A 57,671-nucleotide genomic window follows, 5' to 3' on the forward strand; every position below is an offset into this window, starting at 1 on the left:
CATATAAAACAGCTGGATACTTGCTTTTTGTGCCGACGGCAGTTTCTCTTTACAGCGTTCCAGCAACTGCATATCGCCTTCGCGTTCTTCATAAGGATGCGCATCGTCGGCAAATTCCATAAAATCGGGCATTGATTCTGTTTGCAACTTTTTACCCGACCGTAATTGCATCAGGCAAAAATTACGGCTTAAGGTATACAACCAGGGCTTAAATTGTTTAATATCATGGCGGGCAGCCTTTATTATAAGCTCCTCAAATATCTGCATTACAGCATCCTTGCTTTGCTCTTCGTCGCCCAGGTACTTTAAACATACCCCATAAATAAGGTGCATATATTTTTCGTATAAGGTCGCAAGCGTTTTTAAATCGCCTGTTTGCTTATACTCCTGCAACAGCCTCTCGTCGGTAATGTCAATAACAGAAGGTTGGCTTTTTAGGAAGTTCATGCAGAGCAACAAAATAATTTTTTTTTATGATTTATGGAAATCAACAATAAGATGCATCCTATCTGTAAAATCCATAAATCTTAAAAAATATAATTATGAGAAAGTATTTTATCCTGCTGGCGGCTTTAGTAAGCTTTACCGGCGTTGCGGCACCGGTTGTGAAAACCAGTATAGTAATTTCAAGCCATCACAATAAATTAATAACGGTAACCGGTAAAATAGTTGACGGAACAAATGGCCGGGCTGTAGTTGGGGCGACGATAGGAACAGATGGCAAAGGTTTGACCCAAAGCGATGTTGACGGCAAATATACTGTGGTGGTTAATAACGGCGCAACGCTTGTATTTATCTCGCTGGGTTATACCTCGCAATCAATAAAGCTTAAACCTAATCAAACTGTGCTTAATGTAAGTTTAGTGGCCGACAGCAAATCGTTAAACGAAGTGGTAATACGCGGCTATGTAAAGCGCAACCGCGATGAAACCACCGGTAGTTCATATATAGTTACAGGCAAAGAGGTGCAGGACAACCCTGTTGGTAATGTAGAGCAGTTATTGCAAGGCAAAGTTGCCGGTGCCAATACTCAGAACTTCGGAGCCGTAGGAATGCGCGGCACGGTAAATATCCGTGGGTTAGCTGCTCAAAGCACTTATGGGTATACCGCACCAAGAGTTTCGGCTACTCCGGGTACAGAAAGCTACGGACATATTAACGAAAACCAATTTATCGACCCTAAATCTACCCCGCTCTCAACTTTTGCTGTCGATGTCGATGCCGCATCCTATGCCAATGTGCGCCGCTTTATTAATGCAGGCCAACTGCCGCCAAAAAATGCGGTGCGGATAGAGGAGATGATAAACTATTTTAAATATAACCTACCTGAACCGACCAGTGGCGAACCGGTGGCAATTCAAACTGAACTTGCCGCCGCGCCCTGGAACCCGCAACACCAACTGGTACGCATAGGGCTAAAGGCAAAAAATGTAAAGCTGGATAAACTGCCCCCGTCAAACCTGGTGTTTCTAATTGATGTATCAGGATCAATGAGCGAGCCTAATAAATTACCGCTGGTTAAAACATCCATGAAAATGCTGGTAGACCAGTTAAGGCCGATAGACAATGTCGCCATAGTTACGTATGCAGGTTCAGTTGGTGTCAGGCTGGAATCAACCCCGGCCAGTGATAAACAAAAAATAAAAGATGTGATCGATCAGCTTGGGGCAGGTGGCAGCACAGCCGGCGGCGCCGGCATTATGATGGCCTATGATATAGCTAAGAAAAACTTCCTTAAAAAAGGCAACAACCGCATCATATTAGCTACCGATGGCGATTTTAATGTAGGCCCGTCAACTAATAAAGACATGAAAGAGTTGATTGAAGAAGAGCGTGGATCGGGTGTAAGCCTTTCTATACTTGGTTTTGGTATGGGTAACTATAAAGACAGCAAAATGGAGTTGCTGGCTGATAAAGGACACGGTAACTATGCCTACATTGATAATATTACCGAAGCAACAAAATCAATGGTTACCGAGTTTGGCGGCACCTTGTTTACTGTAGCTAAAGATGTAAAGCTACAAGTAGAGTTTAACCCCGGTAAGGTGCAGGCTTATCGCTTGTTAGGCTACGAGGACCGCTTAATGGCCAAAGAAGATTTTAATAACGATACCAAGCTGGGCGGCGATATGGGCGTTGGGCATACGGTAACTGCTTTATATGAGATCATCCCGGTAGGAGTAAAAGATAGCTTTACCGGCAGTGTTGATCCGCTTAAATATCAAAAAACAGAGGAGGCGGTTAAAGTCAATACCTCGTCTGAGGTAATGACCATAAAGTTCCGCTACAAACAGCCAGATGGCGATAAAAGTAAAATGGAATTGGTAACGGTTAAAGATAAACCGCTTAGCCAGGCTAATACTTCAACTGATTTCAGGTTTGCTGCCGCGGTAGCGGAATATGGTATGCTGCTGCGCGATTCGCAATTTAAACAGGATTCTAAAATTGAGCAGGTAATAACCATGGCGAAAAAAGCCAAAGGCGATGATGATAACGGTTACCGCGCCGAGTTTATCCGCTTAGCTGAGAGTACGAGGGATATGATGAAAACGACAGCAGTTACAGCGGCTAAATAAAGCAAAAAAGCCCCCGGCTTACGGGGGCTTTTTGTTTAGGCTAACTGCGCTCGCCGAGCATATGGAGTGTTAGCCGTTCAAACTCGGTAATGAAATCGGTATAATGTTCGCCGGTGCCCGGGCCGCTAAAGCCGGTATGTATTTTACGCACATCGCCTTTTTTATCAATGATGATGGTGGTAGGGAAGCCCAATACATCCTTCATCATCGGCAGGCTTTTAGCCGGATCGCCTTTCGCTGGTGTATAACCGGTTAACAATACCGGGTAAGGTATGCTAAACCGATTTATTAATTGCTTAACCGTGCGTTGTGATTTAGCCCGATCAGTAGTGCGCTCATAAGCCAAACCAATAACTTCAACACCTTTTGAGTGGAATTTTGTGTAGTAGTCTACCAGGTAAGCTGTTTCGTCCATACAGTTAGGGCACCACGAGCCTAAGATCTGCACAATAACAACTTTGTTTTTATAGCGGCTATCGCTTAATGATACTCTTTTACCGTTAACGTCTTTAAACGTGAAAGCCAGTTTTTTATAACCCGGTTTAAGTGATGTTAGTGAGTAAGCATCGGGCAGTTTGGCGTTGGGGTTTTTAACGCCGCTCCAGTCGTCAACACTGCTTAAGTTAGCGTAAAATTTACCGTTAACCAACCTGTTGCCTGCAATTTTAGCGGTAAATAAATAATCGTGCCCGCCGTCAAAGCATGACAGGTACACATCATTGCCGGTAACAACACCTTCTAAATAACGGTAATCGCCGGTTGTTGAGAGGAAAGTGCCCGTAAGCTTTGAGCCAACCTGCTTAAACTCGCCAACAGTCATATCCTGCTTTGGCGCTTTACCCAAAGGTACACTATAACGGCCCGTAATATTTGCTGCAGGCTTTTGCGGGGTTTTAAACCGCCACGGCGTATTTGCCGTAGCTGTAAAAGCCATAGTTACATATTTAGTGCCCAGGTTTTTGGTCCATTTACCAACCAGGTTACCATTGACGCGCCTTGCCCTAAATTCTGAATCAAATAGCGGCATGCGGATAAACACCGAATCGCCTTTATATTTTATATCGGTTACCTTAATGCGCTCGGCACCATTCATTACTGCCAGTATGGTACGGCCTGATATGGTGATCGCCTCAAAATTAAACGGAATCTCAACGCCCTTGTCGGTTTTAGTTACGCCGCGCCAGATTCCCGATTTAAGTGTGGTTTGCGCAAACGAATTATAGGTAAAGGTTAGGGCCAAAAAGGCTAATACCGACCGGATCTTCATAGTTGATAATTTTTGTTACTATCAAACATAATTAAAATCAGCCTATTATTTCAACACATCGCGGGATATGACAATGCGTTGAATTTCTGAAGTGCCCTCATAAATCTGGGTTATTTTGGCATCGCGCATTAAGCGCTCAACATGGTATTCTTTTACAAAGCCGTAACCCCCATGTATTTGTACCGCTTCGATAGTGGTTTTCATAGCTGTTTCTGATGCAAAAACTTTAGCCATGGCGCTTGCTTTACCGTAGGGCTGATCATTGTCTTTAAGCCAGGCGGCCTTTAAACACAATAAACGCGCTGCCTCAATTTCGGTAGCCATGTCTGCCAGTTTAAATTGGATGGCTTGTAAATCGGCTATTGATTTGCCAAATGCCTTGCGTTCTTTAGCATAATTTAAAGCCAGCTCATAAGCGCCGGATGCTATGCCCAGAGCCTGAGCCGCAATACCAATGCGCCCGCCTTCTAAAGTGGTCATGGCAAACTTAAACCCAAAGCCCTCTTCGCCAATGCGGTTTTCTTTAGGCACTTTAACATCCGTAAAATGCAGCGAATGGGTATCTGATCCGCGGATGCCCATTTTATTTTCCTTAGCGCCGATGGTAAACCCCTCCATGCCTTTTTCAACAATTAGGGCATTAATACCGTTATGGCGTTTGGATGCATCGGTTTGCGCCATTACTAAATAGGTAGAGGCGGAATTGCCATTGGTTATCCAGTTTTTTACACCGTTTAGCAGGTAATGGTCGCCCATATCAACAGCGGTGGTATGCTGTGCCGTAGCGTCTGATCCCGCCTCGGGCTCTGATAAACAAAACGCGCCTATTACTTCGCCTTTAGCTAAAGGAACCAAATATTTTTGCTTTTGGGCCTCGTTAGCATACTTTTCAAGGCCGTAACATACCAATGAATTATTAACCGATACCACTACCGATGCCGAGGCATCTATTTTAGATAGCTCTTCCATTACCAGTACATACGATATGGCATCCATACCGCTGCCCCCATATTGTGGCGATACCATCATGCCTAAAAAACCCAGCTCGCCCATCATTTTAACCTGGTCGGCTGGAAATTTTTGGTGCTCATCGCGCTCTATTACACCCGGCTTTAATTCGGTTTGTGCAAAATCCCGCGCGGCCTGGCGTATCATTAATTGTTCTTCGGTAAACTCGAAATACATATATGGAAGTTATACGGTAAATATAGAAGTATTATGCATGCATAGCAAAAAATCGAACAAAAAAAAAGAGAGCTCTTTTGAAGCTCCCTTTCCCCTAATTAATTTAAACTATTGATTAAACCCAAAACAAAGAACAAATAAACCTCAGCTTGGGTGTCTGAGAATTCAGTATTTATACGCAGGCTCCTTTATAAAGGTTTCATAGGTATATGTAGGGCCTTTGTTATTTTGTATACAACAAATGTATTGCCATAAATCAATAGCAGCAACGACTTATTCGTCAGAATTTAAAAATAAACTTTTGCTAATTTTATACTATTTTAGCCTAACGTAAGTTAAATTTTCATTTGTTTAGATATTAACCTATAACGTCGCTATACTATGCTATTAACTGATTTTGAATACCTTGACAACTCTGATAACGCCTTTAAACGCAAAATTTCGCTTCAAATTAAACGATTACGCAGGCAGAACCAAGTAACGCAGGAGAAATTTTATTCGGACACTAATATTAATATAGCCCGTTTAGAGTCGGGGAAAATTGACATTCGCATTGAAACTTTACGTAAAGTGTGTTATTACTTTGATGTATCCCTATCGGGTTTTTTCAGGGGAATATATTAAAATACAGGCCAATATTGTAGTTTTTATGTACGGTATTCTGTTATAGTAGACATCCGCTGTAGGTTTTTAAGCACAATATTCGCATAATTGGACAAAATAAGCAAAGTGGACAAAAAGAGAACTTAAATAGATAATAGACTGATTACTTGAATCTTATCATTTTTTTGAAAAAACATCTTGTGTAATAAAAAGCGAAGCGTATATTTGCAATCCCAAACGGAGTGGTAGTTCAGCTGGTTAGAATACATGCCTGTCACGCATGGGGTCGCGGGTTCGAGTCCCGTCCATTCCGCTAAAAGAGCCGCAAGGCTTAGTAAAACGCTTAAATCATTTGGTTTAAGCGTTTTTTTTTGCTCAAAAAAACGCATAACTACTCAGGATTTATGACTCACCCAGGTGACCTATTCGGCGACCTGTTTCTATTCACTAATTTAGTCTCAAATTAACGTTAACTAAATGGTATTCAATTGGTTAGGATAGCAAAATAAGGGTTTAAAACACCTCAAAACTACGCAAATTTCTGACTCTTGGAACACCTGGATTTCGGTTGATATCAAAGCACCTCAATTGACCTCATTGATATGGGGCCGAGGGTTCTAGTCCTTTTGGGACGCGATCTATTTTTCGATGAAAAGTGCCTTAATCGGTGACCTATTTAGAAGTTTAGATTTAGTCACCGAATAACAAGGTAAACAGTTGATTTTAAAGCAATTAATACAGATAAATGACCTCAAAAAGGCTCATTTGAATTCAAAATTAATGCTGTTAAACAATTTAAAATCAAATGTAGTATGAAAAGTACACAAAGGTTCTCAGTTCTCATCTGGGCTGACAAAAGAAAAACAGATGCAAAAGGCAATGTTCCCCTCTATGCAAGGATCACTTACCTGGGGAAAAGAGCGGAAATTTCAATGGGTCGCAAAGTCGAGCCAGGCAAATGGGACCCGGAAGCGGGATTAGTCAAAGGGGCCGGGCAGGAAGTAAAGCAAATCAACAAGGAAATCATTACGGTTACCAATGACATCCACACGGCCTTCCATGATCTCAAGCAATCCGATGATTTTATCACGGTGGAGAAAATCAAGCAGCGGTATGCTGGCGAGGATGCTCCTCAACGGATGTTGCTGGAAGTATTTGATGAGCATAATAAAAGCGTCGAAGAACTGGTGGGGAAAGACTTTGTGAAAGCCACGCTGACCAAGTACAATACGGTCAGGTCAAAAACAGCTGATTATATACGGCACAAGTTTAAAAAGCCCGACATCTACCTGGAGTCAATTGACTATGCGTTCGTCACAGGATTTGAAATGTATCTGAAGACTGAAGACGGCATTGAACACAATACAGCTATGCGGTATATGAAAAATCTTAAGAAGATCGTTAACATGGCGTTCAACCATGGGTGGATCAGGACGAACCCATTTAATTTGTTCAAGTGTACTTATAAAAAAGTTCATCGTGAAGAACTGGAATGGGAAGAGATCCATCAACTCGCCAATCATCCATTTACTATTAAGCGCCTTGAAGAAGTTCGGGATACCTTTTTATTCTGCTGCTATACGGGTTATGCTTTTGTCGATATTGAAAAGCTCACGCCGCAGCATATCCATATCGGAAAAGATCAAGTTGCCTGGATCAAAACACAGCGGACAAAAACGTATGTGACCGCCAATGTTCCGCTGATCCCCCAAGCCATGGTGCTTATTGAGAAATATAATGACCATGATTGCAGAACCGTACTGAACAAGCTGTTCCCTGTTAAAAGTAACCAGAAGATGAATGCCTATTTGAAAGAGATCGGTGACCTCGCTTCCATTACCAAAATTTTAACGACGCACATTGCCCGTCACACCTTTGCCACGACCGTTACCCTGGAGAACGATGTTCCATTAGAAACAGTAAGCAAAATGCTCGGCCATACAAAATTGACAACTACCCAGATCTATGCTAAGATGAAGGACAAGAAGGTTAACCGGGATATGCACGCCTTAAAGACAAGGTTAAGGGAACAAAAGGTAACAGAAGAATTAGCAGAGGAGGAATTAGTATGAATTTGAATGAATCAATTATCATCGATATTCAATCGATTATAAATAAAGCGAGAGAATCAGCTATTCGCGCGGTAGACCATGAACGGGTGGTTATGTACTGGCACATAGGGAAACGAATTTTTGAAGAAGAGCAGCACGGAAGTGAGCGCGCAGTGTATGGTGAACGCTTAATCGGGTATCTCTCCGATCAATTACAGCCGCAATTTGGAAAGGGATTTTCATCAAGAAACCTGAACCATTTTAGGCAGTTTTATCGCAAGTTTCCAATTGTGCCTACGGTGTGGGCACAATTGAGTTGGTCACATTATAAGTTCTTATTGAACATAAGCAATGATGAAAAAATAGAATTTTATATCAAAGAGACCCTTAAAAACAATTGGACGGCAAGGCAATTGGATCGACAAATTGGTAGCCAGTTGTTCGAGCGGCTTCTTTTAAGTACCGATAAAGAAAGTGTTCTTTCAGTTGCGAGAAATGAAAGACAGCCTGTTGAGCCAAGAGAGATTATCAAAGATCCTATGGTACTTGAATTTTTAGGTCTAAAACCAGAAGCAACTTACTTTGAGAAAGACCTTGAATCTGCCTTGATAACACATCTTCAGGAGTTCATGTTGGAGTTAGGAAACGGGTTTTCATTTGTTGCCAGGCAAAAACGCATTCACTTGGATGGTGACGATTTTTTTGTCGACCTGGTATTCTATAACCGGCTATTGCAATGTTTTGTAATCATCGAACTAAAGACCCACAAAATAACACATGGAGATCTCGGCCAATTGCAGATGTATGTTAATTATTATGATCGTATTGAGAAATTACAACATGAAAGTCCTACGGTTGGAATCTTGCTTTGCCTGGAAAAAAACGACACCGTGGTTAAATTTACCTTGCCGGAAAAGAGCAATATTTTTGCAAGCAAATATCAGCTCTACCTACCTACTGCAGAGCAGTTATCCCAGGAGATCCACAATGAAATTCTTAAACAAAAGGATAAGGAGAATGAATAAATGAATTGTGCAGACAGTGCCTGCACAATTCATTTACAATAATATTTGAGATAATCTTGCCATTAAAAACGCTTTCATGACAATCACGCACAAATGTGTGCGTGATTCATTTCCCATTTACACAATAAGCCCGATTTTACGGGCTTCTTCTATTTTATCATTTACATCTGCTATAAATTGTTTCGCATAATCTTCCTCCAGGTTGACCCTCACCACATGGGAAGACGTTATATCGAAGCTGTCATTAGGGAGATTCCCGTTGTCATCAGCTATAGCACTAAATACGATCCTTTTAGTGGTTTCGCCATCAAGAATTTCATGCTCACCTGAAATATCGACCATGTGCTGAACCTCGTGGGCCGCGAATTCTTCAAAATGCGGAAGCGGGTCAATTAACTTGCCCCTTATGGTGAAATCAACGAGGGTGAGCGCAATACCCCTTACGCCATATATCGGCTGACCATATAGGTTTTTCATCACATCAATAAACCACAAACCACCCCCAACCAGCCCGTCTGCCCGGAAGTCAGGTATCTGTTCATAAGCCATTTGGATCAATGATGGGAATACCATACTGCAAATCCCTGTATTCAGCAAAGGCGAGGTATCTTCAGAAAAAATTCTTTTCACACGTATCAATTTCATTCTGCCCGCAGCGATCTCGGCATGTATAATTTGATTGTATTCGGATTTTATATCACCCCCATCGTTATCCGCTATACCAACAACAAAATAATTAGTTATCCCTTGTTCTTTAAATGCAGCTATGATCTCGCAAATTGCCTGCCCGGACACGATCGTATCTAAAAACACAAAGCCGGTCGCATTATTCCCCTGAGAAAATCGCTCCGGAAGGGACCACATATTATTCACTTTAAACCGTCCTCCAAGCTTATTAACTATGCTTTCATAATAAATGGTATGGGGGCTAATGCGCCGGTTTAAGATGTCATCCAATATTTTCACCCAAAAACCTCTTGCCTTGGCTGAATTGAGTCCGACAGTTGCGTCACCCCAATCTGAGGTGAAAGGCAACAGCAGGACCTTCATTCCGGTATGATAAAGATGAAAATCAAGAAATTGACGCATTGTCATTTTGGCTATGGAGGTTGCAAAGGAATAAAAAGGATAAGCGCCACGGCTCGGTATGACCAGGTTGGTGTAGCCGCTCTTCATCAATTCTTCGAGCGCATCAAATAAGGAAATGCAAGCGTCCGCGTAAGAATCGAGGTTCTCGACCGAAAGTTCGTTTAATAATTTGTGTTCAGCCATGGTTGATTTATTCCTGAAAGATGAATATAATTAAAATTCTATGCATCCGACTCGGACAAACTCGGATAAAATTTAACCTCGTTTGAACCAATTTTGTATCAGTTTGCTGACTTTATACAAAGTCAATAACATTTATCAACTGAAATAAATTAAAATTAAAGCTATGGCAGCAGAAATTATCACTAAAGAAGATCTGCAGGAATTTGGAAAAAACCTGCTCAATCAAATAAGCGGATTATTAGGCCAGTCCTTTGAACAACCTAAAAAATGGTTAAAGACCTACCAAGTAAAGAACCTTTTAAAAATATCAGACAATACGCTTCAAACATTAAGGGATAATGGCACGATACCGTTTACTAAGATCGGGGGCATTCTTTACTATAATTACGAAGATATTAATAAGGTTTTAAGCGGAGAAGTAAAAGCAAAGCGCATCAAGGTTGGCAAATCATCACATGCTGCTTAGGTGAATTTTCAGTTATCAAAAAACCGCAAGTTAAACTTTGATAACCCGCTGGAATATGTCGAAAAAGTAATGTCTGATGCTATGTAGAAACGTGCAGAAAAAACAGGGCAATGTAGCAATGGCATTTCGTGATACCTAAATATCTTTGAGCGGGTTATTATCCCGGCTATCATCTTTATTAAATAAAAACCGTTTATTCATATACCTGTGAATCGCACCGAAATTGGGGAAACGAGTATTGTTATCCAATCCAAAAGTTTTCAACGTGTCCACAGGCATCTTAGTTAAATGAAACAGAAAATCCTTTGAAGTTATTGAAGACAGCGGTACTTCGATATAACAATCTTCCTCGGGAAGGTCGGTTAGCCGGATGAACTCATTTTTGAAATCTTTTTCAGGGTCTTCAGATTTCAACCCTGAATCTTCCAGGTTTATCCTTGCTTTTCTGTTAAGCACATAATTACTTAACGCCATCAATATTTGCCAGTCAAGCCATCCTTGTTCCCGAAATTTTTGAATGTCCCTTTTAAAGTCAGGTTCCTGTAACCATTTTGACAAGGTTACTTGAAGTTGCCTGGTAGTATTTTCATACCGTTCTTCAATTTTTTTTTTAGAAAATGCAGGGTCGTACTTTTCACTAAAACCCTTAAAGGAAGGAAGAATATCCCGTATATTCAATTCAAAATCGACTTTTGCAGGTAAGGAAAAATTAGCCCTTCGGGTACTGTCAAATTTTTCAGCGCTTTGAAAATTAAAATATACCTTTTGGTAGGCATTTATAATCAAACCCTTTTCCCCTAACATTTGTTCGATATAGAGTTTATCAAAGGCTGCATCAAATTGATCACCGGGTAATATGCTCAAATCCTTTAACAACAATTTGACATTGGCAGCTAAAAATCCATAATGAAACTGTATCTCTTTCTGATCTTTAGAATCCATTGGCGGAATACTCAGGTCGTAGATGGTGTCTTCATGAGAGGGCCGTTGGTCTAAATATTTTGAGTAATCTGTACCAACTTCGATTTCGAGGCGAACCGGCATTTGTAAAAGATGAAGATCAATTCCCAACAGTCCAATCTCACTCAGGGTCACTTGCAGAAGCGCGCAAAATTCTTCACCGATGGCATTTCCTACCGCAGTATTTTCAAAGGTCAAATTCCATTCAATACTAAATGTTTTAAAGGTCAGGGTTCTTTTAGTGCCAACATCATTTAGGGGATTGCTTGTTAAGGCATACCCTAAGAATGCTTTCAGGTTTTCTTCATCCTGGAACCTGACATTAAACTCCTCTACCCAACCCTGTAAATAATCAGTATAAACCCAGGTCAGGCGTTGTTTATAAAATTCAATAAATACAGAAAGATCCGGGTGAAGAACCGGAATGGCCGCTAATAATGCTGAAAGATCCAATGAGGTTTTTTTAAATTGCTCATCAGAATCAAAATCAAGATTTTCGGGTCTAAATTCAAGCCTCGACTGGATATATTCCCAATAATCGTCAAGTGCACTTATCCATGCCCCCTGTTTAAAATCGGCCAAAAAAACCATAGCAAATCCATCGCTTACTCTTTTAAATACCTCGTGATCCCCATAGTTGACGGAAGCCCAAACAGCGCAAAGGCCATAATATTTTGCGGCGAGGTTCATTCCCAAGCCTGAATATATTTGAGAGATATTCAGCAGTGCAAGTATAAAGCCGTCTTTGGTTTCATCCAGGTGCCAAAGCTTTTTGGCTTTGTGAAAAGCCTCCAGGCCCTTTAGGAAATTTTTTGCATTGGGTTTATTTAGGTAGATAGCTCCTCGTTCCACCAGGCTATGAGCAGCATCATGCTGTCGCCCGGTTTTTGTCGCGGCCTCCTCAATTTCAAATAAGAATTTTTCTATGGCTTCAATAGCCTGCTCATCTGCGTCATGTATAATCAGCATCTTTAAAATTTGACTAAGCAGGTCACTCAGGCGGGAAATGCTGTAGGTGTTTACATCAGCTAACAGCGGAATAATTTGCTGATAAGAAGCGATGCTAAGATCTATCCTTTGTTTAAGTGGCGATGTCGGGTTGTGTGTAGATAAAAAATATCCCTTCAACTCAAAGGCGAGGCATTTTTCGTCCACATTTCTTGCATCGGTTAACTGATTATCTATAGTTGTTTCCAGCGTTTTCGCCCATTCCTGTATTTTTCCTTCCTCTAAAAAATCAGCGTGAAGCATCTGATGCGTTTGAACAAGTTGCAAAAAAGTTATATCCTCCTCCAGGTCAGAAAGGCTGTTGCGATGTTCAGCATTTTCAAAATAATAACGGATCAATTCCTGCTGTCCGGCGATAGTGCCTTTTGGTCTTCCGGTAGCAGGATCAGGTGAAAGCAATAAAAACAGGTATTCATAAATCGCCTTTCTCTTACAAACAATTAATGAATCCGGATGATCTATGTACAACATTAAAATCCGTAGCCATAAATCGGCGTGCTGGCTTTCATAGAGTTCCCATCGGCAATGCCTTGCCGCGTTAATAACCTCGTAAAACGCGCCGATATTAAAAACTTCAATAGCAGTAACCGGCAGCCATTTTTGATACACTTCGGCATACCATCTATCCTTGTCAGTGCCTTCATTTAATAGCAAAACGTCCAATAAATCGTTTGTAACATATTTATTTTCAGCATCGGTTTCAGCCGTTTTCTTTGCGATTTCCCAGTGCAATATGGAAACGCAGGTCGATGGCCTGCCGGTTTTGATAGGTAACTTTTCGGTTAAAGCCTCGATCTCGGCAATCAATAATGGTATGGCTTCTTTCGGCACTATATTATCAAATTGCCATTTAATGGATTTGATAAATTTTGTCCAAACTTCATCAGGCAGGGTATCATATATTTGTTTAGCCTGCTGAAGCTGGCTTTTTAAATCGCTGTTCATCTCCTCCTGGTAAACTTCAGCGATATAAGCATCAATAATAGCTTTAACCCGAACTGTAACCCTGGCCAGTAAATCATCGCTCATAGCATCCTGATTTTGATGCCACTCTTTTAATAAATCTCCGTCATTTCCCCGTGTTTCGCGGGCTATATCTGAATTGGTTTCAAACAGAAAAGACACTTCATCCTGTAAGTAATCACCTTTAACAAACAACATGAAAAAATGGGCCAGGCTTTTTTGAATTTCCTCCCTTGAAAATGAGAAATTACTGGAATAGAGCTTTACCTGCCTGAATTTTGATTCGCCGGCTGCTATGTTCCTTTGGAAAATATCTTCTTCGTTATCACAGTATATCCGTTCATCTGTTTCACTGATCCTGTTTTCCAGCCATGTCTTTAACGTTTTTAACTTTTGATAATGAAACCCCTGTTCGGTTGCCGGAGCATCGGTATTTTTACTAAACAGGAATAACTTGGATATACTCATTATAGAGACAAATAAAAGTTAAAGCTAATCATAAATAACCTTCAAGAATCCGCATTGAGTGATTATCACGATAAGCATTAAACAGAAAAGTCCCGAGCACTCGCTGCCAGGACCTTTCAACCTAAACCTTATCACAAAAGATGGAAGAGATCCATCAGTTATATAACGTAAACTTACTTAAATAAATGCTCTGCATTGTAATATTTCGCAATTTCTAATGATCCGTATCGCATTGCGTTGGTATCAAAAGTTAACGGGAATTGCTTTTCATCATCAAGAAAGTCCCTGCCTCTTTCTTTTGCAATGGCTCTTCCAAGCATTGGAGTGTGGCTGACCATTACCGTGTCAATATCGGCATCCAGCGAGATTGCCGCCATCGGTTTTTCCGGGTTCTGAAAATTATATAGTGCGATGTCTGCCATCAGCTGGTTAACTGTTTCCGTGGTGAGGCCAAGCGCATCGAACATCTCCTGTATTTTCATGGTCTGATTTTTTACAAAGTTAAATCGCTGGCTTAAGCTCCGCAATATGAGTTGCCATATTATTTAATATTCCTAAATTGGTTCAGATTTAAACCTGCTATGAGCGATCACCAAATTTCCGTATTAGCACCTGACGAATGCTCCCCAGCACAAGTGCAGCAATTCCATGAGCTGGTCATATCAGGTGGTCAGGTGCAAGCCGACGGCCTGGTGGAAAGGATCTTATCCGCCGCTTTGCTGGCCTTTGCTTATTCCGGTGAAGAACTCGCGGGTATCGCCTCGGTCAAGCAGCAAAAACGTAATTATGTGACCGGCATCTTTTTAAAGGCGAAAGTCCCCCGTCTGGCGGTCCACTACCTTTTCGAGATCGGCTACGCGGTGACCCATGAACATTTCAGGCGGCAGGGGATCAGCCGCGAGCTTATCAAGGAGTTAATAGGCCATAAACCCGGAACCCGGTTTTACGCCACGACCAAAGACGATGGCATGCGCGATCTGCTGACCAAATCCGGCTTTAAAAAGACCGGGAACTCCTGGCTAAATGTCAATGAAGAAACATTAGACCTATACACCCTCTAACGAAATTGAAAAGTCATTCCTAAGTGAAGCGCCCCGTATTTTCACCAAAGCTATCAATGATGCGAAAATACGGGGCGAAACGGGGCGGGCGAATGCCCGCCCGCCGGGGAATTTTCAAAAATCAGCTTGATTTTATTTGGGGTTCATAAACCCATATTGATAGTTCAAGGCCGGACAGGTGTTGTTCGATTAAGGGTTTTACCCTGTTCCAGTCCAACCCGCCGTTCCCGCAACCTAAGGCGGGCATTGCCAAACTTTTAACAGGATTGTCCCGCAAAAAGTAAAAGAGGGCAAAAAGTCCGCTTTCCACAAATTCGTATCGGGACGGCATCTTCCAATGCTGTTTGGTCGGTAGATTGATGATCAATCGTTCACCCATCAACAGTTCGCTATCCTTCACCGCTAAAACCTGCCCTGTTTTTAATTGCCCGTTCAAACAGGCTTGCTTATATACTTCAAAATTATGGGGGTATGCCTGTTTGAATTGCAGGGCAATACCTTTACCCATCACGCCAACGGTATTGACGGTATTCACCAATGCTTCCGCACTTGAATCCATGATATTCCCTGTGGTGTACCGTATCATAATTTGCCGTTATTCTGTTTTAAATCCTTGTCCAATAATAGGAGTTTTTGATATAAATCCTCCCAATATTCAACTAAATGCAAATGGTATAGCGATGGGTCGTTTACCCTGTAATGGCGGTAATCATCCGCCTGTAAGGTAGCCATTGCCAAATCGGTTACCACTATCTCCTTACCGTCCAAATCCTTAATCTTTGTCATGGCTGTTCATTTTGTTCCTTGTGTATTCAGGCCACTTTTAAAGCCTGTGTTTTAAACTCTTTGAGGTTAAGAAAAAAGCCCCGGTTAAAGAGCATCCCCTTCCGGAACAGTTGCCAAAGCAGGGATGCCCCTAAATTCGCCAAAGCAGAATTGATGAACAAATCCTGTTTGGTAAGGGCTTCGGCTAAGGAACAACTTGGTGTGTTGTCGGCACTTTCCGAGCTTTCCAACAGTTCCTTAAACTCTGCGGTGACCAATGGCAAGGTTTCCACCACCCTGAATTTTTTGCTTTCCGGCTGTTGGATAGCGGTGAGCGTAGATAAAATTACCTGCCCCGTGTCCTTGCTGTTCCCGAAATCCATCCAGTACAGGGGGCGGTTACGGGAATAAGCCATTTTCTTATCGACACCCATTAATAAATCGGCAATCTCGAAACGTGCGGAAACCGTATCGACACAGGACACCGTAAATTCAGCCATCCGCAATTCAGGGTGAGCCTGTATAGTTTCCTTATCATAGCGTTCCGTTATGGCTTTCCAGTTCGTGCCAAAAAACAGGTTGATACGGTTGACTAAGGCGACCGCCTTGTACATCCCTAAATCTGCGGTAGGGAACAACTGCCTGCCGAGGTTGGCGGGTTCGACCATATCATCATCGAATACCCGCACCATCAGGCCGGGATGCCCGAGTTCAATCAGGGCATGGTTCATCCTGCCCAAAGCGGTCAGGAACTGGCTACCTGTACCCCCCGCACCAATTAAGTTAACCATGATGGGATTATATGGGTTGAGCAATACCTTTTCAACGATATGTACACATGGTTTTATCGCTTTCAATTTCTTCGTTTTCATGTCAGTAAGTTTTGTAATGTAAAATTGGTCGGTTTTAATAACTGCACGGGAAAGAGGCTGTCCGTTGTTACCTGACCCTGCCAAAGCTGAACGATATTTTCGGTAACGGGGTTGAACTCACTTATCAGGTGGCTGAAGTAGCTGTTCCAAAAGTAACTTTCCCATTGCGCCATAAAATCCTCCAAACGGGCGGCTTCTGTAATATTGACCCGCACCGTACCCATACACACCCTGCCCTCCTTGTAAATATTGAAATAGGGCGCATGGAACAGCTTGGTTTTACTGCAAGGCTTTTTGTTCCCTTTTACTGCATATACCGCTAATTCCTCCCTCCCGGCTTTCCATATCATAGCAGGGACTTTTCCCCTGCCGGATGGGATGCCCAAAGCGGATGCGAAAAACAAGGGTACTTCCTGTGGTGGCGTGTACCAAACAGCATAGCCCGATTGTTGCGGGTTAACATACAGCACCTTGTTCGGCAGAATACCCCTGCTCCGCAGGTAGCCTGTTTTGAGTTCCTCGGAAGCCTGGAACAAACTGCTCAGTTGCAGGGTTTCTTTAAACGTTAAGGGATGTGCATTGATGGGCTTGCCAAACTTGCCGATGTCATAGCTTTCCACGTAAATACTATGTTCTTCGTTGCCCTCATCCCCGCCCTGTTTCTGACAGATCAACAGGGCTTTAATGGGCTGATAGGTATTGCAAAAATTATTCGTGAGGTTCTTCATCATAGTAATCATTTAAAATTTCGGCTAAACGGTCTATTAGGGCGAATAGCCGGGGTTCATAATCAAACACATGGCAGGGCTTTTCCTGCGGGGTATCGAACCATTGGTTGCTGACGGGTTCTTCCTGATAGCCCATTTCCTGAAACTCATCGTTTACCATTTGGTACAGGGTTTCTGACAGGCAATCGTTACCGCTCCAGTAAAAGGAAATATATTGCTCCCAATAGATGGTTTGGTTATCTTCATCTTCTTCCTCGTCATAATACATGATTTCTTTGAGTGCCTGTTTAGGATTGTCCTTTATGAGTTTAACAAATTCATCCATCAGGTCTACCAAAAACTTGTCGGCTTCGGCTGACTGCTGATACTTTACCAAATCTTTTTCCAGTTGCTTTAAGATAAATGGCTTTTGGATTTCGGGCAATAAGGTATTACCTGCCAGTTCCAATATTTTCAGTTCCTTTTTCTGCCGTTGGCGGTAAGGTTCTTCTTCCTCATTCTGTTCTTCGTCCAGCCAGTTTTTTATGGTTTCGTAATTGCTGTCAATCGTCCCCGGCTCGGTATAAAAGGGAACGCCCGACACCTGATAGAGATAGCGAAAAACCGCCATCAGCATATCATAGGGTAACTTGTCTGTTTTTACCTCCCTCATTTTCCAAAGCGGACGGACAGGGATATAATACAGGTGGTAATCCGTATCAAATATTTTCGTGGTGGCTAAACACAAGAGGCGTGTTTTATCCTGATAGATGTTTAATTTAACATCCGATTTTGAGCCTAATAATCCCGACACGCCGTTATAAGCAACCGAAACGTTTTGCGGAAAAGACAGGCCGGAAACATCCGGCTTTGTCCATCCGTACAAATCGCAAAGGTTTCCCACCGAAACAAAAAACTCCCTTTCGGCTTTACGCCAATCGCTGAACGCCACACCCCAAACAGGGTTAAAAGAATGGTTCAGAAAACCATCACCATGCGTTCCTGCGGTGCGCTTCTTAGCGGGTTTTGCTGTACTTCCCTTGCGTCCGGCAAACGGTCTAACCGCTCTGCGAGGTTTCCGAATAATTGATGCAGTTGCCATTGCTTGCTTTTTTCTATAACAGTTACTTTCCTTTTTATTAATTGCTTTTCCATTGTCTTAGGTTTAGCCTTTCGTACCCATCGTGCTTTCAAAGCGGTACTGTATCTCATCGTTCTTGATTTCAGGGCCGACTATCCGTGCATTGGTCAGCACGGGGTAAGTACCCGAATAAAAGTTGAGTACCATATCAGGATTGAATGTTTCGCCGGGGTCTGATAAGCGGACTTCCTGTCCGTTATCTTTATGGATAAAAATCCTTTCTAATTGCGTGGTCTGTAACATGGTTAATCTTGATTAAATAGTTGCAGGGCTTGCGCCATTTGTTCCTTTTTGCGGGTCAGGTCGGCTTTCCGCCTGTTCAGTTCTTCCGCCTTTTCAGGGTAATCGCTCACCGGGGGTAAAACCTCCAATGCTTCTGCGTATTTACAGGCATCGTTCAGTTCAACCACTTTGCGTATCGCATCGGTGTAGGCTTTCTTTTTATCCTCTGCGGATATTTTAGGTTCGGCTACTTCTATATCATCGCCGTCTTCCGTATTCGATTTCACTTTAGCGGGTTGGCTCTTGTTACCCTGCGATAGCTTCTTTTTGGCGTTATCCAAATTCTTGTTATAGGCTTCAATATTGCTGTATAAACCTGCGGTAGCCTGTACGGGTTGCCCGATAGCTTCAAAAAAGCCCTCATCCATTTCGGATGCCGTCCCTTTGAATATCAGGGGCGCAATCGTTTTGGTGGCAGGTTCATTGGATTGGTTAGGTGAATACAGGGCAGATACGGTAAAATGCCCGTTCGCCTCATTATGTATGCTTAACTTCCAAATGCCGGGGGCATTCAGGTTAGCGATATTTTCAAAAAAGTTCGTTTTCATAACGTGATTATTTAAAAATGAATAAGAAGATACCCGCCACGATAGCGAGTAATCCCAAAAAGTAAAAGAGTGCCTCAATACGGGTGGTCAGCCACCATTTCTCATAGGATGAAAAAAGTTGCAACCCTGCCACGCCACGGCGGTTAAACCTGCGCCTGTTGATGATATAGCGGATAATTAACCCTGCCCCGATAAGCAGGTAAGCGGACAGGTTCGGATGATGCTGAATGATTAAGAGTTCCATGTTTTTAACATTAAGGGTTAAAAAGTAATTCGACTGCTATTTTGAATTTGGGGTCGTTGTGCTTGCCCTGTTCGGTATAAGTGGTTAGGCAATGATTGAGGTACAATGCGCCGTAGCCGTCAAATAGCTGGTCGCTGAATACCGCACTGCTTTTTTCCAGTTGTTTACCGTAGCGTTTGATTTTCCTGTCTGCTTCGTCGGCCAACCCGAACCAAAAATCCACCCCGAATAATTGGTTCACCCAAACCTTGCGCACTTCATCGGGGTTCTCCCGCATATAGGTGCATAACTGTTGGGTATAAATCAAAAAGGCGGGTATCTCGTGCATCAGCAAAGCGTGTAATAACCTTGCTTTCTGTACATTATTTAATGCTTTTAATGGTTGCATGACATTCATTTTTAAGTAAGAAGATAAGGGGGAATTGCTCCCCCCATTGATTAATTCAGGGTAAGCGCATCCGCTCCGTTTTTGGCAAAATCAAGGCAAAGGTTAAAAGCGGTCTGCCCTCTTTGTTTGGCTGTGCCGTCCATGATGGATTTGAATTTTGCCTCATCATCGCTGAATTTGCGCACGTTTTGAAAATAGCCCGTGATGGCGTTATAGGCACCGAATACCGTTCCGGCGGTTGTTTCCATTTGTTGGGTGGGACTGCCTAAAGCGTATTCATACACGTTATCCACGATATTGGTATAGGTGGTGGACAGTTCATCTACTTTGCCGTTCGCTAAGTTTTTCAGGACTTCCCTGTTAGGCGACATAGCAATTTCGATGAGCCTTTTTACTTCCTTGTCGGTGATTTTTACCTGTGACCAATGGTTGAGCAATCCCTCCAGTTCATGCCCTAAACTGCCCGATATGCCCATCAGCGTATGTGCCTGTTTCAGGCGGTCGTTAGCCGAAGCAGTATGCCTTATCTTAATAGAGTTACTGTGGTTGCGCAGGGCGGCATTAAGCGTATTGTTGCATACGATACGGATAGGGGTAAATGCTGCGGTGATACTGCCGAACCCATCATGCGAAGTGGTCAGGAAAAGATACTGTTCTATCATATCCTGTTTACCCACCCGTATATAGCCTGGCAGTTTGGCGGTGATAAAAATACGTTCGCCTTTCCCTAATGCCCCGGCGGTTTCGTATAAAATACCATCCCCGCCACCCACGATGGCATCAAAAAATTCAAAGGCGTTTGTGTTCTGTACGATTTCATAGTCCTTGCCCACCACGCCCAAAACGGCATGGTTGTCGGTGCGGACGGTTGCGAAATGGTGAGGTACGGGCAGTTGGCTACCCTCCACTATTTCGCCGTTATCTCCTATGGTTTCATCCCGTTGGTAGGTAAACAGGGGAGATTTTATGACCTCGTAATCTAAACCTGCATATTTTATTGCTTCTGCGCTTGTGGGGTATTGGTCAACAATTTGACCTAACCCGTGCCATGCTTTTTCGTTTACGCTGAAAAAGCTGTCTTTTCCGTTTACCCTGTTAATGTTATGTGCCATGTTTTTTAAATTTTAATTGACCGCTTAATTGCGCTCTAAATGAATATTATGTTATCTCTCTTAAAATGGCAGGTCGTCATCTTCACCTGCTGATTTGCCTTTGTCTGTTCCCTGTTTTTGGCTGGTGCTGTTGGCTGAAACGCTCAAAAATTTGAGGTTGGCGATATTGCAGGTCAATGAACTTTTGGCATCGCCGTCCTTATTCACCCATGCACGGCTACCCATGCGCCCGTACAGTTGCACCAGTAAGCCTTTTTTTAGATACTCGCCGACTTTGGCATTCATCCAGTAAGCACATTCCACATAGGTGGTCAGTTCCACCCGCTCGCCATCTTTGGGTTTGTAGCTGTCGTTGATAGCGATACTGAAATTCACTACTTTTTTTCCTCCCTTAACCTCGCTCACCTTAGCGTCTGCAGTTAATCTTCCTGTTAGTTCCATTTGCGTAAAAATTTATTTGTTAAAAAATCTGTTCCTCAATGACCCATTCGGCAAAACCCTCATTTGGCCTTTGATAGAGGCAGAATACTTGCGCGGGGGGCGAGCGGAACAAGGCTGACGCAAAAAAATACGACCCGGAGCGCAGCGGAGGTGTGGAGATTTTTTTAAGCGGCACTCGCCTGGCCTTGGCCGCTGAAGAGGGGTAAATTTGCCTCAAGCAAAGGCTAAATGAAGCGCATTTAAAAGCTAAGAGCAGTCCGGGGAAGGCTATGAAGAAGAAACCTCAAAGCGAATCATTCGAAAGGACCTAAACCGGCAGAAAGGTCAACTGCCCTTCCGGCTACCGTTGCCGGACGAGGCACCCGAAGGGTATGGTTGCGCCTTTCTGACGATCTATCGGAGCGCGGGGGGAAGAAAATGACCTGATCACAGGTGATCTATTACACTAATTGTTAGATTTGAAGTTGTTAACGATTTTCCTAACCTAATCTTAACTATGTCTTTTGGAAAAATATTTATAGCCGCTGTGCGGTTTGCCCTACTCGTTATTTCTGTTATCGGGATCTTCTACCTGATCCGGGAGTGGCGCAGAAAGCCATTCAAAAAACGACTATTAGCTATTGCCGAAAAGGTAATGCAAGCCAATTTAAAGTTTGAGCAGCTTACCGATTTCGGGCTCTATTTTTCTTACCGGGATGAGCAGTTATTTTTAGAAGCTTACCGTGAAACGCGAAGGGTGATCAATTCGAAATTTGAACGCCTCGGGTTGCCCGCTGATTATGAATCATCCCTTCGTGCTTTTTGTAATAATTTTGACTCCCTGGCCGGAATAAGGGCAGCTTACAATGATGAGTTTGTGGTAAGGGAAGCGGAAAAATTTGCCGGTTTCTTTTCAAACCTGGAAAGCTACCCTTTATCCGCCGATCAGGTCGAGGCGATCATTCGCGATGAAGATAATAACCTTGTTATCGCTGGTGCAGGCACAGGCAAGACGACCACCATTTCGGGGAAAGTCGCTTATCTACTGGAGAAAAAGCTGGCGATGCCGGAAGAGTTATTGGTTATTTCTTTTACAAAAAACGCCGTACAGGAAATGTATGATCGTTGTGCGCGGTTCTGTCAGCATATCCCTGAAGCTAAAGATCTGGAGGTACGTACGTTCAATAGTTTTGGCTATCTGGTCAGCCGGACTTGCTCGAAAAACGAAATATTGCTGGCGTTTGATGGTAGCGATGATGCCGCTAAAGCATTCATACAAAAGCAATTTGACCAATTGTTTATTCAGGACGCTGACTTTCAACGGAAAGCAATGAATTACCTGGCTTTTTTTAACCGGCCATCGAGAAATGAGTTCGACTTCAAAACAAAGAATGATTTCCTGACCTATGAGAAAAGCTTTAAGAACGTCACCCTCGATGGCGTGCAGGTCAACAGCAAGGAAGAAGTAGAGATCGGCAATTTCTTTTGCCTGTTTAATGTAAACTATGAATATCAACGCCATTTTCCGCTAAAGGAAGAAGACAGAAACGCAAGTTATGGTGTATATCAACCCGATTTTTACCTAAAGGACTATCAGATCTGGCATGAACATTTTGGAATAGACCGCGAAGGCAATGTGCCGAATTGGTTCAATACCCGTCCGCCATTTCCTACGGCACGGGACTATTATCAGGCAGGCATGGCCTGGAAGGAAGGCATACATGCCAAATACGAGACGAGGCTGATCAAAACTTACTCCTTTGAAAACCGGGAAGGCAACCTGATCAGCAATTTGAAGAATAAGCTGATCAGTGAAGGGGTCACCCTTCGGCAACGCACCCCGGAAGAAATGCTTGAACTGATCAAAAAATCAGAACAGTACCAGGATTGTATGAACCTGGTCTATACATTTTTGGGTTTGATGAAATCAAATGGAAAAACACCGGATGATCTCCTACCAGCTAAAGATGACAAACGTTATAAAGTATTTCTGGACGTTTTCAAACTCCTTTACCGACAATATGATCAGCACCTGAAAAGTATTCCGGCAGTTGATTTTAATGACATGATCAACCACGCGGCGCAGCATTTCAGAAACGGCCAGTTTAAAAAGCCTTATAAATACGTATTAGTCGATGAGTTCCAGGACATGTCGCTGGGCCGTTATCAGCTTTTACAGGCCATTCGTCAGCAAAATCCTGCTGTTAAACTTTACGTAGTTGGCGATGACTGGCAATCCATCTTCCGCTTTACCGGCAGTGATATTTCCATCATTACAAAGTTTAAACAGCATTTTGGATTTACCAGTCAATCTACTATTTTGAAAACCTATCGGTTCCATGACCATATTCTCCAGGCGAGCAGCGGATTTGTACAGAAAAATCCTTCTCAAATTCAAAAACAGCTAACCGCCCAACAAACTGCGCCGGAAGGGATATTAAGTTTTGAGTTTATCGAAACTGCGCCTGGCAATGGGGGCCGAACACAAATACAGCAGGCTAAATGCCGGCAATTGATAGCGGTTCTGGAACAGATCTCCGCACTACAAGCAGAAGCCATGGTTTTTTTGATCGGCAGGTACAAGTTCAACCAGCCGGAGGACCTTAATGCCATACGCCGTCAATACCCGCAATTAAAGATATACTTTTTTACTGCGCACGGCGTAAAAGGCATGACCTGCGATTATGCTGTGCTCCTGGATATTGATTCAGGCATATTGGGATTCCCATCCGAAATTGCCGACGATCCTTTATTAAGCTACCTATTGAATGAGGGCGAAGCTTTTGAGAACGCGGAAGAGCGGCGTGTATTTTATGTGGCGATCACACGGGCCCGTTACAAAAATTATTTACTCTATAATCCCAATCAACCCAGCAAATTTTTGACAGAACTTAAAGCAGCCACTAATCTTATCTCAGCTGAGGTCGCAAAGACCTGCCCGGAATGCCAAGCATTCCTCATCAGGCGCACAGGTCTATTCGGCGAATTTTATGGCTGTATCAATTATCCGCGCTGCCAGGGAAAAATAGCGATATCCAGACCGACAGTTATTATTCAGGACCAAAAATTATAGCGTAAGATCCTATAAAAACAACTTAATAAGCTCTGCCATATATTTGATCACCAGTCCCACCTGAGTGATCAGTTTCACCCATCTAAGAACCTCATTTTGCCGCGTCTTATGCGTTTTAAAAATACCGGTCACGGATAACCTCTGCCTGCCTCCGTTAGATTTATTAATATCCAATTTCATACATCAATTATTTAACTAATGCAAATTTGATGAAGACCGAAATCCAGTAACCGGTTACAATCGGTTACAAATTTAAATTCGCTGTTTCGATGGCGGCTTTTAGGCTGATGATGTCTGCCTCTGCCTTTTTGAGGACCGATTCATTCGCAGTCAAATAGGGTAAGATACTTTCAAATAGTTCAATTTTGTTGCTATTTTTCTTATTAGAGTTTTCTGCGCCCGTACGGTTGGCTTTACTTCTATAACGCGAATATTGATTAAACAAAGCATCGCCTGAGGTATGCTGGTATTCGTTAACGATCATTTGTGCATTCGTCCGCGTCACCGCCCGGTCCGTATAATGGCAGATCAGTGCGATCTGTTTGATGGTTGGCTTAGGGCTGGTTGATACAGCTATAAGAGGGGCCGAATTAACGGGGAGAGCCAAATTGTTTTTGGCGGCGTTATAGCTAAGATATGCTGAAAAAACCGGTATGGTCAGCAAGGTGAGGTATTGTTCCTCATTGCGGTATTCCCAGTCTTTATGCGTCTGTAGCCAAATATTGAACTCATAATTACAGGTAGTTTGGGCAATCAGAAAATGCTTTTGATCCGGAAAAGGTCCAACAAGGCCGTTGGCTGTGGCAGCGGCAAACAGCTCGCTGAACTGGTGAAATACTTTTTCCGACGGCTCTTCCGGTTCCATGGCAGCCAATAATTCATTTACATCAAGTCCATGGTTGATTGCTGCTGTAAAGGCGATCCCGTATTTTTCGAATTTATTCCGCATGGCCTGATCGGTTTTACAATATTGTTTTTCCGGGGTATCACCAGGGAAATTCAGGAATGTGGTTTGCACTAATTTCAGGGTGATGTTAAGCTCATCATTCATATTGTTTACCGGGTAACCGCCGAACCATTTAAGTATAAAGCCGAATAAGGTATGCTTTTCACGGTTAGATAGCGTCAACGATTCAAAATGCCGCATCACCAGGTCTGGGTCATTGAAATTAAGTTTGACGAACTCGTATTGCTGATCAAAAAGATTTAAAAACGCAAGTGGCGTAAATGTTCCCTTGCCGGGGCCAGTCTCAAAAAATGAGATGGTTTCGTTAACCAGTTCCTGGTTTGGGATCACTTTTTTCTCTGTGAAATGCTCCAGGGCGTAATTATTGGAAATTTCGGTCAGATCACGCCCTGTCAGCCTGACTTCATCTTCATCTATCAGCAAAATAGTTTCATTTTTAAGCACTTTAATAAGGCTCTTCAGGTCAAACAGGCCTTTTCGCCATTCCCGCTTTGTATGTTCGCGGTCGGTTGTGATAATTTTCATATCTCCGATCTTCGTATCAAAATCAATCTCGTTCCATGCCCTGACATGGCGCTCACAGCCCGGGAATTTAATATTAATAAAAGCTGCCAGCTCTTTTAATATGTCATCCAGTTTTGAGTATGTATCAAGCAATAGCGCTTTATCTTCGGTTGTTTGCTGATATCCTGCGGGTGCTGCACGCAGATGTAATATTTCTGGCAGTTCATCGGTACGGGTCAGCAGGTTATCCAGCACTTTAAGGTCTTTTGCTTTCATTTTTTTATCGGCGTCTTTTCAAAGTTAAGCTAAGAAAAGGATTGTTAGGATATTCTATTTTTCGGTCAGGGCAGGAATGAAAAACGAGCGCAGCTTTACCCGGCGGAATAAAATGAAGCGTGGTGAACCAGTGAGGCAGGAATGATGCGCTGATTCCGGGTTTTCAATGTCCAGGCTTTTGCGAATGCAAGTGCCTGAACGCTTACATCAAAAGGCTCAGGGATCGCAGCGGCATCCTTTCCGGGAAAGATACAGCGGAAAGCGCGGCCCGGAGGGGAGCCCATGATCGATCAGTTTGTATATATGAGCCGTTGAGCTTTTGATCATTGACGAAAAACTTGCTATAAGGTTCCCATTAAAAAAAGATGTGCTTTAATGGAGCAATAATATCGCCCATTTTATATAGAATAGGGAATTGGCATCATATTTAACACAGATCGGCAGCTACGTTAAAGAATTGTGCCGATGAAAGACTACTTATTTGCAGAACATTTACTACTCCGGATGCCCGCCAATAGCCGGGATGCTTATCACCAGGAAGGGCAATACCATCTTGACGATCTTTACTTCAGGGCGGCACTTTATCTCGCCAGTCCCTTGTTTTATAGCTGTTTGGAACAAAAAAACTTCGATCATGCGGCATTATCCGTTAAAGAACGGCTTACCTTACAGAAATATATTAACCGCTATTGTTTTCGCCCGATCCCCTTTGGATTATTCGCCGGGGTAACACTTATTCGTTGGGCCGAACGGTCAGGATTTGACCTAAATGCTATCCGCCCGGAGGATGCCGTTATTCTTCCCGACCAGGGATTCGTTCTAAAATTAGCAGAAGATATCCTACAAGGTGAAATGAAAAGCGAAGTGCTTTATGAAGCAAACCCGACGATCTATCGTTTATTAGGAGAGCTTCGCTTTATCAGCACAGAAATAGATGAGCAGGAACGTTTGCGAAAATATTTGTTGCAGTCCACGGATTATTCCAAAGTATTGAAAGACCTATTCCTGTTTTGCACCGTTCCCAAGCGCCGTGAAGAAATGATACAGGAGATCTGCCGGCTTGCCCGCTGCTCGGACCTCATCGGGGAAGACTATTTTGAGTTTTTGATACAGGAGCAAGTTTTTGTACACCGTTTCAGGCCTAATATCAATGGGCCAAATTACCTCGAACAACTGCTGGCCAACATACCTTTGTCACTTAGACATAACGGCAGGCCCGTTGCCTTGAAGCAGGTATTGGAAGAACTAAAGACAAAAAAGGAAAATAATGCCGCCTGGTTTAAGGAGATCAATAGCAAGCTAAACAAGCTCATGGAGCGGGAAGCGGACCAATTACACTCCAATCACCTGCAAGTTATCCTGCACCGGACAATTAATTCTGCCACGCTGGATAAAGATTACCAGGAAAAGATCAGGAATGGCCTGTTCGCATTGGATCAGCTTTGCCCTGAAGAAACTGTTCCTGATATGGCGCAATTCGTAAAGGCTTTTCAAAAGTCATTTGAAGGGGAAACGTTGGACCTGCTCTACGCGCTCGACCCAGAGGTCGGCATCGGCTATTCGATCCCAGCACCGGATAAGGAGAACCAATTGCTGGAAACCCTGCACATCGCCGCTAAAAGAAAAAAGGGGCAAACGGGCAACTGGAGTCCGGCGCACAGTTACCTGTTAGAGCAATGGCACGATACTCCGGGAGAGCGGGTGAAAATTATTCGGTTACACGAAGACGGATTGAAGGGCCTTAAAGACGCGTCAGGATCATTACCAACGTCCGGACTTTCCGTATTGTTCCGAATAGCCAATGACGACCTTTACCTCGAAAGCGCGGGCGGTGTCAACGCCCCGGCATTAATGGGCAGGTTTACTATTGCCGACCCGGAGATCGCCGAAGCTGCCCGGCAAATGGCGGCGCAGCAGCAAGCCGACAATCCTGAACTGCTATTCGCGGAAATACTGCACCTGGCGGGACCGCATACGGATAATGTGAACCGCCGGGAACCGGTTTGGGCGCATGAGATCCCGGTCACGGCCGTTTCTACTTTGCCGGAAGACAGGCAATTGGCCTTAGCCGACCTGAAGATCCGGATCGAAAATAACAAGGTTATTCTGTATTCCGAAAAACACAGCAAAGTGGTCATTCCCAGGCTGACCTCGGCTTATAACCATACCATCGACAAATTGCCGCTGTTCCGGTTCCTGGCTGATCTTTCCTACCAGTACAGCCGTTTCGCATTGGATCTCGACCTTCGCGCCTTTTTTCCAGGTTTGACCTACTATCCACGTGTAACCTATAAAGAAACGATCCTATACCTCGCTACCTGGGTACTTACTGAAAAACAGATCAGGTTATTGACCCAAAAAGAAGCGCCTGATATTTTTAACAACTTCCAGTTTTTTGCCCAAAGCCTGGACCTGCCGCCTGTCTTTTCATTGGTTGAAGGTGACCAGCAATTGGTCTTCTACAGAGATACCGAAGCGGATATCATATTCTTGTCGGCCTGTATCAGGCAAAAAAATGAGGTTGTCCTCAAAGAGTACCTAACAGAAGAAAAGGACAATACCCTGATCAAAAATCAAAACGGGCGGGCAATGGCCAGCCAGTTCAATGCCTATTTATTGCCGGCTAAACCGATGGCAATTGTTCCGCCGGATTTTACAGTACCGTCGGCGGAGCGCATACCCCGTAAATTCATGCCGGGGTCTGAATGGCTTTATTTGAAGATCTATACGTCCAGGATCGGGGTAAAGCGCCTGCTGTTAAAAATCCTTCCGCTCATTCGCCGCCGCTATCCGCATGGCCGGATCGAAAAATGGTTCTTTATCCGTTATGACGACCATGCCCCGCACATTCGTCTGCGGATGCAGATCGATCCGCAGGACACCGGCGTTATCCTGATGGCATTTAAGGACAAACTGGAGGACAGTATTTCTCAGCATATCATCCGGGAATACCAGGTCGATGTTTACAGCCGGGAATTGGAGCGGTACGAAGCCGCTGGAATGGCTGCTACGGAAGATCTCTTTTGGGCAAGCAGTGAACTGCCCTTAAAGCTATTTGGTCTTCAGGATAAGGGATCGCCGCTTTTGAGCTACCAGGTCGCTTTACGAACCGTCATGGATATGATCATTACTTTCCTGCCGGAGCCGGTGACGCAGTTGGACTTCGTGAAGATCAGCTACCGGCAATTCCTTCCGGAATTTGAAGACAATAAACTGCAAGTGGAGATGGATAAAAAGTACCGGGAGTTGTCCTCCCAGTTAAGGTCATTATTGAATGATGAAAATTTTTACCGTTCATCCGGCCTCCTGAAACCCGGCAAGCAATTCACCAAGGCATTAAACGCCTTAGTTCTGTTGGTGGATGGCCATCAAAATGATAAAGGCAATTTTATCCGGAGCCTCATCCATATGCACCTGAACCGGCTGTTTACAGACGAAGCCCGGAAACAGGAAATGGTCGTTTACTACCTGCTGCACAAGTTCCTGAATGCTGAACAGGCCAGGGCCAAAAATACTGAACTGGCAGTTTAGCGGTCGGTTTTAACAAGGCGTTCATCCATAAAATCCAGGAATTTTTGTTTGTAATGATCGCCCATGATCAGGGATTCGCCGTTTTCCAGTTTCAATTGTGCGCGTTCGATCACCTTTACAAAATCGATATTGACGATAAAAGAGCGATGAATACGCGCGAATAAAGTTTTAGGGAGGTGCCGCTCAATTTCCCGCATGGTCACATAAGTCATGTGCTTTTCATTCGTGGTATGGATCTGGATATAATTGACCGCGCCTTCAATGAACATCACTTCATCAAACCTAATCTTCACCATCCGCCCTTTGATCTCGCTTTTAATATTAAAGAAACCATGTTTTTCAAGTGTATCCGCCTCAGGGCCTTTTTTTATCTTTCTTTTGGCCTTTTGGATACATTTAACAAACCGCTCGTAGTCGATGGGTTTTGTTAAAAAATCAAATGCTTCCTTGTCAAATGCCAGCAAGGCATATTCAGGAAAAGCGGTCGTAAAAACTACTGAAGTGTAAAGGTTGACCATTCCGGCGAGTTCCATTCCGGACAATTGCCGCATATCAACGTCGAGGAAAGTAATGTCAGGTGCGTTTTTACCGGTCAGCACATCAAGCGCTTCCAAAGGGTTCTGGCTGGAACCGATGAGTTCCAGGCCGGGTGTCCGTTCGATATATTCCTGTAACAAGGCAATCGCTTCGGCCTCGTCATCGACGATATAGCAGGTAAAGTTCATAGGTGTAAGATTAATGTGACTGAAAAAAGATCATCCTTATCCTCGATATCCAAGGTGAATTTATCCGGGTAAAAATTAACCAATCGTTTTTCAATATTTTTCAGACCGAGGCCGCCTTTAGGGTATGGGCTGCCCGTTCTTTTTTTGTTCTTAGTGATAAAAACAAGCGTATTATCCTTTTGTTCCAGCCGGACAGACGCCGGATAAGCGGCTTCAGCCAGTTCGCCGTGCTTGATCAAGTTTTCCAAAAGCGTGATCAGAATGAGCGGTAGAACGCGGATCTCGGCTAGTTTTCCCTTCTTCCGGAACTTGATGAACAGTTCTTCCTCTGAGCGGAGCTTACTTAATTCGATCAACTTCTCGATCTGTTCCACCTCCTGAGTTAATAACACGGTACGGTTGTCTTCACTAGAAACGAGGGAATAGCGCATAATATCCGACAATAGCATCACCCCTTTACCGGCACGGTCTGACAGGCGGCGGACAGCGTTATGAATAAAGCTCAGGGAGTTAAATAAAAGGTGCGGGCTGATCTGGTTTTGCAGGTAGGCATTTTCCGCGGATATGTATTTATTTTCCAGCTCCAGTTTTTCCGCGATACTTTTAAGCTGTTCCCGTTCCATCACATGATTGCGCTCTTTGAACCGCACCATGTAAAGCATGGACCAATAGGCGATACTGAAACCAATAAAGAATATTTCCCGCCAGATATTAGTCAGCCACAGTTTTTCATTGGCAAGGTTAAGCACTAAACTTAGGTTTTGCGAACCGGAGAAAAGGCGATCTAATTCAAGTTTAATAAACAGGTAAACCACGATCTCGATAGCGATTAAACCGCAGGATATTAGGTATGGCCGCCGTGTTTTAAAAAAAGCGAAGTCAAGGATAACATGGGCATTGAAATAAAAAAGGCCAATATTTAATAGATAAAAAACGATGTAACGGTGCGCAGAGTTGCTCAGGCCCACCGTGATTTGGATGAGCGACATTTCATAGCCGATATAGATCAGCCAGACCAAAATGTGCCGGAAAACAACAACTCTTCTTTTCATTTCAATTAAATTCAGCTGTCATAGAATTGTCATCGTCCATTATCTGCATATCACAATTACCGCTCCGCGTAATAAAGTTCCCGCGCCATTGACACCAAAATAGCTTTGGTCAAAACATCAAAGCCATGAAAAATTTAAGGTCAAAAAAGCTCAACAAAAGGATCAGCACCGTTTGTGATTTTAATAGGGGAAACTCAAGAGGGTTACTTTTCGATACGAATATGCCAACGGAAACAGATCCGACAACAGCAACGGTAACCATAATTATAACTACTGCTAATACGCACGCAAAAGCCTAAATGTTAACGTAAAGTTAAATAATATTTAAAAACTACCTCAACCGATCATTAATAACGCATTATATGTTTCACTTATTTTTTGAGATTTGGTCAAGTCGGAATTATATCAACTGGAAAAACAAATCGGGAATATCTTAATTGATAGGCCGGTAACCGGAAAAGAGCATCAGTTCGCAGCGCAGGTAAAGTCTGTCGTTACCCATTGCATCAGCCTGAAGGAAAAATGGGCACATGAATTATTCCATGCCGTCAAAGAGCCTGTTGCTGCCCGTTATGTGCAGTTTCACCAGGCGGGGGTTACGGCACTTTCCAACCAGTTAACTATTGAGTTGCCACCTGCTTACTTCCAGGGTATGGAAGATAAGATCCATGAATTGTATCTCACTATCGTCAGCAACCTGGAGAGCCTGCTCCAATTCTTGCGGCAGGGTTTTTATAAATACTTCGACCATGATTACCCGGTTTCTTATAAGCAATGCCGGGAACGCGCTGAAACGATAAACAGGCTGATAATTCGCCTAGCCGTCGCTTTACAGGAATCCGGTATTGACGAAGCGCTGATCAGCTCCATTAAATTGTCTTTTGACCACAAGTTTGCGGATGCAAATGAGTTGGGGATAAGTTACCGGCAACTGGACTATTGCGACGCCATCACAGCAATGATTCCCCGGCTTTTAAACGAGCAATCCAACATCGGTACCATCACTTTGGCGCATGAACTGTATCATCATAACTTTAACAGCTATGAGTTCAGCCAATGGTACCAGGAATATTTCAGTTCCCGGATCAATAAGATGGTTCAAAATAAAAAAGAAACAGCCATTCGCGATGAGATCGATGCCTTCCGATCCACTTTTATAAAACAGGAGTTGGTCTTTGAGGCTGAACTTCCCGCGATCAGCGAGCAATTGATTCCCTGGCTCCAACAATTACTACCGGGGCAGCCAGGAACTGATCTGAAAGCCTCATTAAAAATAAACGGTCATGAACGGATGCCGCTTAAATTCTCCGTGGCGCAATTTGCTTTCTTCGTCCGGCTATGCTACCTCGAAGGATGTTTCCCTGTGAATAATATCTCTGATATACTAAGGTTCTTTACCCGGAATTTTGAAACCAAGAAGCAACTGCACATCTCGTTCAAAAGTTTTGCCCGCGCTTTCTACGGGGCTGACCAGGCTACGGCTGCGGTCGTACGGGATTTTTTGCAAAGAATGATCAATTATATCAATAAAACTTATTTCCCCTGAATTTAACCATCAACAGGATAGCTATGGAGAACTGATACGCAATGGCTTTGTTAACGACACCGGTTTCGGTTAACCAGTGGCAGGGCCTATTATCTAAAGGCTAAAACTATGATAACTAAATTCAGTGACCGGCTGTATGCAGACCTGAACAAGGACCTGAATGTCCTGATGCTTGAAGAAGACCAAGTGATCAAAAGGCTGGAAAAATCCATCCATGTATGTTTAAAATATCTGCGCAAGCTTAAAGACTACTGTAAACTCAACGATCCCGGCACCCCGGCAGAGGAGATCGTGTTCTTTAAAAATATCAAACCCAAATTCAAATCGCAGCTGATCTTTTACCAATCCCTGCTGAATATGGAGATCCGGAAACCAATCGGCGACGGAAAGGTCGTAGCTGATTATTTTGCCAACGAGATCAAAATCCTTTACCATTTTTTTGAAAGTAACCTTTCCTTTTACCAGTATGTACGGACAGAGGCAACCTACCTGGATGAATATTATTTTGTACGCGGTAATTATGATGTTCACCTCGATCCTGACCAGTGTGTCATTGATTTCGACCCCACGTTCAGCACAACCCATGACCATAAATTGGCGCAGGTATTAGCGAGTGCCCTGATGCAGGAACACTTGGAACAGGCAATTCAGAAGATCAGTCAAAAAGATGCCATTATGCAGATCGATTCCGAGTTCAGGGACTTTGACTGGAAGCAAACCAAATGCGCCCTGATCGAACTGATCTATTGCTGGCACGCGACAGAGGCTTTTGGAAAAAAGAACCTGAAAAGCATCGTCAAGTTCATCGAAAAATCCTTTAATATCTCTCTGGGTAACTTTTACGATACCTACGACTGGCTTTGCGGCAGATCCAGCCCGACAGTTTATATCGACGAAATGAAGGAGGCTTTCCTGCTTCGGATACAGAAAAAATTACGATGAACACCAATTAAGGAGCGCCTAAAAACCGCTCCTTATTCATAAAAATAAAAATAGTTGCGCTCCGAGTCGGATAAACTCGGAGCATTTCGGGCAGGGCTTTACGGAATTTTGTCCTGTCGGCAGCAATGGGGCTGCGGTCAAAACTTACAGCTTATGCTTCACCAAATTTCCTGGTTTACCTACACGGTCAGTATCCTCTCTCTAGTTATAATTTATTACGCTTATGTGGGCTTAACCTTTTACCGGGTTGAAATCCTGGCAACTTTTTACAGATTGACGGGCAGACAGCCGGCGTTTGAAGCTTCCAGCAAAGGCGATCTCCAAATACCGGACTATGATATTATGGGCAAGGCACAGCCAGACGATGTGGATTTTGTTAATGCCGAGGAACTTTCCTTTGGACCCGCCGATGTACAGGACGAACTGCAATCTGACCAAGCTACGAAAGTAATTATCCCGGCAGGATCTGACAGCCGTTTGATCGGGGATTTTTCTGAAATGGTTTCCGAGGCCAAAACGTTGATCCGGGTCATTAACGAATCCAGCGAGAGCAAGGAAAATTTCGAGATGCTGTTCCGACTGATCATACAGAAATACCCGGCATTGACAGGAACCGCCTACCAGCAGCAGATCAATAATTTCCTGCTCTCAGAAGGTGTTCCGCAATTTCCCTTTTCCCTAACACTAACCGACCTCGAAAACTATTGGACAAACGAAAATTAAAACGATACAGTTATGAAAACGAACCTTTTAAAACACGGCAGATACCGCCTGAGCGCGGCACTCAAAGCGATAGCCTCCTTCCTGTCACTCGTTATGCTTACCCTACAGGCCGCTATGGCGCAGGATGGGAACGCAGGTATCAACCAGGCTACCACTCAGGTCAAAAGCTATTTCGATACAGGCACTAACCTAATGTACGCCATTGGAGCCATTGTGGGCCTGGTCGGGGCGATCAAGGTCTTTAAAAAATGGAATGACGGTGAGCATGATACCGGGAAAGTCGCTTCCAGTTGGTTTGGCAGTTGCATCTTCCTGGTGGTTGTCGCTACGGTATTAAAATCATTCTTCGGAGTCTAAAATCTATTGCCATGCAGGAATTACTCAAGATAAAACTGAATACTTTTTTAAAGCAGAACAGGCCCGACCTGCTGGTCGCCTTGCAGCAGTCAGGAACGACGGGCAGCTATTTGGAGGACAAGATCGAGTCGATCAGTGGTCTGCCGGAAAGGCTGCTGAATCAAGGCCGCCCGCCGTACCTCATCACGGAACTGTGTATGGCCGTACTGACCGCTGATCTCGGTGCTTCCCGCTACCAATACCTCGCGGAATTACTTGATACTGATTTTCTGCCGATGGCGGACAGTCTACGGGTCAACGGTTTGCTGACCTATGAACTGATCAACCTGCTGGAAGCCTGTGAACCTGTTTTCGAGGAAATGGGCTTTAACGAAGACAACCGGATGCTGCGCTACGCGCTTAGCGGCACCATCCAGGAATACGCGCAAAGGAACTGGACACCCCAAAATTTAAGGTTATGGCTTTCTCCATCCGTCAAAAACTAAACGATAACCTCGCCGCGCTGCGGATCGCCTTAGCCCGAAAGGAAGGCGAACGCCCCGATGCGGAACAAATGGCCGTACTGCAAAAATATGCCGGCTTTGGAGGGATCAAGCAGGTCATGTATGGTGACGGCTCCCGTGAAGATTGGCAGAGGCAGAAAGCGACCGCTGAAGATATGCGGTTATATGAAGGCCTAATGGACTTTCATAAGTTGCTCAGGGAACACCTTGACGAACCCACCTATAAAAAAGCGGTTGATTCGGTTAAAAACAGTGTGCTTTCTGCTTATTATACCCCTGAATTTGTACCGCAAAGTATTTTTTTCGCCCTGAAATCACAGGGCCTTTCACCAAAGTATTTGTATGAGCCCAGTTCGGGTGCCGGTATTTTCATCACTGAAGCCATCAAAGTATTCCCGGAATTAAATCTGGTGGCCGCTGTCGAAAAGGATCTGTTAACGGGCAAGGTTTTGAAAGCCATTGGTGCAGGTTTACCTATTTCAGTCAATGTACAGATCAGCGGGCTGGAACAATCAGATACCAACGATAACGGCAGGTACGACCTGATTGCGAGTAACATCCCTTTTGGAAATTTCAGGGTTTACGACCCAGCCATCAAAGAGGCTGCTTTATCGGGGCGGATACATAATTATTTCTTTGCCAAGGGGCTTGATAAACTGGCGGATGGCGGGTTACTGGCTTATCTAACCACCGACGCGTTTTTAAACAGCGCTTCTAATCAAACGGCAAGGGAATACCTTTTTGACCACGCTGATTTTATCGGGCTAGCCCTGATGCCGGATAACCTGATGAAAGAACACTCGGGCGTGGAAGCACCCACTCACTTGCTGATAGTTCAAAAGCGTGATGGAAAAACGGATCTATCAGAAGAAGAGCAACTATTGGTTTCCACGAACGAACAGGCCAATGAAAATGGCCGCTATTCCCTGAACGCTTATGTGGAAAGGCATTCCGACCTGATCTTCGCCGATGAGATAGCGGAAGGCACCAACCAGTATGGCAAAGCGTCGCGGGTACTCAGGTATAACGGTGACTTCAACGACCTTGCAAATGCTTTAACCGAAACCCTTGCCGATGCCATGGATAGCCGGGTCAATAAAGTGGCTTTTCAGCAGGCGCAAAGCGTGATCGCCAAACAAACAGCAGCTATCGTTGACACGCAACAGATCGCAATTACCCAGGCCGGCACATTTTTCACCCTATTGCCAGTACCGGAAAGCAAAGCGGTCGCTTCCGCCGTTCAATTAGGGTTGTTCGACAGTGTTCCTGCCGAAACGATCAACCGGGCACAGGCTTACCTATCGGATATGGATCTCGCAACGGTACAGCAGGCCTCTGCACGTCTGGTCAGTACGATCCAGACAGCGGAACAACCGGGGCATGAAAGCATTGTGCTGGTCACTTCCAGGAGTAAAGCGAACGGGCAGTACCTATACAAGCTGTATTCCAATGTAAAAGAAATACCAGTATCCGCCCGTTGGATGAACGCAGGTATTTTAAGCAATGAACTGAAGAGCCTTTCCGAAGACCTGCGCCGATTTGACCACATTTATAAATATGAGGGTGACCGTTCGCTCGAACCTGCATTCCACCTGCTCCCGGAAGCTGTCCGGCCATTTACGGCTTTAAAGCCGTTTTACCGAAAGGGAACCCTGGTGAGTCATCGCGGGGAGGTGGGGGTTATCGGGCAGCCTGAGAAAGAACAAGCTGTTTTTGAACCTTTCGGCTCCCAAAAAGATATTGCCTTTTACGAGCAATATATCCGGGTAAGGGATTTTTACCAGCAACTGTCTTTAAAGGAAAATGATAAGCGGGTTGCCGACAGTGGCCTAAGGGCAGAACTAAACCGAGCCTATGAGCAATTTGTAAAAGATTTTGGAGAACTGAACCAAAATGCGAACCGGGGCAGGCTGCTGAACGATGAAGCGTTTGGCTTTATCATGCTTTCCTCATTGGAAAGAAAAGAGCATAACCAGATTGTCAGGGCGGATATTTTCCACGCCCCGCTATTCCCCAAAGATGAAAAGTTTGAAAGCGATAATGTCGCAGAGGCACTGGCACTGAGCCTGAATGATACAGGCCGGGTCTCGCTGCCTTTCATAGCGGAAGCCACAGGAAAAGACACCAACGAGGTGATCACTGATCTCGGGAAACTGATCTATCTGAACCCGATTACTGCTTTATGGGAAACCGCCGATCATTATCTGTCAGGTAACGTTGTAAAGAAACTCGCCGAGGCCGAACGTGCCGCTGAACTGAATCCGGACAATGAGCAATTATTGCGGAGCCGGGATGCGATCAGAAGTGCGCAGCCGGATAAGATACCTTTCGACCTGCTGGATTTCAATTTGGGTGAACGATGGATACCTACTTCCTTTTATGACCGTTTCGCGACCCATCTTTTTGAGGCGCAAACCGAGGTGGCTTATTTCGCTTCGCTCGATACATTCAAGGTCAAGTATGACCATGGTAACGCGATAACCGACCAGGAATACAGTATTACCCCGATCCAGGGGAACAAGGTCTTCGGCCATACGCTGATGGAACATGCGCTGGAAAATACCACGCCACATTTTACCTATACGGTCAGTGTCGGGGATGGAAAAACCATCCGGTTGCCGGACAATGAAGCCATACAGCTCGGCCACCAAAAAGTGGAAAGCATTCGTAACCATTTCCTGAACTGGCTAAAGGAACTGCCACAGGAAGATAAGGACCAGTTGACCAATATCTACAATGATACTTTCAATTGTTATGTCCTTCGGGAGTATGATGGCGGCCATTTGAACTTTCCGGGGCTGGATAAACAGGCGCTGGGCATTACTGACTTGTACAGTTCACAAAAAAACTCCGCCTGGCGCATAATCCAGAACCGGGGCGCACTGGTAGATCACGAGGTCGGTTTGGGTAAAACCCTGACGATGATCGTCGCCAGCCGGGAAATGAAACGCCTCGGCATCGTCCATAAGCCGATGATACTGGCTTTGAAAGCAAATGTTGACCAGATCAGGGACACTTATAAATTAGCTTACCCGAAGGCGCGGATATTGGCACCGGGTGAAAACGATTTTGCACCGGATAAACGTGTCCGTCTTTTCCACGAGATCAAAAACAACAATTGGGACTGCATTATTTTAACGCATGACCAGTTCGGCAAGATCCCGCAGTCCGAAGAGATACAGCAAGAGATATTCCAGGCGGAACTCGACAATGTAGAGCGTGACCTGGCTACGGCGGTCACTTTAGGGCAAAAGATCAGCAAGAAGGTACTCAAAGGTTTAGAAGTACGGAAAAGCAACCTGGATGGTCGGTTAAAAGAAGTTGCTGACCGGATCGAGCACAGGCAGGACAAGGATATCAATTTCCAGGAACTCCAGGTTGACCACCTGTTTGTTGACGAATCCCATAAATTTAAGAACCTTACCTTTTCCACCAGGCATAGCCGGGTGGCGGGCTTGGGTAACATAGCCGGTAGTCAAAAGGCCTTGAATATGCTCTTCGCGGTCAGGACCTTGCAAAAGCAATTTGACAGCGACCTGTGCGCCACCTTCCTTTCCGGCACGCCTATTTCCAACAGCCTAACCGAAATGTACCTCATCTTTAAATACCTGCGGCCAAGGGAAATGGAGCGGCAGCGCATTGAGAATTTTGATGGCTGGGCGGCAGTATTTGCCCGTAAGACGGTGGATTTCGAGTTTTCGGTAACCAATGAGATCATCGCCAAAGAACGCTTCCGTTACTTTATCAAAGTCCCTGAACTGGCCTTGTTCTATAACGAGATCACGGATTACAAGACGGCCAAACATATTAACCTCGACAAGCCCGCGCTGAACGAGCAGTTGGTCAATATCCCGCCGACACCCGATCAGCAGGATTTTATCCAAAAGTTGATGCAATTCGCTAAAACAGGCGACGGTGCTTTGATCGGACGGGCACCCCTAACGCGGGAAGAAGATTTCGCGAGGATGCTGATCGCCACCAATTACGCCAAAAAGATGGCGGCGGATATGCGCTTGATCAATCCGGAATATAGTGACCACCCGGATAATAAGGTCAATGTATGCGCCAGGAAAGTGGCAGAGATCTACGAACAGAGTACCCCGTTCCGGGGAACCCAGATCATCTTCAGTGATATCGGCACCCCGAAGCCCGATCAGTTCAACGTGTACGATGCCCTAAAGAACAAGCTGGTACAGGATTTCAATATACCACCGCACGAGGTCACCTTTATTCACGACTGGTCTGAAAAGCAAAAACCGGAACTGTTCCGCCGGATGAATAACGGTGATGTCCGTATCCTGATCGGCAGCACCGAAAAGGCGGGAACCGGGCTGAACGTCCAGAAACGGGGTGTAGCGATGCACCATATGGATATCCCCTGGAAACCTTCTGAACTGGAGCAGCGTGACGGGCGATTGGGCAGGCAGGGTAACTGGCTGGCCAAAGAACACTATGGCAATAAGGTGATGAATTTTATTTACGCGGTCGAAAAGTCACTTGATAATTACAAGTTCAACCTGCTGCAAAATAAGCAGCGGTTCATCAGCCAGATGAAAAATAACAACCTGCATTTACGGACAATAGATGAAGGCGCGATGGATGAGCAAAGCGGCATGAACTTTTCGGAATATATCGCCATTCTTTCGGGAGACACGTCGCTGCTGGAAAAGGCCAAAGTAGAGAAAAAAGTAAATGCGCTTGAAAACCACCGGGCAGCCCATTATAAAGAATCGTCCCGTTCAAAATACCACCTGGAATCCCTCAGCCGGGATAAAACAGAAAAGAGCCGAACAGCGGAAAAGCTATTGGCAGACCATACGCTATATCACGGGCAATTAAAATATGATGGCGACGGCGCAAAACTCAACCCGATCAGGGTGTATGATCTTTCTTCGGCAGATGCCGAAGAGATCGGCAGGTACCTGATCAAGTTGTACAAAGACTGGGAACCTGAATCCGGCAAGGCTGATGAAAAGCAGATAGGCACCCTCTATGGTTTTGATCTGTATATCCGCAGGCAGCAGGAAGCCTGGGATGAAAACGGCCTCACCCGTTACCGCTATCACAATAATTTCTATGCGGAAAGCCCGGAGAGCAGTATCAAATACACTTATAACAAAGGCGCGGCGAATATCGATAATCCCAAACTGAGCGCCCGGCATTTCCTGAACGCTATCGACCGGGTGGACCACCTCAAAGATAAATACGGGCGGGAGGTAGATGAGATCGATAAGGAAATTGCCCTATTGGGCCAGATCGCTGCCAAGCCTTTTGAAAAGGAAGCAGAACTGGCGCAACTGAAAACAGAACTGTCCAAACTGGAAAGAGAGATCGCCCTCAAGATCCATGAAAGCCAGATGAAGCAACATGGGCTTTTCCAGGAGCAGCCCGCAGCAGAACCGGCGGTTGAGCCGAAAGTGATCACGCTTCATCCGAAAGAAGGAACTATTTTAAATCAAAACCCATCCCTAAAACCCAAAGCGCCCTTAATGCCGCTGGAACAAAACAAACGCAGCCGGGGCTATCGACAACACTTATAAAAACAGACACCATGAGAAATTCAAAAAATATGGCCCGGAAATTACCGGAATTTACCATCGCCGGAACCCTCTTTACAGTAGATGGCCGGATTTATGAGTTCAGGGAAACAGCGGCCCCCTGGAACCAGATCTCCATGGATCATTTTTGGGAAGATGAACCGACCCATATCCTGTTCGATAAGCAAACCAACAACATCTATACGGGGGAAGGTAGCATCTCGGACAGGCCCGACCATGTGGAACTGGTCGTGGTCCCTCCGCTCATGGAATTGGACCCGGTAGGCCTTGCAAGGCGTTATAACGTGCCTGATGAAACCTATATCCCAAAACATAAAAGGAAACAAGTATTAGCTGAACAAATGATCGGTCTGCAACAAAACACGCGGAAGCATCAAAAAGGAAGGGGGATCAAGTAATGCCGGTTTACCATATCAATAAAGGCATTAATAAGCCTATCGAATTTAAGGGGCTCAAAGCCCAATATATCGGCTATTTGGCCGGGGGCCTTGTCGGGTTGCTCATCTTATTCGCGGTGATGTATATCGTCGGCATGCCGGTTTATGTCTGTATCGCCGTGATCTCGGCTTTAGGTGGGGGCTTGTTTTACCAGGTCTTTAAGTATAGCCATACCTACGGGCAGTACGGTTTAATGAAACGGACCGCGAGGCGCTACCTGCCGGGCTACCTGAAATTCAATTCACGAAAAGTATTCACCCGATTAAAGAAATAGTTATGGCAGCATTCACGAAAGCGGAACAAATTTTCCCGATCTATAAAGTCGAGCATGATTGCATGGTTTCTGTTCAGGGCGACCTGACCGTCGCCTACCAGGTATCCCTGCCGGAGATCTTTACCCTGTCAGATGAGGATTATGAAACCTATCACCAGTCCTGGATCAGGGCGGTCAAGGTATTACCGAAACACAGCGTCGTTCACAAGCAGGATATTTTTATCCGGAATGGTTATGCCGGGGCGCAGGGTATCCCGGCGAACTTTTTAACGACCGCTGCCGACCGCCATTTCAAAGGTCGGCCATTCCTTGACCATACCTGCTACCTGATGCTGACCAAAAAGGCGGAAGACCGAAAACAGGCCGACAGCGGCTTTTCGGGAATCATGCGGAAAAGCATTACGCCCAAACAAACGACTGACGAGCGGGCCTTACCAGAATTTTTGGAGAAAGCCGGGCAGTTTGAGCGAATCCTTTGTGACAGCGGGTTTATCAAACTCAAAAGACTGAACAATGACGAATTAACCGGAACCCCTAAGAAAGGCGGGCTGCTGGAGCAATACTGCTTTTTACAAAACGCGCATGAGCTGCCGATGCTTAAAGATATCCACCTGAAGGACAGGATACAGATCGGCGACCAACATGCCCAGCTTTTTACCCTGGGTGACGCGGAGGACCTGCCTGCTTTATGCGGGAGCAGGTTAACTTATGATAAATACAGCACGGATAAAACCAAATTCCCGGTAGGCTTCGCCGCTCAATTAAACCTATTACTGGACTGTAACCACATTTATAACCAATATTTTTTTATCGGGGATACGGGGAAGACACTCAAACAACTGGAAGCTAAAAAGTTGAGATTACAATCCCTTTCCGCCTATAGCCGGGAGAACGCGATAGGCCGGGATGCGACCAACGATTTCCTGAATGAGGCCATCAGCCAGCAGCGTTTGCCGGTCAAAGCGCACTTTAATGTCCTGGCCTGGACGGATAAGCGCGAAGGTTTACAAGATATCAAGAACCTTGTGGGTTCAGCCATGGCGCAGATTGGGGCTAGCAGCAAGCAGGAATCAGACGGGGCGGCACAGGTCTGGTGGGCAGGCATCCCCGGCAATGCTGCCGATTTCCCGGTGAATGACACCTTCGATACCTTTTTGGAACAAGCTACTTGTTTTTTAAACCTCGAAAGTAATTACCGCAGCGACCCGGCGGCTGAGGGTATCCGTTTCTGCGACCGCCTGACAGGGAAGCCGGTCTTTGTTGACCTTTTCGATGCCCCTCGAAATAAAGGCATTACCTCGAATATGGGGATGCTGGTTTGCGGAACATCCGGCGGCGGCAAATCCATGACGGTCAACCATATTTTACGTACCCTTTATGACCAGGGCGCACATTGTGTCACGGTGGATATTGGCGGCAGCTATAAAGGCCTTTGTGAACTGGTTGGTGGTTATTACTTTACCTATGAAGAAAGCAACCCGATCCGGTTCAATCCCTTCTACCTGCCGGAAGGGCAGACACTGGATACTGAAAAAAAGGAAAGCCTGAAGGCACTGCTGGTCACCTTATGGAAGCAGGAAAATGAAAGTTTTATGCGCAGTGAATACGTGGCACTTTCCAATGCGCTACAAGGCTATTATGAGCACCTGGAAAAGAATAAAGCTATATTCCCCGGCTTCGATTCCTTTTATGATTACCTGCAAAGCCATTATGTACAGATTCTAAAGGAACAGCGGGTAAAAGACAAGGACTTTGATATTGACAATTTCCTGTACGTATTAAGGCCTTACTATAAAGGCGGTGAATTTGATTACCTATTGAATGCCTCGGAGAACCTGAACCTGCTGGACCAGCGGTTCGTGGTCATTGAGCTGGATTCGATCAAGGACCATCCCATTTTGTTCCCGGTGGTTACGCTGATCATTATGGAAATGTTCCTGTCGAAAATGCGCAAACTGAAAGGGATCAGGAAAGTGCTGACCATTGACGAGGCCTGGAAAGCCATCGCCAATTCCGGTATGGCGGGGTTCATTCAATACGCTTTTAAAACCATGCGGAAATTTAACGGCGTTCCGAATGTGGTCACGCAGGAACTGGACGACCTGATCAGCTCCCCGATCATCAAGGATGCGATCATCAATAACGCCGATATCAAGATCCTGATGGATATGCGCAAGTTCATGAACAAGTTCGACAAGCTTCAGGAAACGCTCGGGATGTCGGACAAGGGTAAACAACAGGTATTATCCGTCAACAAGGATAATCGGGAGATTTATATCGATCTGGGCGGGCAGGTGATGAAAGTGTTTAAGAACGAACTTGCCCCTGAAGAATATTATGCTTACACGACCGAAGGCAGGGAACGGGTAAAAGTGCAGGAATATGCCGCCGTCCACGGCAGCATTGAAAAAGGCATCGCGGCGCTTGTCCGTGAACAACAGGAAAAATAATCACTAAAAAAATCGAAATATATGAAAACGCTAAAAATGCTAATACTGATCGGCTGCACATTCATAATTGTTGCCTGCAACAAAACAGCAGGTACAATTTCCGGGGTTTACGTAACCGCTTTTAAAAATGTATACAGCATCGCTAATGACACGCTGATCATTGAAGCTTACAACTTAGAGGCAGGCACTTACCATGTTATCAGGCGATCTGGTTACCACCGGATGAGAGAAGGAAAAGTATTACCAAAGGAATTTGATACAAAAAAATGGGTAGCGACTTATAATCAGGATAAACAGGTACTCCAGGAAACAGAGCTTGGGCGGCAGATCTATGTCAATGCCGACAAAGGCTCACTGTCCTTCGGTGCGACGTACCAGAAGATCAAATAAGGTTTAATTATTCATCATTTATTCAATTTACTGCCGCTACTGAGCGGCAGAAGGGAGGTCTTTATGAAAATTTTAAAAGTAACACTACCGGTAAGCCTGGCCATCGTGCTGGTTTCCTTTAATGCCGAAAGGGCAAATGCCCAGTTCGTGGTGGGTGAGGTCATCAAGCTGACCGTTACCAAAGTGATCAAAGCCATTGACCTGAAAGTACAGCGGATGCAGAACCAGACCATCTGGCTTCAGAACGCGCAAAAGGTGCTGGAGAACCAACTGTCCCGGTTAAGACTTTCGGAGATCTCGGGCTGGACAGGGCAGCAACAGCAATTGTACAGCGGTTATTATGATGAACTATGGAAGATCAAATCTGTGATCACCTACTACCAGCGGATCAAGGACCTGACCATTAAACAGGTGGCCTTGGTCGCCGAATATAACCGGGCCTGGGGTATGCTCAGGCAGGACAAACATTTCAGTCCTGCGGAGTTGTCCGAGATGCAAAATGTGTATTCAGGCATCCTGTCGGCAAGTGTGCAGAACCTTGACCAGATCTTATTGGTGGTGAACAGCAATAAAACGCAGATGACGGACGAGCAGCGGCTGGAACTGATCAATAAGGCAGGCGACCACCTGGACGAAAACTACAGCGACCTGCACCGTTTCAATACTCAAAACCAGGTACTGAGCCTGCAACGCAGCAAGGAACTGGGGGATACGCAAACAACCAAAATGCTTTATGGAATCAATTAACGCATTAAAAGTCCGGTCTTCCGTGATACGGCGCAAGGCGAGATACCTATTGGTATTCTCCCTGTTCACCGCGATCAGTTCAGGGATGGCCGTCACCGCACAGGCGCAGACCTTTGCTGAATGGTTCGCACAAAAGAAAACTCAAAAGAAATACCTTTTGCAGCAGATCGCCGCTTTACAGGTGTTCTCCGGCTATTTAAAGCAAGGGTACCAGATCGCGAATAACGGCCTGGGTTCTATTTCCGGCACATTAAAAACAGAAAACGGTCTGCACAGCACCTATTACAACCGGATGAAAACTGCTAGTCCGTTAGTCAAAAACAACGCGATGATACAAGAGATCATGGCCTGGCAGCAGGATATATTGGCACGTTTAAAAGATATCAGCCAGATCAGTGGTATGACGGCTGAGGAAAAAAGCTACCTGGAGCAAGTGCGCTCGGCCGTACTGAAAGACTGCGACCAGCAACTCAATACCCTGCAAATCGTAGTCAGCGACGGTAAAATAAAGATGAGCGATGCTGAACGGATCGCGCTCGTTAACAAGATCCATACGGCGATGATGGAAAACTACCGGTTCGCATCAGGCTTTGCGGCCCAGGCCAAACTATACGCAATCCGGCGACAGCAGGAACAAAACCAGGTCTTGGTAACTAAACAGATTTATGGTATCAATTAAACCGAAAGTGATGAAAAAGCAATTAAAACTCATGATCGCCTGCTGCCTTGTTTTCACAGGCTTTTCTAAAGCTTCATCCTGCTTTGCGCAAGGCCAGGAAATGCAGCAATTATTACTGGATATCGAAAAACTGACCCAGATGAAAAGCATTCTGTCGGATATGAAAACCGGCTACCAGATCTACCAGCAGGGATACGGAACGATATCCTCCCTATCTAAAGGCAATTTTGACTTGCATAATATTTATATCACGGGCCTGATGGCGGTTAGTCCGGGGGTCAGGAATTACGGGCGTATCGCGGAGATCATCTCGATGCAGGCCAGCCTGATCAGCGAATATAAACGGCATAATAAACTCTTTCAGCAAAGCGGCAGCTTCAGCGTATCGGAACTCAGCTATATGAGCAATGTTTACTCCCGGCTGGTCTCAGAGAGCCTGGATAATTTGGGAGAACTCACGAATGTAATCACCGCAAATAAACTCCGGATGTCCGACGCGGACAGGATCAAAGCTATCGACCGCCTGTACGGTACCAGTTCGGACAAACTTCAGTTCCTGCGGTCCTTTAATAACCAGGGCGTTTCCCTGTCACTTCAGCGCAGCAAGGATGCGGCAGATACGCGAACACTCAAACAGCTTTATGGCATAAACAACTAAATCCAAGCTTATGAAAAAGACAGTGATAACAACCGCTTTCATAGCGGTGACAGGGATATTTTTTCCATTATTTTCTCATGCCGAAGGACTCGCTACCGATATTCAGGGCCTTCAGGGCACATTAAACGGCGTGTATAATGATATGCTGCCGATGTGCAGCCAGTTGATCGGCATCGGGCAGGGCATCGCCGGTTTCGGCGCACTATGGTATATCGCGGTCAGGGTATGGCGGCAGATCGCGAGCGCTGAACCTATCGATTTTTACCCTTTAATGCGCCCCTTTGCTTTAGGCCTGGCCATCTTGTTATTCCCGACGGTGATCGCGGTGATCAATGGCATCATGCAGCCAACAGTAAGCGCAACCGGCAGTATGGTGCAAAATTCGGATGCGGCCATCGCTCAATTATTAAAGGCGAAGGACGATGCCATAAAAAAAACCGATACCTGGCAAATGTATGTTGGTGAGAACGGAAGCGGCGATGAAAATCGCTGGTATAAATACACCCATCCGGAAGATGCCGATGGCAGTGGCAATTCCGGGATCATAGATGGTATCGGCAACGACATGAAATTTGCCATGGCGAAGGCCTCTTATAACTTTCGTAATACTATCAAGCAATGGATGTCGGAGATCCTGCAAGTATGCTATGAGGCGGCTGCCTTATGTATCAATACCATCCGGACCTTCTACCTGATCGTACTGGCTATACTGGGGCCAATCGTTTTAGGCTTATCCGTTTTCGACGGATTTCAACATACGCTCACGACCTGGCTGGCCAAGTATATCAATGTATTTCTGTGGCTACCGGTCGCCAATATCTTCGGGGCCATCATTGGCAAGGTACAGGAGAATATGCTAAAGCTGGATATTTCGCAGGTACAAACTGCCGGTGACACCTTTTTTAGTTCCACCGATACGGCATATCTCATCTTTCTCATAATAGGTATCATCGGGTATTTCACCGTACCGAGCGTAGCGAATTATATCGTCAATGCAGGCGGTGGTAACGGCTTATTACAAAAGGTCAATACCATGGTCAGCCACGCCTCGAATACGACCATGCAGGCCGGTTCTGCCACAGGCGCGCGAATGCAGCAAGGCGCTTCCAACATCGCCAACCTTCCTAAAAACTTCATGGAGGGCTATAACGGTGCCGGTAACAGCGGCAAGTCGGACAACTACCAGGAACAAAAACTGTCCGGGAAATAAGATCATTCACTATTAAAAAAATCAGCACCATGTTTACCCATCTCAAAAATATCGACACCGCTTTCAAGCACGTTAAACAGTTCAGTATTTTCCTGATCATCGGCAATGTGATCACCATGTGCTTTTGTATCTATAAAAGCAACCAGGTCATCAACCAGGCACAGAACCGCATCCATATTTTATACAATGGAAAGGTTTTAGAAGCCGTGGCCGCTGACCGCAATCATAACCTGCCGGTAGAATTAAGGGATCATATCAAAACCTTTCACCAGTACTTTTTTGACCTCAGCCCGGATGATAAGGCGATCCATGCCAACGTTTCCAAAGCCTTGTACCTCGCAGATGAATCCGCCAAACGTCAGTATGATAACCTACAGGAATCCGGCTATTATAATAACCTGATCTCGGCCAATATCTCGCAGGAGATCAAAATAGACAGCACCGAATTACAAGGAAAGCAATTCCCCTATGTATTTACCTGCTATGCTACGGAAAAACTTGTCCGCTCCAGCGGCACGGTTTACCGGAAACTGGTCACCCAGGGAGAAGTCCGGGATGTCCAACAGCAAACGGATAATAACCCGCACGGCTTCCTCATTCAGCATTGGCAGATCCTGGCTAACAAGGATACCACTATTCAAAATCAATAGCGATGATCAATAATAACCAACAGCAAGACCAAACAAACGACCGCATGGCCGAGCGCATTGCCGATCCGATTATTAAAGGACAACGAAGGCTGGCAGCGGCATTGAATCAGTGGATCAACCGCTATTCCAAAAAAAGGCAGCAATGGCTTTTGGTGATATTTTGTGGCATCGCTATTTGCGGGCTGATCATTTGCCTGGCCGTTCCTTTCGGCAGGATCGCCATGCAGCGGCAAAGTTTCCAGCCGTCACATATCGGCCTGCCTTCCGACGGCTCACCAACAACAACCCATTTAAAACCAACAGATCCATTAACCAAAAAAAAGTAAACATTATGGAAAATCAACAGCAAAGCAGCACTACGGTACATACCGAGGAGTTTCTGAAAAAACGCAAGTTTTACCTGGCCATACCTATCCTCATCCTTCCCTTTATGACCATGGCATTCTGGGCATTGGGCGGCGGCAAAGATGCCGGGAGATCAACAGCTATTGTATTTGAACGGGGCATTGATATGGCCCTGCCTTCGGCACAGTTCAAGGATAACAAGCAAAAAGACAAAATGGACATCTACCAGTCCGCAGGAAAAGACACGTCTAAAACGAAGGATGGTGTCAGTAAGAATTTTATACAGGCCATGGGCTTTGATCCCAAAGCCGTATCGCATACGGATTCCGCTAAGGTCACGCAAGCAACTACGCCCGTCTATGCGAATAATGCGGATCAGCAATCGGCAAAGATCGAGGCAAAACTGGCGCAACTTAACCGGCAGATCAACCAGCCACAACCCGCTGCCTACGCCAGTCAAGCACCTGATCCTGAAGTTAAGCGAATGAATAAAATGATGAAAGCGATGCGGTCTTCAGGCGGTGAAGATCCTGAAATGAAGCAACTCAGCAATATGTTGACCAAAATCCAGGCTATCCAAAACCCGGAGATGGTCAATGCACAAACCAGTAAGAAAAAGGCGAGTGAGAGTGCCTTTAGGGCAATTCCGGCAATCGTGGATGGGAAGCAGAAAGTTAAGGACGGCGCGGCCGTTAAACTGAAACTAACAGATACCGTTACCCTGAAAAACCAGGTTCTGCCTAAAGGACAGGAACTTTTCGGTATTTGCCAGGTCACTAATCAGCGCCTGTTATTGACCATCCAAAATATACGGCTGGACAAACAGATAATCCCCGTAAACCTTACCGTATTCAGCCTTGACGGGATGCCCGGCATCCCGGCTCCGGAAGCTGAATTGGGCGGGGCTGCATCGTCCGGAGCAGACAACGCTATTCAAAGTATGCAGTTCCTGACAATGGACCAGAGCTTGGGCGCGCAAGCGGCCGCCGGTGGTGTCAATGCCGCCAAGGGCCTGTTCAGCAAGAAGGTCAAAAAGATCAAAGTAAAGTTGCAAGACCAATACCCGGTATTGCTAAAGATCAATAAGTAAACCATGAACGCAGTTACCAACCGGGTCCTCCTGGCATTTAAAAGCTGGGACGACCGAAAAAAAGAAATGGAGCCGCTGCTCAAGCCTGGAATTGCCGACGAACAGGTACTGTGCCGCCTGCAACTGACGCATTTACGCCAGGCCGCACATCGCCTGCAGGAAACCGCCCGGCTGGATGAACGCCCCTTTATGGTTCTGCTGACCAACCGGATACAACAACTGGAGAGGCAGATCTATCCCAATGTCATTGCCAGGCTATTTGCCAGTTTAAAAGACCGCTTGTACGACGGGCCATCGTACCTGCGGCAGCTGGCAACGCAAAGAGCCGAAAATATGGAAAACCTGAAGCGCCAATTGAAAGAAAGTGGATTCGGTTCGGTCGCAGGCCGTCTCGAAGATCACCTGGACCGGGAGCAAAACAGCGTATTTATGCCTTTGGCCTGCCAACTTGATCCCGAAAACCGGCTGACCTTCACCTTGTATTTTGACAAGGATAACCAGGGCAATTTTCAGTTGGATCGCTTTTATGCGGCCATCAAATATAAAGGCGCTATCGGCACCGCGCACGATTTCAGGTTGAAGGATTGGCCGGGGATAAAAGCGAACCAGGCCTGGAGTTTATTGGAGGGCCGCCCGCTGAAACAAACCTTTACTGACGCCTCCGGTCAGCAGAGCCAGCGTTGGGTAGAGTTCACCAAGTATGGCATTCAGCATTACGACCCCGGTTTTGCCTATGATATCAAATCCGTGGTTGCCGGCATCCCGCAGATCACGGGGAGCAAGCCTGAGTTGATCAGCTATCTGGAAAATGGCCAGCGTGCGCCCGCTCATTGGAAAGTTGGCCAGCAATATCAAAGCATATCCGTCCAGGCCGACCCGGCAAACAGGGCCCTTAAATTCTTTGATGCCAAAGACAGGCCGATCACCTCGGAGAAACTGAACCAGAATGCGCTACAGCAAGTGGCCAGCGTCAAGACGCTGAGGGTACCGGAACAAAAAATGAGAAAGGGGGTCAAAAATGGACACCAGCATTAATTTTTACGAACTCAAAACGCAATTGGCGGATATCGGCTTTAATGAACCGGCTATCGTTGACCAATTGCGGGAGGCCATGTACACCGAATACAACTATGCTTCTCTTTACACGGAAAAGGATAACACCCGCTTCCAGATCAATCTGGAGAAGGACTATACCGGTACATTCAGTTTTGATACCTACGATGCCATCCTCACATCGGGGGGGCAACTTCGCGACCAGGTTTTCTCACCGAAGGTGCCTGTAAGTGAAGCGATCCAGCTTTTGCAAGGGCGGCTTCAACGCCCGGACGTTACCGCTGATATTGCAGGATCGCCCATGAACCGGCAGGAAACGCGTGTCAGCCTGGGCCTAAGCCCCAATCCGACCCAAAGGGAAATTGACATCGCGGCTATCGTGCCGCAGATGAAAGCAATCGGTCTTTACTCGGACGGATTGGAAGAACAGTTATCAGCATTACCTGAAAAAGAGATCTATCGTAAAGAGGTGCTGTTGGAAAAGGAAATAGATGGTCAAAGTTTGCCCATCACCATTTCCTTGAATTTAGACGAAAATCAACGGCTGCATTTCAAAGGCTATGAACTATGGCCGCGCATCACACAGATAGATTTTGAGCACTATCAGGATAATGGCGTGGATATCCGTGAATTGGATGCCCGCATGGCCTCTATTGACTGGCAGCAACACCCTGGCCGTGAGATCAGCAAGGAGGAAATCCAAAATAATCCGGTGCTGCGGGAAATGAACCAGGTTTTTGAAGACCTTAAAAAGCTGACCACCGGTTACGACGGCAGGAACGACGAATATCAATGGCTCATCAAATGGGCCACCAGCGGCCTTTCCCGTAAACACTTCGCCGGTACACCCGCCGAAAAATTTATCACCGGCGACAACGGCGATGGCCGGTTTATTTTCCGGCAACGCCAGGCCTTTCCGGCCAACGTACACCTTGACATACCATTAAAACAGATCAATAACCCGGACGAGTTAAACAAAATGAGCTACGCTTATCAATACCTCGCCCATAAATTTCAAAATCCCATGAACACACAAAATTTAGAATTTCTAAAGAAAGCCCTGTTGAACCTTGGATTTGGCGAACAGGTTAATTCAGCATTAGAAAAACAGATCAAAGCGAAAACCCCGGAATTTACCCTGGCGGCCAAACATGAGTTTAACCAACAGAAGGTAGATCACACGCTGCATTTCAAAGCCGGTGAGAACCAGGAAATGTATTTCTTCAATAAGTTTGACACTACGTTGGACAAGGGCAAGGAGAAAGAACAGAACCAAACCTTCTATATCAATAAAGGCAATGGCATCACCGCCAAAGAAGCCTTTAACCTGATGGAAGGCCGCGCTGTTTACAAGCAGCTATTCAACAAAGAAGGTGAAGGATACCATGCCTGGCTTCAACTGGACGATAAGAAGCTGACCCAAAACGGTAACAAGGAGATCAAACGTTTTAATGAGAACTACGGCTTTGACCTGGAAAATGTGCTTAAAGACAAAGGCATCAAAGATCTCACCACCCCGGAAGGTACCGAGAACCTGTACCGTTCCCTAAAAAAGGGCAATACGCAACAAATCACCGTAGAACGCAACGGCGAAGAGAAGAAATACTTTATCGCAGCCAGCCCGCAATATAAGACAGTGGATCTTTACGACCACCAAATGAAAAAGATCAAGCGGGAGGAATTACTACAGCCTGAGCGAAAACAAAGCAATAATGAGAGACAAGGAAAGCAGCAAAAGGAGGAGCTGCCAGGAAAAAAGCAGTCGCGAAAAAGTAAAATGACTGTATAAATCAATTCCAAAGAGCCTAATTTCAGGCTCTTTGGCTTTTTAGTGCTAAAGTCAGCGTTGTGATTAAGGGTTAACCTCGGTCATATATTTTTTACTAACTATTACTAACCACGTCCTTTTATAGTTTAAAAGACACTAAAGTTGTTATTATATAGGTATTATGAGAAATAAATTATTGCTTGCGGCTTTGTTATTAACGGTTTTTATTTCATCGTGTTCTAATAATGAAAATAAGATCACCATTATAGGCGAAAACTCGTCTACAATTCAATCTATGCAGACCCTAAAATCTGATTATGAAAAGAAAAGCTCTGTAAAATTAGACTTTAAACCGAATACTTTTGAAGATGCTTTCAATAAAGCCAATCAAGACTTTGCTAATAAAACCGGGCTATACGATATTGTTTTGCAATATAATTTTTCGCTGTCTTCTTTCGTCAGAAACAATTACGTTTATAACCTAAATGAATTGAAATCCCAATCTGATTCAAAAAACTACAGTTTTGAAAATGACTTGTTTCAGAATGTGTGGAAGGAAGTTGGATATTATTATGCCGATCCATCCAAACCAGATGGTTCAAAAATTCAGCCAATATCATATCCATTTGCAGCCAATACTATGTTGCTAGTGTACAATAAGGAATTATTCAATGACCCAGCACAGAAACAGGCCTTTCGTAACAAATACGGAATAGAATTAGCCGTTCCAAAAGACTTGGAATCTTTTAAAAAAGTGGCTGAATTTTTTACACAGCCTGATAAAAATTTATATGGAGTAGCTTTACAAGGTTCAACTGGCGGGTGGCTTTATTATGAGTGGTGTAGTTTTTTACAAGGATTTGGAGGGAAAGTATTAGATAAAGACCAGGGATGGGAGGGTAGCGCTTCTACGTCTGTGCTTATTGCCAATGAACAAGCTGTCGCCGCGACAAATTATTACAAATCCCTGAAGCCATTTAACGCGGGCAATTTTACAACTGTAGATGGAGTTGAAGAAAGAAGAATATTAAAAAAAGGGAATGTCGCAATGGGTATTATATGGAGCGACTATATGTGGGGATTAATTAACAATGGAAATGGTAAAATTGATCCAAGATTTGGATTTGCGCCGACACCTGGAAATAAATCTATGATAGCGGGGGGAGCATTTTTTGTAAATAAGCAATCCAAGCATGTAAAAGAGGATTTTATTTATGTACAATACCTCTTACAAAAAGATAATCAGATAAAAATGGTTCAGCAAGGGCTGTGTTCTCCTTTGAAAAGTGCGTATGACGCGCCGGAGGTGCAAAAAATCCCTTACGTGCCAGCACTAAAAATATCACTTGACCGGGCCGAGTATATGTTGGAAGCCGGTCCTGACGCGGATCTGATAAATAATGTTATCACAACATATATTCAAAAAATCTGGAATAACGAAATTAGCGTTGAAGACGGATTAAAAAAGGCAAAGGACGAGATTGAAAAAGGTAGAATTAAGTTTTATCAATAAAAATGGGATCGCAAATAAAGTGGCGCATCGTCATCTGTATAATGATATTGGTAATTTTATCACTTATATCGCCATTTCTACTTACAGCCTTTCATATCAATTTTGCGTTTTTAATTAATAACACCAATCTTTTTACCGACACAGTTGAAAAGACAATTTTTTATTCAGTTATTTCAAGTATTTTACTTACCGCCATTGGTTTTTGGGGAGCAATTGCACTTAGAACTGTTCCATTTTTTTCAGGTTTGGGCAAAAACTTAAGTGTCCTTATTTTACCGGCCGTATTAGGCAATATTTCCATTGCCTTTATTTGCAAGCTACTTATAGGGGATTCGGTTTTCTTCGCAGATATTGTTCAAAAGGGAGGTGTATATAAACTTTTATTTTTGATGCTACTACAAATATGGCAATACGGTTTGCTGTTTGTTTATGTGTTTTGGTTGCAGTTTCAAAGTATCCCTATAAAATGGTTTGATTATGCCAAGGCAACTAATTTTTCATTCTTTCAAAAAATTAGGGATATATATATTCCTCAAACCCGTGATCTCAGCATTTTATTACTGTTGTTAGGCTTTATTTTTTCACTGTTTGAAGAATCTAAAATATCATACTTGTTCAAAGCATCACAAGGAACGAATTCCGAATTGATCACTAATTGGCTGGCCAGAAATTATCAGTCAACGCTTTTAATCAACCCTAAATATGCCGAAAATGTGGTTTTCACCGCAGGTATGGAGGTATTTATTATAGCTACCATTACATTTATTTTGCTATTTCTATTTGCCGGAATATTCTTCAAAGGAATTGCTAAAGCTAAAGTTTACAATTCGTTTAAAAAACATAAGCAATCCTTTATATCACGAAGTAGGGCCTTAAATAGCAGGATATTTGCTGTTATTCTTTCATTATCGGTGATAGTTCCTGTAATTTGGGGTATGTTCAGCCTTCCGTTTAGTCTTGGAAAAAATCTTCTTGAATTAGGATTTCCTTTAATAATGACGCTATTAGCATCAATTTTATCTGCGGTTGTTGCTATCATTTTTGGTATTGCTTCAAGGTTAGGTTGGCGGTACAAATTAAGTACATTCAATAATCGCTCCCTACCGTTTTTTATAACCCTATTCTTATTGATGCTTATTCCACCAATTATAATTTTATTATGCGGATATAAATGGATGAGCAGCATAGGCTACGGTTCCGAAAATATAATTTATTTGGTATGGATGATTGGTCATGTAATTCTTACGCTACCTATTTTGGGGAGTTTTGCCTTGTTTAATCATTTCAGAGTTTCTACCAATGAGCTAAATTACATTGGGGTCTTTAAATTGAAAGCGAAAGAAGTAATAAAGCTTTCATTCCTGTCACGTTTTAAAGCAGAATACCTTTTATTGTTCATCATAGGCTATTCTTTTATCTGGAACGAGGCAATCTTAAATAATCTATTTTCCGACTATATTCCTTCTTTCGCTTCAGGCCTTAAGATGCTAATAACAGGGCGGGGGGCTGATTATTCAAAGGCTTTCGGTTATTTGTTAGTTTCTGTATCGTTAGCGTTCTTGTCTGTATTACTTTGGAGAGGTATCCTGGAAAAAGCACAAAAAAACACCGAAATAAAATGAAAGGGATTAACATAACCGGGTTGTCATTTACATATAATAGTAGAATTAAAATATTTGAGAATTTTGGTTGGCAATTGACACTATCGCCTGGCAGTGGCAATGTTACCGCTATTATGGGGCCCAGTGGTGCCGGTAAAAGTACGCTGCTGAAATTATTACTTGGGATTGAAAAGCCGCAAACGGGCACTATAGTCATGCAGCCTGCAAATCCTGTAATTGCTTATGTTCCACAAGAGCCTGTGTTGTTTGAACACTTATCTGTGAAAGACAATGCACGGTATTTCTCATTCGCCGGGGCGTATAAGAATCGATTTGATGAAAAACTATACAAGGAATTGATTATAAGCCTCGACCTGGAAGAGGTAATAGTCCGGACAAAAAATGTGACAGTATTAAGCGGAGGTCAAAAACAACGTCTTTCATTATTGAGGGCGTTAAGTATAAAACCAGATTTTTTACTTCTTGATGAACCCTGCAATGGTTTAGATGCTGAAGTTAAAAGATCGTTTTTAAATAAATTACGGGAAATAACTATAAAGCTAAACCTGGCTGTATTGTATATCACCCACCATAAACTCGAAGCGCAATTGATTGCAGATGACATTGTTTATCTGACACCTAACAAAATAAAAGACTGCATTACCGAGCCTATAATCGGCTCTATCCAGCAGTTTTTGCAAGCTCCTCCAATATTGGAAGCGGCTAATGTATTTCGCTTCCCTGATGTCAAAATTTTACCTGTCACAAAAGACGAAAATGGTAATACTAAAATTGCTAAATTTAAAGACGCTACACAGTATTGGCTAATCGAAGAAAATAATATATTAATAACATCTTCGGAAGGTTGGGAATTTAGAGTGGCCTCACTTTCTCCCATATTTGGTGTACTAAAACACGATTCTTCTGAAACGGAATGGCTGGTGCCTTTTGCGTTGGTAAGCGGTCTCGTATTAGATGAGGTAATAAAAATAAGCATAAAGGGACAATATAACATATATGACCATCAAGGTCTTTTAATCAGTAAATAAAGCAGAATAAATAATGCAAAAATCTTTTTTAATAACGGGAGCAACTTCAGGATTAGGTAAGGCACTTGCAATAAAAATTGCCCGTGAATATGGGGATAGTTGTAAAATGATAATGATTTCCCGTTCATTTAATAAAGAATTAGATGGTTTAAGCAGTGATACAATAAAATACATACCTGGAATTGATTTATTGGATATCCGTCCAAATGATGCTGTTTCGAAACAGATAGATGCGTTTTTTGCGGAGCCGTTTGTCTTGATCCATTCTGCCGGTGATTTTTGGGATCACGTCCCGTTCCTTAGTGTCAATACTAAACGAGCTAAAGATATGATGGATAGCCATTATGGCACTCTTTACAATGTTTTGCAATCTGTTTTGCCAATGATGGTTAAAAAAGGGGGAGGGAAAATATTAACATTCAGTTGTAATGCGACCGTTTATAATTTCCCTAACATGTTACCGTTTACGGCGGCCAAAGCAGCTGTAGATGCAACTATTAAATGTATTGCGCATGAATATGCAAATCAGAATATTGTAGCTAATTCACTTGCTTTGTCTTCCTTGCAAACTGAACAAAACAAAGACTCTAAACCTTTTGGCGATTATTACAACTA

General features: G+C 44.4%; 51 protein-coding genes and 1 tRNA gene (2 of these 52 cut by a window edge). 31 read left to right on the plus strand and 21 right to left on the minus strand.

Going from position 1 to position 57,671, the window contains the following annotated elements; genetic code table 11:
- Positions 1–447, minus strand: the 5' portion of a protein-coding gene (locus ABIB50_RS05605) for an RNA polymerase sigma factor (RefSeq protein WP_429377973.1). The gene continues 123 nt to the left of window position 1, outside the view; 447 of the gene's 570 nt are visible here — the first part of the coding sequence; its start codon is at positions 445–447; its stop codon lies beyond the left edge, outside the window.
- Between the two features lie 95 nt (positions 448–542).
- Between ABIB50_RS05605 and ABIB50_RS05610 the strand changes: the two genes are divergently transcribed.
- On the plus strand, positions 543–2,576 hold the full coding sequence (locus ABIB50_RS05610; protein WP_429377974.1) for a YfbK domain-containing protein: 2,034 nt from the start codon (positions 543–545) through the stop codon (positions 2,574–2,576).
- Positions 2,577–2,616: 40 nt separating this feature from the next.
- Here ABIB50_RS05610 and ABIB50_RS05615 read toward each other — a convergent pair whose 3' ends face one another.
- Both ABIB50_RS05615 and ABIB50_RS05620 read right to left on the minus strand, forming a co-directional pair.
- On the minus strand, positions 2,617–3,843 hold the full coding sequence (locus ABIB50_RS05615; RefSeq protein ID WP_429377976.1) for a peroxiredoxin family protein: 1,227 nt from the start codon (positions 3,841–3,843) through the stop codon (positions 2,617–2,619).
- A gap of 45 nt (positions 3,844–3,888) precedes the next feature.
- Positions 3,889–5,028, minus strand: coding sequence for an acyl-CoA dehydrogenase (locus ABIB50_RS05620; RefSeq protein ID WP_429377977.1), 1,140 nt, complete (start codon positions 5,026–5,028; stop codon positions 3,889–3,891).
- 842 nt (positions 5,029–5,870) lie between these two features.
- Here ABIB50_RS05620 and ABIB50_RS05625 point away from each other — a divergent pair.
- From ABIB50_RS05625 to ABIB50_RS05635, 3 genes are all read left to right on the plus strand, one after another.
- Positions 5,871–5,944 (plus strand) — tRNA-Asp (locus ABIB50_RS05625).
- A 499-nt stretch (positions 5,945–6,443) separates the two neighbouring features.
- The gene (locus tag ABIB50_RS05630) at positions 6,444–7,703 is read left to right on the plus strand and encodes a site-specific integrase (RefSeq protein ID WP_429377979.1); all 1,260 of its coding nucleotides are present in this window, start codon (positions 6,444–6,446) and stop codon (positions 7,701–7,703) included.
- Positions 7,700–8,707, plus strand: a complete 1,008-nt coding sequence (locus tag ABIB50_RS05635) for a PDDEXK nuclease domain-containing protein (RefSeq protein ID WP_429377980.1) — start codon at positions 7,700–7,702, stop codon at positions 8,705–8,707. The genes ABIB50_RS05630 and ABIB50_RS05635 overlap by 4 nt, the downstream gene beginning before the upstream one ends.
- Positions 8,708–8,824: 117 nt before the next feature.
- On the opposite strand, the gene ABIB50_RS05640 is transcribed toward ABIB50_RS05635, so the two are convergent.
- Positions 8,825–9,979 carry a hypothetical protein gene (locus tag ABIB50_RS05640; RefSeq protein WP_429377982.1) on the minus strand — a complete coding sequence of 385 codons (1,155 nt, stop codon included), beginning with the start codon at positions 9,977–9,979 and terminating at the stop codon, positions 8,825–8,827.
- Positions 9,980–10,142: 163 nt separating this feature from the next.
- Between ABIB50_RS05640 and ABIB50_RS05645 the strand changes: the two genes are divergently transcribed.
- Complete coding sequence (locus ABIB50_RS05645; RefSeq protein WP_429377984.1) at positions 10,143–10,445, plus strand: helix-turn-helix domain-containing protein; 303 nt, start codon at positions 10,143–10,145, stop codon at positions 10,443–10,445.
- A gap of 135 nt (positions 10,446–10,580) precedes the next feature.
- On the opposite strand, the gene ABIB50_RS05650 is transcribed toward ABIB50_RS05645, so the two are convergent.
- Together ABIB50_RS05650 and ABIB50_RS05655 are read right to left on the minus strand one after the other, a co-directional pair.
- Entirely contained in the window at positions 10,581–13,844 is a 3,264-nt protein-coding gene (locus ABIB50_RS05650) for a hypothetical protein (RefSeq protein ID WP_429377986.1), read from the minus strand.
- Between the two features lie 173 nt (positions 13,845–14,017).
- Positions 14,018–14,326, minus strand: a complete 309-nt coding sequence (locus ABIB50_RS05655) for a hypothetical protein (RefSeq protein ID WP_429377988.1) — start codon at positions 14,324–14,326, stop codon at positions 14,018–14,020.
- Between the two features lie 99 nt (positions 14,327–14,425).
- Here ABIB50_RS05655 and ABIB50_RS05660 point away from each other — a divergent pair, with 99 nt between their 5' ends.
- On the plus strand, positions 14,426–14,905 hold the full coding sequence (locus tag ABIB50_RS05660) for a GNAT family N-acetyltransferase (protein WP_429377990.1): 480 nt from the start codon (positions 14,426–14,428) through the stop codon (positions 14,903–14,905).
- Between the two features lie 121 nt (positions 14,906–15,026).
- Here ABIB50_RS05660 and ABIB50_RS05665 read toward each other — a convergent pair whose 3' ends face one another.
- From ABIB50_RS05665 to ABIB50_RS05720, 12 genes are read right to left on the minus strand one after another with little or no spacing between them, the layout of a single operon-like run.
- Entirely contained in the window at positions 15,027–15,491 is a 465-nt protein-coding gene (locus tag ABIB50_RS05665) for a macro domain-containing protein (protein ID WP_429377991.1), read from the minus strand.
- Entirely contained in the window at positions 15,488–15,691 is a 204-nt protein-coding gene (locus ABIB50_RS05670) for a hypothetical protein (protein WP_429377992.1), read from the minus strand. Before ABIB50_RS05670 ends, ABIB50_RS05665 begins: the two co-directional genes overlap by 4 nt.
- A 26-nt stretch (positions 15,692–15,717) precedes the next feature.
- Positions 15,718–16,542: a PRTRC system ThiF family protein gene (locus tag ABIB50_RS05675; protein ID WP_429377994.1), complete on the minus strand. Its 825-nt coding sequence runs from the start codon at positions 16,540–16,542 to the stop codon at positions 15,718–15,720.
- Entirely contained in the window at positions 16,539–17,273 is a 735-nt protein-coding gene (locus ABIB50_RS05680) for a PRTRC system protein B (protein ID WP_429377996.1), read from the minus strand. Before ABIB50_RS05680 ends, ABIB50_RS05675 begins: the two co-directional genes overlap by 4 nt.
- Positions 17,251–18,201 carry a hypothetical protein gene (locus ABIB50_RS05685; protein ID WP_429377998.1) on the minus strand — a complete coding sequence of 317 codons (951 nt, stop codon included), beginning with the start codon at positions 18,199–18,201 and terminating at the stop codon, positions 17,251–17,253. Before ABIB50_RS05685 ends, ABIB50_RS05680 begins: the two co-directional genes overlap by 23 nt.
- A 26-nt stretch (positions 18,202–18,227) precedes the next feature.
- Positions 18,228–18,404 carry a hypothetical protein gene (locus tag ABIB50_RS05690; protein ID WP_429378000.1) on the minus strand — a complete coding sequence of 59 codons (177 nt, stop codon included), beginning with the start codon at positions 18,402–18,404 and terminating at the stop codon, positions 18,228–18,230.
- Between the two features lie 10 nt (positions 18,405–18,414).
- Entirely contained in the window at positions 18,415–18,633 is a 219-nt protein-coding gene (locus ABIB50_RS05695; protein WP_323522005.1) for a PRTRC system protein C, read from the minus strand.
- Positions 18,634–18,635: 2 nt separating this feature from the next.
- Positions 18,636–19,220, minus strand: a complete 585-nt coding sequence (locus ABIB50_RS05700) for a PRTRC system protein E (RefSeq protein ID WP_429378002.1) — start codon at positions 19,218–19,220, stop codon at positions 18,636–18,638.
- A gap of 7 nt (positions 19,221–19,227) precedes the next feature.
- A complete protein-coding gene (locus ABIB50_RS05705) occupies positions 19,228–19,464 on the minus strand; it encodes a hypothetical protein (RefSeq protein ID WP_429378003.1) in 237 nt (78 codons plus the stop codon).
- A 10-nt stretch (positions 19,465–19,474) separates the two neighbouring features.
- Positions 19,475–19,852: a hypothetical protein gene (locus tag ABIB50_RS05710; protein ID WP_429378005.1), complete on the minus strand. Its 378-nt coding sequence runs from the start codon at positions 19,850–19,852 to the stop codon at positions 19,475–19,477.
- A 50-nt stretch (positions 19,853–19,902) separates the two neighbouring features.
- Positions 19,903–20,964, minus strand: coding sequence for a DUF932 domain-containing protein (locus tag ABIB50_RS05715; RefSeq protein WP_429378006.1), 1,062 nt, complete (start codon positions 20,962–20,964; stop codon positions 19,903–19,905).
- Between the two features lie 60 nt (positions 20,965–21,024).
- Entirely contained in the window at positions 21,025–21,405 is a 381-nt protein-coding gene (locus tag ABIB50_RS05720) for a single-stranded DNA-binding protein (protein WP_429378007.1), read from the minus strand.
- Between the two features lie 496 nt (positions 21,406–21,901).
- On the opposite strand from ABIB50_RS05720, the gene ABIB50_RS05725 reads away from it, so the two are divergent.
- Positions 21,902–24,457: a UvrD-helicase domain-containing protein gene (locus ABIB50_RS05725; RefSeq protein WP_429378008.1), complete on the plus strand. Its 2,556-nt coding sequence runs from the start codon at positions 21,902–21,904 to the stop codon at positions 24,455–24,457.
- A gap of 244 nt (positions 24,458–24,701) precedes the next feature.
- On the opposite strand, the gene ABIB50_RS05730 is transcribed toward ABIB50_RS05725, so the two are convergent.
- Positions 24,702–26,204, minus strand: coding sequence for a hypothetical protein (locus tag ABIB50_RS05730; protein WP_429378009.1), 1,503 nt, complete (start codon positions 26,202–26,204; stop codon positions 24,702–24,704).
- Between the two features lie 465 nt (positions 26,205–26,669).
- Between ABIB50_RS05730 and ABIB50_RS05735 the strand changes: the two genes are divergently transcribed.
- The gene (locus ABIB50_RS05735; RefSeq protein WP_429378010.1) at positions 26,670–29,735 is read left to right on the plus strand and encodes a thiopeptide-type bacteriocin biosynthesis protein; all 3,066 of its coding nucleotides are present in this window, start codon (positions 26,670–26,672) and stop codon (positions 29,733–29,735) included.
- Here the strand turns inward: ABIB50_RS05735 and ABIB50_RS05740 are convergent.
- Together ABIB50_RS05740 and ABIB50_RS05745 are read right to left on the minus strand one after the other, a co-directional pair.
- Positions 29,732–30,460, minus strand: a complete 729-nt coding sequence (locus ABIB50_RS05740) for a LytR/AlgR family response regulator transcription factor (RefSeq protein WP_429378011.1) — start codon at positions 30,458–30,460, stop codon at positions 29,732–29,734. The two genes, ABIB50_RS05735 and ABIB50_RS05740, sit on opposite strands and share 4 nt — an antisense overlap.
- Complete coding sequence (locus tag ABIB50_RS05745) at positions 30,457–31,512, minus strand: sensor histidine kinase (RefSeq protein WP_429378012.1); 1,056 nt, start codon at positions 31,510–31,512, stop codon at positions 30,457–30,459. Before ABIB50_RS05745 ends, ABIB50_RS05740 begins: the two co-directional genes overlap by 4 nt.
- Positions 31,513–31,897: 385 nt before the next feature.
- Here ABIB50_RS05745 and ABIB50_RS05750 point away from each other — a divergent pair, with 385 nt between their 5' ends.
- The 23 genes from ABIB50_RS05750 to ABIB50_RS05860 form a co-directional block, all read left to right on the plus strand.
- Positions 31,898–33,058: a hypothetical protein gene (locus ABIB50_RS05750; protein WP_429378013.1), complete on the plus strand. Its 1,161-nt coding sequence runs from the start codon at positions 31,898–31,900 to the stop codon at positions 33,056–33,058.
- A 108-nt stretch (positions 33,059–33,166) separates the two neighbouring features.
- A complete protein-coding gene (locus tag ABIB50_RS05755) occupies positions 33,167–34,000 on the plus strand; it encodes an RteC domain-containing protein (protein WP_429378014.1) in 834 nt (277 codons plus the stop codon).
- Between the two features lie 153 nt (positions 34,001–34,153).
- Entirely contained in the window at positions 34,154–34,723 is a 570-nt protein-coding gene (locus tag ABIB50_RS05760) for a hypothetical protein (protein WP_429378015.1), read from the plus strand.
- A gap of 93 nt (positions 34,724–34,816) precedes the next feature.
- Positions 34,817–35,080: a DUF4134 domain-containing protein gene (locus tag ABIB50_RS05765; protein WP_428329718.1), complete on the plus strand. Its 264-nt coding sequence runs from the start codon at positions 34,817–34,819 to the stop codon at positions 35,078–35,080.
- An 11-nt stretch (positions 35,081–35,091) separates the two neighbouring features.
- Positions 35,092–35,565, plus strand: a complete 474-nt coding sequence (locus ABIB50_RS05770) for a hypothetical protein (protein WP_429378017.1) — start codon at positions 35,092–35,094, stop codon at positions 35,563–35,565.
- Positions 35,566–35,759: 194 nt separating this feature from the next.
- Positions 35,760–41,123: a helicase-related protein gene (locus tag ABIB50_RS05775; protein WP_429378019.1), complete on the plus strand. Its 5,364-nt coding sequence runs from the start codon at positions 35,760–35,762 to the stop codon at positions 41,121–41,123.
- A gap of 11 nt (positions 41,124–41,134) precedes the next feature.
- Positions 41,135–41,539, plus strand: coding sequence for a hypothetical protein (locus ABIB50_RS05780; RefSeq protein ID WP_429378021.1), 405 nt, complete (start codon positions 41,135–41,137; stop codon positions 41,537–41,539).
- Entirely contained in the window at positions 41,539–41,853 is a 315-nt protein-coding gene (locus ABIB50_RS05785; RefSeq protein WP_429378022.1) for a DUF4133 domain-containing protein, read from the plus strand. Before ABIB50_RS05780 ends, ABIB50_RS05785 begins: the two co-directional genes overlap by 1 nt.
- 2 nt (positions 41,854–41,855) lie before the next feature.
- Complete coding sequence (locus tag ABIB50_RS05790; protein WP_429378024.1) at positions 41,856–44,303, plus strand: TraG family conjugative transposon ATPase; 2,448 nt, start codon at positions 41,856–41,858, stop codon at positions 44,301–44,303.
- A gap of 21 nt (positions 44,304–44,324) precedes the next feature.
- Positions 44,325–44,693 (plus strand): hypothetical protein, encoded by a 369-nt coding sequence (locus ABIB50_RS05795; RefSeq protein WP_429378026.1) that lies wholly within the window; start codon positions 44,325–44,327, stop codon positions 44,691–44,693.
- A 63-nt stretch (positions 44,694–44,756) separates the two neighbouring features.
- Positions 44,757–45,440 carry a conjugal transfer protein TraI gene (locus tag ABIB50_RS05800; RefSeq protein ID WP_429378028.1) on the plus strand — a complete coding sequence of 228 codons (684 nt, stop codon included), beginning with the start codon at positions 44,757–44,759 and terminating at the stop codon, positions 45,438–45,440.
- Positions 45,441–45,462: 22 nt separating this feature from the next.
- Positions 45,463–46,119, plus strand: coding sequence for a hypothetical protein (locus tag ABIB50_RS05805; protein ID WP_429378030.1), 657 nt, complete (start codon positions 45,463–45,465; stop codon positions 46,117–46,119).
- Positions 46,120–46,129: 10 nt separating this feature from the next.
- Positions 46,130–46,777 carry a TerB family tellurite resistance protein gene (locus ABIB50_RS05810; protein WP_429378032.1) on the plus strand — a complete coding sequence of 216 codons (648 nt, stop codon included), beginning with the start codon at positions 46,130–46,132 and terminating at the stop codon, positions 46,775–46,777.
- Between the two features lie 10 nt (positions 46,778–46,787).
- The gene (gene traJ, locus ABIB50_RS05815; protein ID WP_429378034.1) at positions 46,788–47,987 is read left to right on the plus strand and encodes a conjugative transposon protein TraJ; all 1,200 of its coding nucleotides are present in this window, start codon (positions 46,788–46,790) and stop codon (positions 47,985–47,987) included.
- Positions 47,988–48,016: 29 nt separating this feature from the next.
- Positions 48,017–48,637, plus strand: coding sequence for a conjugative transposon protein TraK (gene traK, locus ABIB50_RS05820; RefSeq protein ID WP_429378036.1), 621 nt, complete (start codon positions 48,017–48,019; stop codon positions 48,635–48,637).
- Between the two features lie 2 nt (positions 48,638–48,639).
- Positions 48,640–48,963, plus strand: a complete 324-nt coding sequence (locus tag ABIB50_RS05825) for a hypothetical protein (protein WP_429378038.1) — start codon at positions 48,640–48,642, stop codon at positions 48,961–48,963.
- Between the two features lie 5 nt (positions 48,964–48,968).
- Positions 48,969–50,072 (plus strand): conjugative transposon protein TraM, encoded by a 1,104-nt coding sequence (traM, locus tag ABIB50_RS05830; RefSeq protein ID WP_429378039.1) that lies wholly within the window; start codon positions 48,969–48,971, stop codon positions 50,070–50,072.
- 3 nt (positions 50,073–50,075) lie between these two features.
- Positions 50,076–51,107 carry a hypothetical protein gene (locus ABIB50_RS05835; protein ID WP_429378041.1) on the plus strand — a complete coding sequence of 344 codons (1,032 nt, stop codon included), beginning with the start codon at positions 50,076–50,078 and terminating at the stop codon, positions 51,105–51,107.
- Positions 51,091–52,914: a hypothetical protein gene (locus tag ABIB50_RS05840; RefSeq protein WP_429378043.1), complete on the plus strand. Its 1,824-nt coding sequence runs from the start codon at positions 51,091–51,093 to the stop codon at positions 52,912–52,914. Before ABIB50_RS05835 ends, ABIB50_RS05840 begins: the two co-directional genes overlap by 17 nt.
- Before the next feature lie 160 nt (positions 52,915–53,074).
- The gene (locus ABIB50_RS05845; RefSeq protein ID WP_429378044.1) at positions 53,075–54,406 is read left to right on the plus strand and encodes an extracellular solute-binding protein; all 1,332 of its coding nucleotides are present in this window, start codon (positions 53,075–53,077) and stop codon (positions 54,404–54,406) included.
- A 2-nt stretch (positions 54,407–54,408) separates the two neighbouring features.
- Positions 54,409–56,028, plus strand: coding sequence for a hypothetical protein (locus ABIB50_RS05850; RefSeq protein WP_429378046.1), 1,620 nt, complete (start codon positions 54,409–54,411; stop codon positions 56,026–56,028).
- The gene (locus ABIB50_RS05855) at positions 56,025–57,056 is read left to right on the plus strand and encodes an ABC transporter ATP-binding protein (RefSeq protein WP_429378048.1); all 1,032 of its coding nucleotides are present in this window, start codon (positions 56,025–56,027) and stop codon (positions 57,054–57,056) included. The genes ABIB50_RS05850 and ABIB50_RS05855 overlap by 4 nt, the downstream gene beginning before the upstream one ends.
- 13 nt (positions 57,057–57,069) lie before the next feature.
- Positions 57,070–57,671, plus strand: the 5' portion of a protein-coding gene (locus tag ABIB50_RS05860) for an SDR family oxidoreductase (RefSeq protein ID WP_429378050.1). It continues 145 nt past the right edge of the window; only the first 602 of its 747 coding nucleotides appear in the window; its start codon is at positions 57,070–57,072; its stop codon lies off the right edge, out of view.

The organism is Mucilaginibacter sp. UYCu711, assembly GCF_050433825.1.
Classification (GTDB): Bacteria; Bacteroidota; Bacteroidia; order Sphingobacteriales; family Sphingobacteriaceae; genus Mucilaginibacter.

What these genes read in the sequence shown, in the direction of transcription:
- ABIB50_RS05845 (WP_429378044.1), top strand. Translation starts at nt 53,075, where the DNA reads ATGAGAAATAAATTATTGCTTGCGGCTTTGTTATTAACGGTTTTTATT.
- ABIB50_RS05700 (WP_429378002.1), bottom strand. Translation starts at nt 19,220, where the DNA reads ATGAAAACGAACTTTTTTGAAAATATCGCTAACCTGAATGCCCCCGGC.
- ABIB50_RS05720 (WP_429378007.1), bottom strand. Translation starts at nt 21,405, where the DNA reads ATGGAACTAACAGGAAGATTAACTGCAGACGCTAAGGTGAGCGAGGTT.
- ABIB50_RS05850 (WP_429378046.1), top strand. Translation starts at nt 54,409, where the DNA reads ATGGGATCGCAAATAAAGTGGCGCATCGTCATCTGTATAATGATATTG.
- ABIB50_RS05675 (WP_429377994.1), bottom strand. Translation starts at nt 16,542, where the DNA reads ATGAAAACGAAGAAATTGAAAGCGATAAAACCATGTGTACATATCGTT.
- ABIB50_RS05620 (WP_429377977.1), bottom strand. Translation starts at nt 5,028, where the DNA reads ATGTATTTCGAGTTTACCGAAGAACAATTAATGATACGCCAGGCCGCG.
- ABIB50_RS05645 (WP_429377984.1), top strand. Translation starts at nt 10,143, where the DNA reads ATGGCAGCAGAAATTATCACTAAAGAAGATCTGCAGGAATTTGGAAAA.
- traK (WP_429378036.1), top strand. Translation starts at nt 48,017, where the DNA reads ATGTTTACCCATCTCAAAAATATCGACACCGCTTTCAAGCACGTTAAA.
- ABIB50_RS05780 (WP_429378021.1), top strand. Translation starts at nt 41,135, where the DNA reads ATGAGAAATTCAAAAAATATGGCCCGGAAATTACCGGAATTTACCATC.
- ABIB50_RS05835 (WP_429378041.1), top strand. Translation starts at nt 50,076, where the DNA reads ATGAACGCAGTTACCAACCGGGTCCTCCTGGCATTTAAAAGCTGGGAC.
- ABIB50_RS05715 (WP_429378006.1), bottom strand. Translation starts at nt 20,964, where the DNA reads ATGGCACATAACATTAACAGGGTAAACGGAAAAGACAGCTTTTTCAGC.
- ABIB50_RS05670 (WP_429377992.1), bottom strand. Translation starts at nt 15,691, where the DNA reads ATGACAAAGATTAAGGATTTGGACGGTAAGGAGATAGTGGTAACCGAT.
- ABIB50_RS05635 (WP_429377980.1), top strand. Translation starts at nt 7,700, where the DNA reads ATGAATTTGAATGAATCAATTATCATCGATATTCAATCGATTATAAAT.
- ABIB50_RS05810 (WP_429378032.1), top strand. Translation starts at nt 46,130, where the DNA reads ATGAAAAAGCAATTAAAACTCATGATCGCCTGCTGCCTTGTTTTCACA.
- ABIB50_RS05775 (WP_429378019.1), top strand. Translation starts at nt 35,760, where the DNA reads ATGGACTTTCATAAGTTGCTCAGGGAACACCTTGACGAACCCACCTAT.
- ABIB50_RS05785 (WP_429378022.1), top strand. Translation starts at nt 41,539, where the DNA reads ATGCCGGTTTACCATATCAATAAAGGCATTAATAAGCCTATCGAATTT.
- ABIB50_RS05770 (WP_429378017.1), top strand. Translation starts at nt 35,092, where the DNA reads ATGCAGGAATTACTCAAGATAAAACTGAATACTTTTTTAAAGCAGAAC.
- ABIB50_RS05760 (WP_429378015.1), top strand. Translation starts at nt 34,154, where the DNA reads ATGCTTCACCAAATTTCCTGGTTTACCTACACGGTCAGTATCCTCTCT.
- ABIB50_RS05655 (WP_429377988.1), bottom strand. Translation starts at nt 14,326, where the DNA reads ATGAAAATACAGGAGATGTTCGATGCGCTTGGCCTCACCACGGAAACA.
- ABIB50_RS05610 (WP_429377974.1), top strand. Translation starts at nt 543, where the DNA reads ATGAGAAAGTATTTTATCCTGCTGGCGGCTTTAGTAAGCTTTACCGGC.
- ABIB50_RS05710 (WP_429378005.1), bottom strand. Translation starts at nt 19,852, where the DNA reads ATGCAACCATTAAAAGCATTAAATAATGTACAGAAAGCAAGGTTATTA.
- ABIB50_RS05825 (WP_429378038.1), top strand. Translation starts at nt 48,640, where the DNA reads ATGATCAATAATAACCAACAGCAAGACCAAACAAACGACCGCATGGCC.
- ABIB50_RS05840 (WP_429378043.1), top strand. Translation starts at nt 51,091, where the DNA reads ATGGACACCAGCATTAATTTTTACGAACTCAAAACGCAATTGGCGGAT.
- ABIB50_RS05790 (WP_429378024.1), top strand. Translation starts at nt 41,856, where the DNA reads ATGGCAGCATTCACGAAAGCGGAACAAATTTTCCCGATCTATAAAGTC.
- ABIB50_RS05755 (WP_429378014.1), top strand. Translation starts at nt 33,167, where the DNA reads ATGATAACTAAATTCAGTGACCGGCTGTATGCAGACCTGAACAAGGAC.
- ABIB50_RS05660 (WP_429377990.1), top strand. Translation starts at nt 14,426, where the DNA reads ATGAGCGATCACCAAATTTCCGTATTAGCACCTGACGAATGCTCCCCA.
- ABIB50_RS05735 (WP_429378010.1), top strand. Translation starts at nt 26,670, where the DNA reads ATGAAAGACTACTTATTTGCAGAACATTTACTACTCCGGATGCCCGCC.
- ABIB50_RS05740 (WP_429378011.1), bottom strand. Translation starts at nt 30,460, where the DNA reads ATGAACTTTACCTGCTATATCGTCGATGACGAGGCCGAAGCGATTGCC.
- ABIB50_RS05800 (WP_429378028.1), top strand. Translation starts at nt 44,757, where the DNA reads ATGAAAATTTTAAAAGTAACACTACCGGTAAGCCTGGCCATCGTGCTG.
- ABIB50_RS05615 (WP_429377976.1), bottom strand. Translation starts at nt 3,843, where the DNA reads ATGAAGATCCGGTCGGTATTAGCCTTTTTGGCCCTAACCTTTACCTAT.
- ABIB50_RS05730 (WP_429378009.1), bottom strand. Translation starts at nt 26,204, where the DNA reads ATGAAAGCAAAAGACCTTAAAGTGCTGGATAACCTGCTGACCCGTACC.
- ABIB50_RS05690 (WP_429378000.1), bottom strand. Translation starts at nt 18,404, where the DNA reads ATGGAAAAGCAATTAATAAAAAGGAAAGTAACTGTTATAGAAAAAAGC.
- traJ (WP_429378034.1), top strand. Translation starts at nt 46,788, where the DNA reads ATGAAAAAGACAGTGATAACAACCGCTTTCATAGCGGTGACAGGGATA.
- ABIB50_RS05725 (WP_429378008.1), top strand. Translation starts at nt 21,902, where the DNA reads ATGTCTTTTGGAAAAATATTTATAGCCGCTGTGCGGTTTGCCCTACTC.
- traM (WP_429378039.1), top strand. Translation starts at nt 48,969, where the DNA reads ATGGAAAATCAACAGCAAAGCAGCACTACGGTACATACCGAGGAGTTT.
- ABIB50_RS05695 (WP_323522005.1), bottom strand. Translation starts at nt 18,633, where the DNA reads ATGTTACAGACCACGCAATTAGAAAGGATTTTTATCCATAAAGATAAC.
- ABIB50_RS05630 (WP_429377979.1), top strand. Translation starts at nt 6,444, where the DNA reads ATGAAAAGTACACAAAGGTTCTCAGTTCTCATCTGGGCTGACAAAAGA.
- ABIB50_RS05650 (WP_429377986.1), bottom strand. Translation starts at nt 13,844, where the DNA reads ATGAGTATATCCAAGTTATTCCTGTTTAGTAAAAATACCGATGCTCCG.
- ABIB50_RS05665 (WP_429377991.1), bottom strand. Translation starts at nt 15,491, where the DNA reads ATGATACGGTACACCACAGGGAATATCATGGATTCAAGTGCGGAAGCA.
- ABIB50_RS05765 (WP_428329718.1), top strand. Translation starts at nt 34,817, where the DNA reads ATGCTTACCCTACAGGCCGCTATGGCGCAGGATGGGAACGCAGGTATC.
- ABIB50_RS05680 (WP_429377996.1), bottom strand. Translation starts at nt 17,273, where the DNA reads ATGATGAAGAACCTCACGAATAATTTTTGCAATACCTATCAGCCCATT.
- ABIB50_RS05855 (WP_429378048.1), top strand. Translation starts at nt 56,025, where the DNA reads ATGAAAGGGATTAACATAACCGGGTTGTCATTTACATATAATAGTAGA.
- ABIB50_RS05795 (WP_429378026.1), top strand. Translation starts at nt 44,325, where the DNA reads ATGAAAACGCTAAAAATGCTAATACTGATCGGCTGCACATTCATAATT.
- ABIB50_RS05705 (WP_429378003.1), bottom strand. Translation starts at nt 19,464, where the DNA reads ATGGAACTCTTAATCATTCAGCATCATCCGAACCTGTCCGCTTACCTG.
- ABIB50_RS05745 (WP_429378012.1), bottom strand. Translation starts at nt 31,512, where the DNA reads ATGAAAAGAAGAGTTGTTGTTTTCCGGCACATTTTGGTCTGGCTGATC.
- ABIB50_RS05640 (WP_429377982.1), bottom strand. Translation starts at nt 9,979, where the DNA reads ATGGCTGAACACAAATTATTAAACGAACTTTCGGTCGAGAACCTCGAT.